Raw genomic sequence first — 40999 nt, 5'->3', positions numbered from 1 at the left:
ACGAAGATGGTATCCTGGATCATGGACCGGACCTCCTTAACCTCGCGTGTAGCTCTGCGCTGTGCGCTCCCGAGCCCACAGCGTAACCTACGACGCCGCGAGCCGAGAGTCCGGTCCTTCCATCTTGTCTAGACGGCTACTTCCGCTCTTCGGCGACCCCCGCGACGGCTACTTCAGGTTCTCCGCGACCAGCCGCAGCAGCGCCTCCACGCCCCTGGCTGCCAGGCGGGCCGCGGTGAGGTCGTTGCTCCTGACGCCGCTTGTGGCCAGCGAGTCAGCACTCTGCGCCAGCGGCATCAGCGCCCCGCTTCCGACGACTCCGCGCAGGTCGTTGAGGATGCCGTTCCCCTGCCCCTCACAGGGGTGGCCCCAGGAGGCGTTGAAGTTCTTGCCGTTCTTCCCCTCAATGCAGTTGAGGGCATGCCCCAGGTGCTGCTGCGCTCCCCCGAAGGTCGTGGCCGCGGCGGCGAACCCCGCGTGGGCCACCGCCGTGGTCACCTGACCCTTGACGTCGGCGGCTGCGGCCGGAGGGTATTGCTGCGTGTGATACGGTGCGTAGCCAGCGCTGGCCAGCCCCAGGACGGCTACTCCCATCACGGTCACGGCAGCGAGCAGACGTGCCATCTCTCTCACCCCCTCTTGCGACCACAGATACCTCGCCCGCGTCACGGAGGGGTAACGACGCCGCGCCCCGGCACCGCGGTGCCGGCACGCCCTCAGGTCACCCGAAGTGTTAGGATGACCCCATGGCGTTTCCCGCGGCCTCCCCCTGCGCGCCGCTGCCTGGGGGCTCACCCTGACGGATCCATTCGGCACAGAGGTGGAAGTGGCGCGGCAGCGGGCGTGGACCGGACCGCTACCAGTCCCAGGCCATGGAGCGCGTGACGACGCGCCCCTCGGGATCCTGCATGCCCCCTCGCTTCAGCGCCTCGGTGATCTCCCCCAGGGCCGTGCCCGGCGCCGCGTCGTCCCACGCCTTGAGGGCGACCATCAGGGTCCAGGAGGTCTGCGGCGCGAACTTTGTGCCGCGGAACACCCTCCGGCTTTGCTGAAGATCAGTGGTGTCGATGCGCTTGATGAACCAGAGGTCCTGCCACTGCTGGGCCTCCGCCACCAGCCATGCCCGGATCTCCTGCCCCCGCCTGTATCCCATGCCCCTTCCCCCTTCTCTGCTCTCGCCAGGCAAGCTCCAGCAGGATCCGGGCGTGCTCGCTGCGGACCCTCCGCTGAGCCAGCTGGCCGTGTCCGGCCTACAGGAGGTGCAGGGCCCGCCTCACCGCTCCCGCCTCCCGCGACAAGACCGCCAGGACGCGCATGGCTGCCGGCGTCTCGATGGGATTGCTGCCGCGCTCCAGAATTCTCACCCTGCCGGCGTGGCTGGGCGCGCACAGCGTCGCGCAGGCCGAGGTACGCCTCCGCCAGCCCACGGTGGGTCTTCGGCAGGTGACGCGAGATCCCCATCCGCTCCTCCAGAAGCCTGGCCTCCTCCAGGCGCCGCACGGCCTCGTGCCACGCCTCTTCAGCCAGATCCAGGAAGGCCTGCTCGCGGAGAACCAGGGCCCGCTAGGACGCGCCCAGATCGTGCTGCCACACGCGGTCCCTGACCGCATCCAGCACGGCACGCGCCTCCGACCACCCGCCCCCCTCAAGGAGGATCTCGGCGGCCGTGACCTGCGGCAGGACCAGGGGGACGACCAATCCCAACCGCTCGGCCAGGGCCACCGCCGCTGCGACCTGCTCCTCGGCCTCGTCGAGTCGGCCGGTGAACAGCAGGAGGTTGGCCAGGTTGTTCCGCGAGCGGATGACGGCAGGCCGGTCGTCCTCCCCTGCCTGAGGTGCGCGATGGACTGCCTGAGGGAGGATGGCAGCGCCATCCGCTCCAGCAGCGCTCCGGCCAGCCGCTCGGTCTCCCGCGGCGGCAGCGGGTCCAGCCGGATCTCCCGGTACGGGTGCGGGTAGTCCCGCCTGGCCACCGCCCGCAGGTCCCAGGCAGCCGAGCGGCGCTCCGGCCGGGAGGCGCACAGTAGCAGAAGCGAGGCCCGCTCCGCCACGTCGAACAGACGCCGCAGGCTCTCCGCAGAAGCGGCATCCACCCAGTGCAGATCCTCGACCACGAGCACGAGCGGCCGCTGCGCCGCCCGCTCCCAGAAAGCCGTCAGGATCCACTGCAGCCGGCGACCGACTTCGTCCGGAGCCACCTCTTCCATCGGCCGGGGGAGCGGCTAGCCATCCGCCTCAGGAGCGGGCAGCCCGAGCAGATGCGCCAGCGCTTTCTGCTCCTCGGGCGCGGGGCGTCCGAAGAGGTCCCGCAGGGCCGCCGCCAGCCGCACCTGCGCAGCCTCGGTCTCCTACAGATCGCCGATGCCCGTCCAGGCCCGCAGCCACTGCAGCAGCACGCCGTGGCTGACCCTGCGGGAGTACTCAGGGCAGCGTGTGACTGGAAAGGGCGTTCGGGCGTCCAGGCGATTGCGCAGCTCGGCGGCGAGGCGAGATTTTCCCACCCCGGCCTCTCCTAAAAATGAAGACGATCTGTCCCTGGCCACGGCGCAGCTGACCGGCCGCGGCAAGCAACTCGGCGAGTCCCCGCTCCCGGTTGACCACCGAAGCGCGCACTCCCCCCACGCCCTGGGCCGGGGCTTCCGGACGATCCCGCCGGGGGAAGCGCTGCGCTGCAAGCGTTCCGCCAATGTGGTATGGTTGGCCGCTGATCTCGATACGGCCGCCAGTCTCCCGCGTAGGCCTGCTCCTACGCCGGCGCCAGCACCAGGCAGGCCGCCCCCATCAGTCCCGCGGTGCCCCCGAACGCCGCCAGGGGGACCGGCGGGGGCTCCTGGCCGTAGAAGGCGCTTTCCACCACGGCCCGGCGCACTGCGTCCGCCAGCGGCGAGCCGGGAAAGAAGAGCCCCCCTCCCAGGACGAGACATTCCGGATCCCACATCCGCACCGCGGTCACCGCCGCCCGTCCCAGGAACTCTCCGGCCTCGCGGACCACTGCGCAAGCCACAGGATCACCGGCGGTGGCAGCCTGGAAGATGGCTTCCGTGGAGCGCATCTCAACGCTCCCCGCCTGCCCACCTGGTGACCCCGCCGCCAGCCGCCCCGTTCGTTGCACGATGCCCCAGCCGCCCGCCACGGTCTCCAGGCATCCGCGCTGCCCGCAGCGGCAGCGGTCACCGTCCGGAACGACGGGGATGTGGCCGACCTCGCCCGCCGCCGCGGTCCCCCCGTGGTAGAGCCGGCCGCCGTGGACCAGCGCCGCGGCGATCCCCGTTCCCGCGCTCAGGTAGGCCATGGTCCGCACGCCCAGGCCTGCGCCCCAACGCCACTCCCCCCAGGCGGCGGCACGGACGTCGTTCTCCACGACCACCGGGAGCGGCAGCACCTGCCGGGCCACCTCCGCCACCGCCAGCTCCCGCAGCTCCAGGTTGGCGGAGTAGCGGATCACCCCCCGCCGGGGGTCCACCAGCCCGGGCACCGCCAGGCCCACCCCGACAGGTTGCAGCGCCCGCGCCCGGGCCTCTTCCGTCGCGGCTCGCAGGGCGGCGCGCAGAAGGGCCTCCACCGCGGCGTTACCCCTGCGGTCTTCCACCCGCTGCACCGCCTGGTGGAGCAGGAGGCGCTCCTCCGTGACCAGACCGGTGCGCAACAGCGTCCCCCCCAGGTCCACCGCCAGCGCCACCCGCACGGCCGCCTCCTACCGCGTGGTGGTGACGGCGATCAGCCCGCGGGTGATGTAGTTGCGGAAGATCATGGCGAAGGCTACCGGAGGCAACATGGTCAGGACCACGGTGACAGCCACCACGCCGAAGCTGACGTCGGGGTTGATGGCGGTGTTGGCCACAATCACCGGAATGGTCTGGGAGCGGATAGTCGAGGTGACGAAGAGGGCGAAGGGGAAGTCGTTGTACGAGAACATGAAGCTGAAGGCCGCGGTTGCCGCCAGGGCCGGCGCGGTCATGGGAGCGACCACCCGCAACAGGGCCTGCAGGCGGGTGCATCCATCCACCAACGCCGCTTCCTCCATGTCCGGGGGCACGCGGCGAAAGTAGAGGGTGAGGAACCACACGCTGAAGGGCAGGGTGAAAACCGAGTGGATGAGAACCAGAGCGGCATAGCGGTCCAGCAGGCCCAGGCGGTTGACGATCAGGTAGTAGGGAATGGCCACGGCCATGGGCGGCAGGAGGCGGCTGGCCAGGACAAAGGTGTACAGGGATCCCGCCCCGCGGAAACGCAGACGCGAGAAGGTGTAGGCAGCCATGGTGCCCAGGACCAGGTTGGTCACGGCCACGCTCACCGCCACCATGGTGCTGTTGCGCAGCGCCGGCAGCGCGTCCCGCGCCTTCTCCGAAATTCGCCCCCGGGCGATGCCCGTCTCCTCGTACCCCGCGGGGAACTGACCGGTGAAGACGAAGCGGTAGTTGTCCGCGGTCAGCACCCGGGGAATCCAGCGGGGGGGAACGCGGAACAGCTCCTTCTCCGGCTGGATGCTGCTTGCGGCCACCCAGAGAAAGGGCGCCAGGATATAGGCGGCTACCAGCAGCCCCAGCAGGCTCCCCAGGCCGCGCCCCAGCAGCCGTGCCCGCCTCATGTGGCGTAGATCTCCTCGCTGCGCAGCAGCCGCATGTACACCAGGATGAAGACCACCAGGGCGGCGGCCAGCAGCACCGCCAGGGCCGCTCCCTGGCCGAAGTTGTATGCGACGAACATGCTGTTGTAGAGGTAGTAGGAGATCAGCGAGGTGGCCCCGGCCGGCCCGCCGCCCGTCATCACGTAGAGCAGGTCGAAGGTGACGATACCCACCATGGTCTCGTACACCACGATGATCAGGGTGGTGGGGAGCAGCAGCGGGACAGTCACGCGGCGGAGGATGCCCAGCGTTCCCGCCCCGTCCACCCGCGCGGCGTCGTAGAGCTCGTCGGGGATGGCCTGCAGCGCCGCCAGGTAGAGGATGGAGGTCAGCGGCACCTCCTTCCACACGTGGGCGAAGAGGACGCAGAGCAGGGCGGAACGCGGCCGGGAGAGCCAGGGCACGTAGGAGTCGATCAGGCCCAGGGAGTAGAGCGCCCCGTTGAAGGCTCCGTAGCTGCTGTTGAAGATCCACGCCCAGATGATCCCGCTGATCACCGTGGGGATGGCCCAGGGCAGGAGAATGGTCACGTTCAGCCAGGCCGCCAGCCGGCTTCGCCCGTTGAGCAGGTGGGCGATGGCAAAGCCCAGCACCGTGGCCAGGGGCACCGCCCCGACCACGAAGGTGAGGGTGTGTGCCCAGGCGCTGGCGAAGAACTCGCTGCGGACCACATCCAGGTAGTTTTTCAATCCGACGAAGGGCTGGCTCCAGGGCCGGTAGAGAACGACCTCGCGCAGGCTGGTGATGAGGGCGAAGAGCAACGGGTAGATGGTGAAGAGCGCCACCAGCAGCACGACCGGCAACACCGTGGCATACGCATAGCGCGCCTCACGGTATCGCCGGCGGGGCAGGGCAACTAGACGCATAAGGTCCCGGGAAGGGGGACAGCCACCCGCCGTCCCCCTTCGGCATCCGCGCGGGAGCCCCCTACTTCTTCATCTCCTTCCACTTGGCCGCCGCGGCCTTGAGGGCATCCAGCGCGCTCTTCTGGCCCAGCAGCGCCTTGTTCATCTCCTTCTGAAACTCCAGGCTCCAGGTCCCCCAGAACGGGGTGAGGGCCTCCTTGGCCCGGGCCACCTTCGCCTGCTCCTCCTCCAGGCTGACGTTGCCCCACTTGTTGATGGCCGCACGGATCTCGGGATCCTGGTAAAGCGGCAGCTGGGCGAAGCCCAGGCCCTTCTCCAGGGCCCACCGCTTCACTACCACGAACTTGCCATCCGTCTTCCCGCCGAAGTACTCTAGGAACTTCCAGGCCGCGTCCTGCACGGCCTTCCCCCGGTCGGCGGCCATCTTGGTCATGGCGTAGAAGCGGACGAAACCCACCGTCCCGTGCGTCTCCCCGGGCATCAGGGCCATCTTGAACTTGCCCGCCTGGGCGTGCGCCCCCGGCGTGTTCAGGTCGGCCAGGTTGTACTTGGGCAGGACAGCGAAGGCCACCTGGCCCGCCCCCATGGCCTTGACCAGGGGGATCTCCGTGGTCTCCAGGGAGGCCGGGTTGATGATCTTGTGCTTGCGCATACCATCCACCAGCCACTGGGCTACCTTGTGGGCAGCCGTCCCCTCCCGGTCAAAGATCGGGTTCAGGCTGGCGTCGAACATCTGGTAGTTCTTGTAGGAGTAGACCATGGAGAGGAAGACCTCGATGTACCAGGGGGTGATGTCCTGGAACTGGAACATGATGGGGTACTCGACGATCTTCTTCTCCTTCATGGCCAGAGCCATCCGGGTCACCTCGTCCCAGGTGGCCGGCGGCTTGGTAAACCCCGCTCGCTTGAGCATCTCCTCGTTGTAGATGAAGATGATGGTGTCCGCGTAGTAGGGCAGCCCGTAGAGCTTCCCCCGGTAGGTCATACCTTCGATGGCGTAGGGGGCGAAGTCGGGTTTGTACGCCTTCACCTGAGGGAAGTAGTCCTCCAGCGGGACGATCCAGTTGGCCGCCGCCCACTGCTGCAGCCAGTGGTCGGAGGAGTACGCCAGGTCTGTGGGTGTCTTGCCCACAAAGCGGGCGGTCATCACGTCCGTGTACTTCTCCCAGGCGAAGTCCTGCAGGCTGACTTTGATCCCGGGATACCTAGCCTCGAACTTCTTGATGTTGTCCAGGATGACGTCGGTGCTGTACGACCAGACCGTGAAGGTCAGCTGAACAGGGGCCGCACCCAGCGCCGCGGTGGCGGTCAGCATGAGGACGGCCAGGCTGGCGACCAGCGCACGCACGTGCATCTGTTTTCACCTCCCTCTACCGCTCCTTAGACTCCCTGTGGCGTGTCCGGCTCGTTCGGCGCTGCGGGACACGCCTGCCCGCCCGCGCCTCCCGCCCCGGTGGAACCGCCTGCGGGGCGGTCATCTGACCGCTCAACCAGAGCACGGCCTGCCGCCAGAACTGCTGGTAGCCCGGCCACTTCATGAAGTTCACGCCCCAGTGCGGGGTGGTGTCGGAGGCGAAGACCATGGTGCGCCCGCGGCCGTACTCGCGCACGACGATCAGGGGATCCTCCGGCGCCTGCGGCCCGGCGCGCACCGTAGCCAGCACCCGGGCATCGGGCCGTGCCGCGGCGCGGTTGTAGCCCAGGAGCGGGGGAAAGCCCTCCCAGGCGATGCTACCCATCACCGGATGCGACCGGTCCACCACCGTTACCAGCGCGCCCTGCGGCGTCTCCACCCGGTCGTCAGTGGGCTGGAAGACTACGGGCAACGCCTCTTCCACGGGCGTGCCGTGCCACACACCGTGGCCGAACCGCCCCTGGAAGGAGAGCCACCCACCCACCATCAAGAGCCCCCCACCCTCCTGGACAAACTGGCGAATGAGCTCCAGCCGGTTGGGCAGCACGATGACCCTGGGAGATGTCCAGGCCTCGGGGGTGTAGAACTCGGGGTAGAAGTAGAAGATGTCGGCCTCCACCTCTTCGATGACCACTACGTGATAGGCCTTCAGCTCGGCCAGCTCGCGGGGGAAGCTGGCGTAGACCTCCCAGCTGGGCATTTGCGTCACCTGGATGTCTCCCCCGCGCTCCAACCCCTCGATGAAGGGGCGGGCCCAGTTGTGGAACTGCAGGCCCTTCACCTCCAGGGCAAACGGGGAGAGGGCGAACAGCGGGCCGAACACCGCCCCCGCCCCACCCGCATAGAGGACCCTGATCATCCCTCACCTCCTTCCCGCAGATCTTCGCTCCACTTCACCACGGGCTGCAGGAAGCGCGGCGCATCGGGATCGACCCCCCGGGCCCGCGCCGTGTGCAGGGCCAGCCACTGCAGCCAGACGGTGCCGAGCAGCATGGCCGGCAACGAGCCGGGTGGTGCGGGCAGGGCCAGAGAGGGCAGACCCTCCACCTTCTCCCCCACGGCGACCACCCGCGCCCCCAGAGCGGCCACGTCCTGCAGGACCCGCCGCTGGAAGGTAGCCCCCGGTGCGGAGAGCAGCCCCACAACCACCATCTCCCTGGATACAGCCGCCCTGGGACCGTGCAGAAACTCCAGGGTGTGGTAGGCCCATCCCGGCATCAGGCTCATCTCGACCATCTTCAACGCACCTTCGGCGGCGAGGCCAAACGTCGGCCCCGTCCCCAGGTAGACGAAACCGCCGGAGGGGGCCGCGGCCACCTCTCGGGCGTGGGCCGCAAGCGCCGTCATCTCCGCCGCGGCCAGCTCCGGAGCGGGCCGCAGCGCCGCCAGTGCCGGCTCGTCACCGGCCAGAGCGGCCGCCAGCGCGGCCAGGGTGAGCAGCATCGAGGTGAAGGAGCCGGTCATCACCACGCTGCGCTCTTCCACCGGCAGGGGGATGGCCAAGTGGCTGGCCTGCAGCAACGGTCCGGTGGCGCTGCAGGTGAGCGCCACCGTGGTAGCGCCGCGCTCCCGCAGGCGCTCCACCGCCCACACCGTCTCCGTGGTCTCGCCAGAGCGGGACAGGGCCACCAGCAGGAGGGACGAGGCACCAAGGGCCGCCTCGTCGGGGGCGAAGACGATCTCCGAGGACGGCAGCGCGCGGCAGGGCACCCGAAGCTGCGCCTGGAGGAGGTGTGCTCCGACCAGCGCCAGGTAGTACGACGACCCGCACCCGGTGAGCAGGAGCTGCGCCGGAGGGCTACAGTGCCACAGGTCCCGCAGGGGACTCACCGTACCCTGCGCGAGGTGCAGGACCTCACCCCAGGCCCGTGGTTGGGCGAGGATCTCTGCCTCAGTGAATCGGCCGAGGCGTTCCGTCACAGGGATCCTCGATAGGTCCGGAGATTGATCGATCGGCTACAAGCACTTTAGCATTTGATCACAAATATGTCTACATTTTGACTGATCGGTCGGATTCTGACAAAATCGGTAGGAGAAGCCTGTGCCACGCAGCCACGGTGCCTGCATGTAGCGATGAAGATGAAGTCAGCGAAGCCCGCCACCCGGCGCCTGCAGATCCTGGAGGCCCTGCGAACAGGCGGCGAGGTCCGGGTGGAAGACCTGATCGCGCAGTTCGACATCTCTCCGGCCACGGCGCGCCGGGACCTGCGGCTGCTGGAGCGTCAGGGACTGGCGATCCGGCGGCACGGCGGGGCGACGACCCCGGAGCTTTCCCTTTATGAGGCCTCCTTCCGCCAGCGTGAGCGTACCTGCAGCGCGGAGAAGCGCCGCATCGGGCTGGCCGCCGCTGCCCTGGTCGCCGAGCGCCAGACCGTGGCCCTCACCGGGGGCACCACCACCACCGCCGTGGCCCGGGCCCTGCGCGGGCGTGAAGTGGTGGTGGTGACCAACGCGGTGAACATCGCCATGGAGCTGGCGAGGGAGGAGCGCATCCGCGTCCACCTGACCGGTGGTCGGCTGCGCGGGTCCTCCTACGAGCTCGTGGGCAGCGCGGCTGCTCAGGCGCTCCAGGGGCTGAATGTGGACCTGGCCTTCATCGGGGTGAACGGCATCTCGGTGGAGCGGGGGCTGACCACCTTCAACGAGGAGGAGGCGGAGGTGAACCGGGCCATGGTCTATGCAGCGCAGCGCGTGGTGGTGGTGGCCGACCACACCAAGCTGGGCAAGACCACCCTGGTCCAGATCTGCCCCATCGGTGCCGCCCACCTGATCATCACCGATAGCGGTGCGCCACCCGAGGAGGTCGCGCGCCTCCGCCAGGCCGGCCTGGAGGTACAACTGGCCTAGGGCACCCCAAGAATGGCAGGCGACTCCAGGAGGTCTGCCCCCCGCACCCCGCCTGGGGTCGTCTCCATGACCCACAGTGCCAGGTCTCCCGAGCGGCTGGAGAGGAAGGCGAGGCGGCGGCCGTCGGGGCTTCAGGCGGGATCCAGCGTATTCATGTCCGTATCTTTTGAAAGAGTCACAGAGTCCCTTGCAGTTGCAGAACAGCACCTTGACCTTCGTCTCAGCCCCATCCCCTCTGCTGCCACTAAGTCCCTTCAGCGGTCGCGGCCGCCGTGGCCAGCCAGCTCGTGACCTCTGACACCTGCGGGACACGGCCGGCGCACTTCACCTCGCTGTTGATCCGCACGGCCGGGGTGAAAATGATCCGCTGTCTGGCCATCTCTTTCGGGTCGGCGATCTCCGTGATGGTCGCCTCCAGGCCGAGCGCGCGCACCGCCTGTTGGACGGCCTGCTTGGTGGCGTGACACCGCGGGCACCCCGGACCGAAGATCTCCACTGTGACCGTGCTGTCTCCTCCTTTACCTGAAGATGAACGTCCCGGCGAACCAGCCGCCGATGGTCCCCAGGACGATGATCGTGCCCACGTACACGACGGCCTTCTTCGCCCCCAACACCCGACCGATGGCCAGCCAGTTGGGGAGGCTGAGCCCGGGCCCGATGACGCCGACGATAAACACGCCGACGAGCAAAAGAGGGAAGATGACGCGCACGAACCACCAGGTTTCCTCCAGCCAGCGGCGGACCTGCTCGCGGGTCTTCTTCCAGCACGCGTAGGCGGCCACCAGGGTCATCCCGGCCGCCCAGACCGCTACCCTCTGGACATATGGACCGCCTCGCACCAGGTAGTTGGGAGCCAGCAGTGCCACAACCAAAAGGGCCAGGATGGTGAGGTCGGTAGCGCTCAGGATGCGGGATTTCGCGTTGCCCGGCTGCTTCTCCAGCCGCTGCGCCTCCTCCCGGCGCAAGGCCAGGGTCATCGCCCAGCCGACGATGAAGGCCATGGCCAGGGCGGTCAGGACTCGCGTCCAGGCCACCCCGGCCCCCAGGATGCTGCCCGTGTAGATCAGGGCGAGCAGGTTATGGTGGCTGAGGTCCTCAACAGTCTAGGGATCGTTGACGCCGAAATTGTGAGGATGGACGACGAGCGAAGCATCGCGCGTTACACATCCCCAGACGCGATCCCTGGGTTGGTGATCAACGACCACCTGGCCAGCCGGCGATACTTGCCACACCGCGCGACCCTCAGGGTTTGGTTATCCCAGGCACGGGGCAGGGAAAGAGCAGAACGCGAGCGTAAACCCCGCGTCCTGCAGGCAAAATCCTTTGGTGGAGGCGGCGGGAATCGAACCCGCGTCCTGAGTGAGTGAGGGCAGAGCCTCTACGAGCGTAGCCCGCGTTTTCGTCTCGCCGCCGGTGCTCCCGCGGACCGGATCCTCCGGCGGCCAGCCCGATTGCCTTCCCCGGCGCGGCCCCGGGCCGAGACCGCGACGGGTAGCCGGCTTGTCGCGCCCTGCCCGGGCCACCGGCCCTCCCGGGAGGACGTCACCGCTTCTTAAGCGGCGAGTGCGTAGTTGGTGTTGACGCTTATCGCGTCTGCCAGTTGATTAACGAGGTCCTGGCACCTCGGCTCGCCACCCTGCTTCTTCCCACCCAGTCGAGACCGATCGCCCCCGTATCCCGACCGCCTACAAGTATACCAGAAGTCACCGCCGCCCAGGCCCCCGGAGACCGCGCTTGAGCGCCTGCGCCATCTCCCGCTGCGCCTCCCGCCGGGCGATGGCCTCCCGCTTGTCGTAGGCCTTCTTGCCCCGCGCCACGGCCAGTTCCACTTTGGCCAGGCCCCCCTTGAAGTACAGGCGCAGGGGGACCAGGGTGTAGCCCTTCTGCTGCGCCTTCCCCAGCAGCCGGTTGATTTCGCTGCGGTGCAGCAGGACCTTGCGGGAGCGCAGCGGGTCGTGGTTGAAGACGCTGCCCGCCTCATAGGGGGGGATGTGCATCCCGTGGATCCAGACCTCGCCGCGTTCCACCCGGGCGAACGCCTCTGCCAGGCTGGCCCGGCCGGCGCGCAGTGACTTCACCTCGGTACCGGTGAGGACCAGGCCGCCCTCCACCGTCTCCTCGATGTGGTACTCGTAGCGGGCCCGGCGGTTTGTGGCGATATCGCGCTGGCGATCCGTTCCGGCCATCAGTCCTTTGCCAGGCCGGCGGCGCGGGGCCCTATCAGGACCACGCCCTTTCCCTCGGCGACCGGGATGCCGTCGGACCGCATCACCGTCCCCCGGGCCCGCTGCATGGCCGATCGCCGCGCCCCCACAGGCTCGGCGAAGACCCGCAGCCGCTCTCCCGGGCGGACCGGACGGCGGAAGCGCACGGAGATACTGGTGGTCACCGCGGGCGTGCCGCGCCAGGCCCAGATGTTGGCCATGGCGTCGTCCAGGACCGCCGCGATGAGTCCCCCGTGGATCACCCCCTCCCAGCCGATGTGCTCCTGTCCCAGGACGAACTCGGCGGCCACGCCGGGGCCCTGCGGGGAAAACCCCAGGCGCAGTCCCACGGGGTTGTCCGGACCGCAGATAAAGCAGCGGTTGGCTGCGGGCAGCACGCCGTCCATGGCGCGGCCAGCATAGCGAAGGCTCCCGGTCGCTGTCAAACCGACCGCTGGAAAGGGGGTAGGCCGCACAGCAGCGCCGCCGCCTACCCCGTCCTCCCGCCGGAAACGGCCACCTGGGGGGCCCTGGCCCACATCCGCTCCAGCTTGTAGAAGGCCCGCGTCTGGGGGCTGAGCAGGTGCACCACCACATCGCCGTAGTCCAGCAGCACCCACTGCGCCTCCTCATCGCCCTCTCGCGCCTGCAGCCGGAAGCTGGCCCGTTCCATGGCTTCCTCGATCCCTTCGCGCACCGCCTTCATGTGCACGCGACTGGTGGCCGTGCAGATGACGAAGAAGTCGGTGACCAGGGTCAGCGTGCGCAGGTCGAGGACGACCACCTGCTCGGCGGCCTTGCCCTCCGCCGCGGCTGCTGCTGTCCGCGCTCGGAGGAGGCTGGGAGGCTCACCCATCCCGGGAGCGGCGAACCCCGGCGTGGTCCGCCGGCGCGAGCCGGTAGAGGCCGTGCTTGACGATGTAGTGCTCCACCGGCTCGGGCACCAGGTACTTGATGGGCTTCCCCTGGGCGACGCGGCGGCGGATGTCGGTGGAGGAGATGGCCAGGGCTGGAATCTCCATGAAGTGGATGTTCTCCAGCCGCCGGCCGGTCACGTTGTGCGTCCGGACCGACTCGTGGTCCAGGACGAAGCCGGGACGGGTGGCGGCGATGAAGTCGCACAGGCCCAGCAGGCGCGGGGAGTCCTCCCACTCCCCGCGGAGGATCTGCAGGATGGCATCCGCGCCGGTGATATAGTAGAGGCCCGCCTCCGGGTAGCGCTGCCGGAAGGCCAGCAGCGTGTCGATGGTGTACGAGGGCCCTTCCCGGTCAATCTCCGCGCGGGAGACGGTGAAGTAGGGGTTGGTGGCCGTGGCCAGCACCGTCATCAGGTAGCGGTGGGCGGGGTCGGAGACCTCGCGGGGGTCCTTATGTGGGGGGTGGCGGTTGGGGATGAAAACCACCCGCTCCAGGTTGAACTGCACCCGCGCCTCCTCGGCGGTGACCAGGTGCCCGTAGTGAATGGGGTCGAAGGTCCCGCCCATGATGCCCAGGCGACGGCGTGCGGCCATCAGCTCGTGGTTCGCCCCGCCGCATGGGCGGTCCTCTCCCGCTGCAGGAGATCCGCTGCCGCGCGCAGCAGGTCGTCCACCCCCTCGCCGCTGGCGGCGGAGATGGGCCAGGCGCGCAGGCCACGCGCGCTCAGTTGCGCCGTCACGGCGGCGAGCCTGGCGCGAGCTGGCGGCAGGTCCACCTTGTTCAGCGCCACCAGGGCCGGCCGCTGCAGCAGGCCAGGGTCATAGAGGCGCAGCTCCTCGTTTACGGCATCCAGGTCCGCCAGCGGGTCGCGCTCCGCGGCCAGGTCCAGGAGGTGGATGAGCACGCGGGTGCGGGAAATGTGCCGGAGGAAGTCGTGTCCCAGCCCGGCGCCCAGGTGCGCGCCCTCGATCAGCCCGGGGATCTCCGCCAGGACGAAGGAGCGGCCGTCGGGGACGCGGACTGCCCCCAGCGCCGGCTGGGTGGTGGTGAAGGGATAGTCGGCGATCTTGGGCCGGGCCGCAGAGACGCGCGCCAGCAGCGTGGACTTGCCCACGTTGGGCAGCCCCACCAGGCCCACGTCAGCGATCAGTCGCAGCTCCAGCTCCACCAGCCGCTCCTCGCCCGGCTGGCCCGGCTCGGCGCGCCGCGGCGCCCGCTGCGTGGGGGTGGCAAAACGGGCGTTCCCCCTCCCGCCCCGGCCGCCACGGGCCACCACCGCCCGCTGTCCCGCCACCGTCAGGTCGGCGATCACCTCCCCGGTCCGGGCGTCACGGATCACCGTCCCCGCCGGCACCGCCACCACCACATCCTCGCCATCGCGTCCGTGTCGCTGGCCTCCCTCCCCGTGGCCCCCCCGCCCTGCCCGGATGTGCTGGCGGTAGTGAAAGTCCAGCAGGGTGCTCATCCCCCCGTCGGCGACGAAGACCACGTCCCCGCCGCGTCCCCCGTCCCCGCCGTCGGGGCCGCCTTTAGGGACGAACTTCTCCCTGCGGAAGGAAACGGCCCCGCTGCCGCCGTCGCCGCCCCGCACGTGCACCCGCGCTCTGTCGATAAACATCTCAGCCCTCACAACAACGAGGCCCGGAGTCCAGGGGACCCGGGCCTGACCGCACTACATCCGCACCCCTCAGTGCAACGGCTCCACGCTCACCTGCCGCCCGTCGCGGCCGCGGCGCTCAAAGGCCACGATCCCGTCGATCAGTGCAAAGAGGGTGAAGTCCCGGCCCATGCCCACGTTGCGACCAGGCCGCACCCGGGTGCCGCGCTGTCGGATCAGCACCGACCCCGCGCTGACCCGCTGCCCGGCGAAGGCCTTGACGCCCAGCCGCTTGCTCTGGCTGTCCCGTCCGTTGCGCGAACTGCCGCCGCCCTTCTTGTGTGCCATCTACGCGCCTCCCGCCTCTCTGACCTCCACCCCTGGCCGCCGCCGGCGCGCCGCTCGCGGGGACTCCCGGACAGCCTCCTGCTCAGGGGCCGCGGCCGCCTCGGTGAGCTCGATCTTCTCGATGCGCAGCTCCGTGAAGGCCTGACGGTGCCCCTGCCGCCGCCGGTAGTGCGCCTTCGGCTTGTACTTCACCACCCGAACCTTGCGAGCCCGTCCCTGCCGCAGCACCCGGGCCCGGACAGTGGCGCCGGCGACCAGAGGCCTGCCGATCTCGGTCCTCCCGTCGCCCACCAGCAGGACGCGGTCCAGCGTCACCCGGTCCCCCGGAGCCCCAGGCAGCCGCTCCACGCGTACGGTGTCTCCTTCCCGCACACGCAGCTGCTTTCCCCCTGCCTCGATGACCGCGTACACTGCCTCTCCTCCGCGGGCCCAAACACCCAGAAGGCTACTTTAGCAGCCGCCCTCCCCTCCGTCAAACGCCCTGCGGTCCGCCGGCGGCACCCTCGTGCCTGCACCCTGGACCATCCAGTTCAGCTTCGTCGCACCGCGAAGAGCTGGCGCAGCCGTGCCAGGATGCCCCCGGAGGACGATGCGCCGACAAGCGCCGCGTGCCCGTACTCCTCCTCTTCCTCCTCCGCCAGCTCCACCGCCTCCTCGGGCTCCTCCTCCAGCCAGCGCAGCTGGGTGCGCCGGCCCGCACCGACCAGGGCCTCCTCCCGCTCCAGCGCCGCCGCCTCGGCCGCCTCTGTGACGGTGATCCGTTCCAGGTGCAGCCCGTCCCGCGGCCGCAGGAGGATGCGCTTGCCGCTGCTCTCCTCCAGCTGGTGCAGCCAGGCGTCGCCGTCTCTCGCCAGCAGCGCATGCACCTGCGGGTGGACCTCCACCAGCAGGGCCCGCGCCCGGCTGGTCCGCGCCAGCCGCCGCACCTCCCGCCGGGCCCGCAGGCTCATGGTCTCCGGGCTGAGTACCCGTCCCCGCCCCTCGCAGTAGGGACAGGGGATGCGCATCACCTCTTCCAGATCCTGGTGCACCCGCTTGCGGGTGATCTCCACCAGCCCCAGCTGGGTCAGGTCGATAATGTGGATCTTGGCGCGGTCCCGCCGCACCGCCTCCTCCAGCGCCTGCAGCACCCGCTTGCGGTGCCGCTCGTTCTCCATGTCGATGAAGTCCACCAGGATGATCCCCCCGATGTCGCGCAGGACGATCTGGCGGACGATCTCCTCCACCGCCTCCAGGTTGGTCTTGAAGATGGTGCTGGCCAGGTCGGTCTTGCCCACGTACTTGCCCGTGTTCACGTCGATCACGGTGAGCGCCTCGGTGCGGTCGATGACGATGTACCCGCCCGAGCGCAGCCAGACCTTGCGCCGCAGCGCGCGCTCCAGCTCTTTCTCCACGCCGAAGTGCTCGAAAATGGGCTCCTCCCCCTTGTACAGGACGACCCGGGACTTCAGCGCCGGGGCAAAGGAGGAGAGGAGATCCAGGATGCGACCGTACTCCTCCGGGGAGTCGACGACAAACCGCTGCACGTCTTCGGTGAGCAGGTCGCGCACCACGCGGCGGATGAGGCGCACGTCCTGGTAGATCAGGACCGGCGCCCGCCCGTTGCGCGCGCGCTCCGTCACCCGGTTCCACACCGAGAGAAGGAAGTCCACGTCCGCCTTCAGCTCCTTCTCGCTGACCCCCTCGGCGGCGGTGCGCACGATCACCCCCATCTTCTCCGGCTTGATGGCCTCGGCGATCTGGCGCAGGCGCTTGCGCTCTGCCTCCGCCTCGATGCGCCGGGAGACGCCCACGTAGTTCACGGTGGGCATCAGCACCAGGTAGTGGGCTGGCAGGGCGATGTAGGTGGTCACCCGCGCCCCCTTGCTGCCCATGGGCTCCTTGGTGACCTGCACCAGGATCTCCTGGCCGGGGCGGAGGCGGTCGGCGATGGCCCCCCGCCCGAAGGACTCGTCCAGCTCCTCGCCGGCCAACCGCTGGCTGCGGATGTCGGCCACGTGCAGGAAGGCGTTGCGCTCCAGGCCGATGTCCACAAACGCGGCCTCCATGCCCGGGAGGACGTTCACCACCTTGCCCTTATAGATGTTGCCGGCGAGGGGCTCGCCCCGCTCCACGAAGATATTCACCAGGGTGCCGTCCTCGGTGACGGCCACCCGAGTCTCGTAGGGCTCAACGTTGGCAAAGATCTCGCGTCCCATATCCACTCCTCACAAGAGAATCTTTCTCCGCCGCGCCCCGATGCCGAGCAGCAGCCCCGTGGCCACGCCCATGGTGAGCAGGGAGCTGCCGCCGTAGCTGATGAAGGGAAGCGGAATGCCCGTGATCGGCATCAGCCCCACCGTCATCCCGATGTTCACGAAGACGTGGAAGACGGTCATGACGGCGATGCCGCCGGCGACCAGCATCCCCAGCCGGTCCGCGGCGGTGTAAGCAATCTGCAGTGCGCGCCAGATCCAGATCAGGAAGAGCAGCAGGAGAAGGACTCCGCCGACGAATCCCATCTCCTCCCCGATGACGGTGAAGATGAAGTCGGTGTGCTGCTCGGGGATAAACCGCAGCAGGTTCTGCGTGCCGGCAAACACCCCCTTTCCCCAGATCTGCCCCGAGCCCACCGCGATCTTGGCCTGGTTGAGGGCATAGCCCGCGCCCAGCGGGTCGATCCCCGGGTCGAGGAAGACCAGCAGGCGCTGACGCTGATAGTCGCGCAGGGCCGACCAGAGGAAGGGTGCGCCCATCAGGCCCAGCCCTCCCAGGCCGACCAGCAGCCTCAGCCGGACTCCGGCCAGGAAGAGCATCCCCAGCAGGATGGCCCCCAGAACCATGGCGCTGCCCATGTCCGGCTGCCGGAAGATCAGGACCATGGGGATCCCCACATGGGCCAGGGGAGCCAGCAGATCGGACAGGGTGGACGGGAGCGGCTGCGTGCTCAGGGACCGCGCCAGGCTCAGGACGAGCACAATCTTTGCCAGCTCCGACGGTTGAAAGCCACCGAGGGGTCCCAGCGGGATCCAGCGCTGCGCGCCCAGCCGGGTGACCCCCAAAAGCAGCACCGCCACCAGCAGGACCAGCATGGCCGCATAGAGCCACCGGGAATATCCGGCCAGACGGCGGTAGTCCACCAGGGCCGCGGCCACCATCGCCCCCAGGGCGAAGGCCAGGTGGAGCAGGCGCGTGCGCACGTAGGCCCAGGGCCCGCCCAGGGGGACGGCGGCGCTGGCCAGGGCTACCAGTCCAAAGGCGACCAGCAGCCCGGTGGTCACCAGCAGCGGCATGTCCAGGGCGCGCAGCACCCGCCTCACGGCGGGCCTCCCCTCGCCTGGGGCACCCCGCTTATCCCGAAGGCGGCCTGCAACACCGCCCTGGCCACGGGCGCGGCCACCAGTCCACCGCGCCTGCCGTGCTCTACCAGCACGGCCACGGCAACCCGCGGGTTCTCCGCCGGGGCGTAGGCCGCAAACCAGGCGTGGGGCCGCCCGCGGGGGTTCTCCGCGCTGCCGGTCTTGCCGGCGACGGACAGCCCCGGAATCGCCACGCCCCGGCCGGTGCCCCGCTGCACCACCGCCGCCAGCGCCTCCTGCAGCGTGGCCAGCACATCAGGGCGAAAGGCCACGCGGCCCGCCGGCGGCACGGTGAGGCTGCGGGACGGCCTGCCGTCCGCATCCAGCACCTGGCGCACCAGGTGCGGCCGGACCAGCGTTCCCCCATTGCCGATGGCGGCGATCATCCGTGCCACCTGCAGCGGGGTGACGTTCACCCAGCCCTGCCCGATGGCCATGTTGGCGTTGTCCCCCGGGTACCAGGGCTCGCCCTGCGTCCGCTGCTTCCAGTGGCTGTCGGGAATTAGGCCGGGGCTCTCGGAGGGCAGGTCGATCCCGGTGCGCTCCCCCAGGCCCAGCGCCCGGGCCATCTCCGCCATGGCCTCGCCTCCGGTGCGCGTGCCCAGGGTCCAGAAGAAGACGTTGCACGACTGGGCGACGCCCTCGATGAAGTTCACGGTGCCGTGCGCCTTCAGGTCGCGGAAGACCCATCCGCCCAGGCGGAAGGTCCCGTTGCAGGTCACGCGGGTGGCGCGGGTGGCCGTGCCCCGCGCCAGGGCCGCCGCGGCGGTGACCACCTTGAAGACCGACCCCGGCTCGTAGGTACTGTCCACCGCGCGGCTGAGCAGGGGCAGGCTGCGGTCCGCGGCCAGGCGGGCCCAGGCCTGCGGAGAGATCCCAGCGGCAAAAGCGTTGGGATCAAACGTCGGGTGGCTGGCCATGGCCAGGACCTCCCCGTTGCGGGCGTCCAAGACGACCACGGCTCCGACCATCTCCCCCAGGGCGGCCTCGGCGGCCTTCTGGATGTCCAGGTCGATGGTCAGGACCAGCGACCGCCCGGGATGAGCGGGGTCGCGCCCCAGGATGCCCAGCGCCCGCCCCCGTGCGTCCACCTCCACACGCAGCCGGCCGTCGTGGCCGCGGAGCTCGCGGTCGTAGGACCGCTCCACGCCCGCCTTCCCGATGAGGTCGCCCATGCGGTAGCCTTCCCACGCCGGGCTGGCCAGCTCCGCCGCGTCGATCTCCCCCAGGTGGCCCAGCGCGTGGGCGGCCAGCGACCCGTACAGGTAATGCCGCACCGGCTCCACCTCGATGATCACCCCGGGAAGGTCAAGACGGTTCTCCTCCACCATAGCCACGACTCGCTTGGGGGCGTCCCGCAGCAGCCGCACCGGCTCGAAGGGGCGGCGCCGGGCCTGCTGCAGACGCTGCTGGATCTCTGCGGGGGTCACCTCCAGTATCGCCGCCAGACGCGGTAGCACCTGCTGCGGACTGCGCAGCTCCATGGGCAACAGGGAAACGGTGAAGGCGGCGCGGTTGGTGACCAGCGGTCGGCCTCTGCGATCATACAGGATGCCGCGGGGCGCGGGCAGCCGGAGGTCGCGCAGCCGGTTCTCCTCGGAGAGCTGCCGGAAGCGATGCCCCTGCAGCACCTGCATCTGCCACAGGCGCCCCAGCAGCAGGGCGAAGAGCAGCACGCTGATGACGGTAAAGGCCGCCAGCCGCCTGGAGGTGCGCTCAGAGGGCATGAGGCCGCTCCCGCTTCGGCGCCGCGCGCGGCCCGGGCCACAGCCAGCGGACGGCGGCGAAGGCTGGCCAGACCGCCAGCAGGTTCAGCGCCACCTGCCCCAGCAGCGGCCGGCCGAAGATGGCGGGCGAGACGGGCAGCAGGCCGGTGACCGCCAGCACCGCCGCCAGCGCCCCCTGGTGCAGCACCGTGGCCAGCGCCGTGATGGCCCAGGGAAGCAGCGGCTGGTCCACCAGCACCGTCCGCCCCAGCACTCCCGCCACCTGTCCCACGACCAGCTTGGCCAGCGCCACCAACCCCACGCTGCCGCCGAAGAGGAGGTCCTGCAGCAGACCCGCCCCCAGTCCCACCAGTGGCCCCCAGCCCGGGCGGCGCAGCGCCACGGCGACGATCAGGGGGATGGCCGGGTCGGCCACCTGCCCCCACAGGGGGAGGCGCACCAGCCAGACGCTGTGCACCAGCGCGTTCAGGAGGAGCAGGGCGACAACCACCACAGCCATCAGTGGCGCGGACTCCCTTCCGGCAGCAACACCAGTACCTCTTCCAGGCGGCTCAGGTCGACAGCCGGGCGCACCGTCCCTTCACGGAAGACTGCCCCCCCTTCCGCCGGGCGGATGGTCTGCAGCCGCCCCACCACCAGTCCGCGGGGGAAGACGCCTCCCTGCCCGGAAGTGATAACCACGTCTCCCGGCCGCACGGCGGTGGCGCGCGAAAGGTACTTGATCAGCAGGTCCCCCTGGCCGTTTCCCTCCACCACCCCTACTTCCCGGGAATCCTGCAGAATCACGCCCACGGCGCTGCGGGGATCGGACAACAGCAGGACCCTGGCGGTGAAGGGCGTGGTCTCCATCACCCGGCCCACCGCTCCCTCCGCGGTGACCACCGGGCTACCGCGCGCCACACCCTCATTGCTCCCCCGGTCTACCACGATGGTGGCGAACCAGGAGGCCGGATCCCGACCAATCACCCGGGCGGCCAGCACGCGGTAAGGAACCTGTTCCTTAAACGCCAGGAGCGCCTCCAATCTCTGCGCTGCCTGGGCGGTCTCGCGCAGGCGGGAGACCTCACGGGTGAGCCGCTGCACCTCTTCGCGCAGCCGCGCGTTCTCCATGCGCAGCCGTCCGATCTCCGTGTACACCTGCCAGCCGCGGGAGAGGGAGTCAGCGGCCCGAGCCATGACGGTCTGCAGCGGGGCCAGCGCGACGAGGACGCCACTCCCCAGAGGCCCCAGGTGGCGGCGGTCCTCCCCCCGCACCTGGCCGGTGAGCAGCACCAGGACCGCCAGCACCAACACCAGGAAGAGGAAGGTGGCGTGCCGTCCGCTCATGGGTCTTCTCCGGGCTCCGCCCCCGTCCCGGGCCGCCAGTTACTGCCGGCGCATCACCCGCGCTTGGGGGCGATGAGGATCTTGCGTAGCGTTTCGATCTCCTCCAGCGCCCGCCCCGTCCCCAGGGCGACGTCGGACAGCGGGTCGTCGGTCAGGGTCACCGGCATCCCCGTCTCCTCGGCCAGCAGGCGGTCCATCCCGCGGAGGAGCGCGCCGCCGCCGGTGAGCACGATGCCACGGTCCACGATGTCGGCTGCCAGCTCCGGCGGAGTCCGCTCCAGGGTCTGCTTGACCGCCTCGACGATGGCCTGGATGGGCTCGGCCATGGCCTCGCGGATCTCGGTGCTGGTCATGCGCACCGTCCGGGGCAGCCCGGAGAGCAGGTCCCGCCCCCGGACGTCCACTACCTGTTCCTCGTGGTCCAGGGGATAGGCCGAGCCGATGGCGATCTTGATCTCCTCCGCGGAGCGCTCCCCGATCAGCAGGTTGTAGGCACGCCTCGCGTACTGGATGATGGCCTCGTCCATCTCGTCGCCGGCGACGCGGATGGAGCGACTGGTGACAATCCCCCCCAGGGCGATGACCGCCACCTCCGTGGTGCCGCCGCCGATGTCCACGATCATGCTCCCCACCGGCTCGGAGACCGGCAGCCCGGCGCCGATGGCGGCGGCCATGGGCTCCTCGATCAGGTAGGCCTCCCGCGCCCCGGCCTGCATGGTGGCGTCCACCACGGCCCGCTTCTCCACCTCCGTGACGCCCGAGGGGATGCCAACGACCACCCGCGGCCGGAAGAGGGCCCGCGTACGCATGCCCTTCTTGATGAAGTAGGCCAGCATCGCCGCCGTGGTGTCGAAGTCGGCGATGACCCCGTCGCGCAGCGGCCGCATGGCCGTGATGTGGCCCGGGGTGCGGCCGAGCATCCGCTTGGCCTCTTCCCCCACCGCCAGGATGTGCCCGTCCTCGGTGCTCTTTGCCACCACGGAGGGCTCGCGGAGCACAACCCCCTCACGGCGGATGTAGACCAGGGTGTTGGCCGTCCCCAGATCCACCCCCATATCGCGTGACAGCCGTCCGACCAGCCAGTCAAACACCGTCGTCCTCCTTGGCGATCCTCACCTAGAGCGCGCCTCGCTCGCGCAGACTGACAACACTGCCATTCCCGGTGATGAGGTGGTCCAGGACATCGATGCCCACGATCCGCCCCGCAGCGCGCAGGCGCTCGGTGATGGCCAGGTCGTCACCGCTGGGCTCAGGATTGCCGGAGGGGTGGTTGTGCGCCAGGATCAGGGCGGCGGCACTGCGGCGCACCGCCTCCTTGAAGACTTCCCGCGGGTGGATGGGCGCGCTGTCCAGGCTGCCCACCGCCACCTCCACGATGGCCATGACCTCGTGCCGTGTGTTCAGCAGCACCGTCCGAAAGTGCTCCCGGTCCAGGTAGCGCATCAGCGGCAGGAGCAGACGGGCGGCGTCGGCGGGTGTGCGGATGGCGTAGCGGGAGGCCGGGGCCGGGCCGTGGGCCCGCCGCCCCAGCTCGAAGGCGGCCACCAGGGCGGCCGCCTTGGCCGGACCAACCCCCTGCACCCGGTCGATCTCCTCCAGGCGGGCCTGGCTGAGATCCTGCAGCGAGCCAAAGGCGGACAGCAGGTGCTCGGCCAGGGGCAGGACCCCGCGGCCGCGGGTTCCGGTGCCGAGGACGATGGCCAGCAGCTCTGTTGTCCCCAGGGCCTGGGGACCGACCAGGTGTAACCGCTCCCGCGGCCGCGCCTCACTGGGCAGAGCCGTGACCTTGGGACGGGCGGGAGCCCCGCGAAGCACAGCGTTCCGCGGGCTGCCGGACACCTCCACCGCAAAGAGCCTCCGGTCCTCGGCTCCCGGGCGTCGATCGGCGAGCGAGACCGGGCGGTCGACTCATCCGGACACAGCGAGGACCCGGGCGGCTGCCGCGGCCACCCCGACCGCTGGCACCCGCCTCCCCGCTGCCCGGATGAACCATCGAAGGCCGAGCTGCGCGTGCACGCTCGACCCGAAACGGGAACGCACCGCCATTCCCTTTTCCGGCGGGGCCCCGCTGGAGCCGAAACTTTCACATCATAAAGCAGTATAGCATGGGCCCGCAGGCCTCAACAGGACTATCGGCGGGGGCGGGACGTTTTCTGGCCCCCATCAGACCATAAGGCGGAAGAGCCAGACGGCCAGGAAGACACCGCCCACCATGGCCAGGTTCAGGCGGATGGTCAGCCCGAAGGTCACCGTGAGCAGGCGCAGGTCGACGGTGAACGGCGGGTCGGCCAGGGCCAGACGTACTTCCCGGGTGAGGAACCCCAGCGACGGATAGGCGGCCAGCGCCTCGGAGATGACGCTGCCCAGCACCCCGCCGACAAACACTATGAAAAGGAGGACCCACCACGGGCTTCGGGTGCGGCGGCGGGCCATGCTTCCTGGTTCCGCCTAGCGCCCCTCAACCTGCTGCATCGCTGCGGGGGAGGGGGCGACCAGACGGGCTATCCACACCGAGGCCTCGTACAGCAGGTAGGCGGGCACGGCCATGAGCAGCTGGGAGAAGACATCACCTCCAGGCGTGAGCACGGCGGCCAGGACGACGATGGCCACCAGGGCATAGCGCCGCCCGCCGGCCAGTTGCGCCGGCGTGATCACGCCCAGCTTGGCCAGGAAAATGAGGACGATGGGCAGCTCGAAGACGGCGCCGAAGGCCAGCATGAAGGCGGTGAGAAAGGAGACATAGGCCCCCACGCTGATCATGGGTTCCAGCACCCCGGGCACCTGATAGGAGAGGAGGAAACGGACGCCCACGGGAACGATGGCCAGCAGGGCGAAGAGGGCGCCGCCGACAAAGAGGACCAAAGCCGGGGGCAGCAGCCACAACGCGTACCGGCGTTCCACAGGGGTCAGCCCCACGGCGACGAAAGCCCACACCTGGTACAGGATTACCGGAAGGCTGAGGAAGACTCCCGCCAGGAGGGCCAGCTTCAAGCGGACGAAGAAGGCCTCCGTCACCCCGACGAAGATTACTCCCCGCCCGCTCGATGCCGTCACCGGCCTGATGAGCAGCGAAAGGAGCGGGTCGGCGAAGAACCAGCACAACGCTGTGGCCGCCGCCAGGGACACGATGGCCATCAGGAGCCGCCGCCGCAGCTCCTCCAGGTGCTCCACGATGGTCATCGGCCGGTCGACGGCCATGGCGGGGACGGGGAGCCCGGGTCAGGCAGAGGTCTTGGGACGCCCCTCGCCGCGCACGTCCTCCTCCACGTCGCGCACTTCCTTGCGGAACTCCCGGATGGTGCGTCCCAGCGCCTGGCCGATGCCGGTCAGGCGGTTCGCCCCAAAGAGGAGGAGGAGGATGAGGAAGATTATGAGCAGCTCGGGCAGTCCGACGTTGGGCATGCGCCACCTCCGCGTCGATTATATCACCGCGGGGGAGGCGGGGCTGGTCGGTCTGCGGGTGCGCGGCGGCGCAGCACCAGCCACAGCAGGTCCAGCACCTCCCGGCTGGCGACGCGCACCTCGCGCCACTCCCGGGGGACCCGCTCCCGCACCGCCCGCCAGCGACGGCGTACCTCCGCCGCGTCCCGCGCGATATCCGCGCGCAGCGTCTTCAGTCGCTCTCCAGGAGCTGGCGACGCAGCCACCGCAGGTCCTCCTTGAACGCGTCCACCACCTTCCGCAGGCGCCGCCGCCGCAGGCGGGCCAGGCCGATCCCCGCGCACAGCACCATCACCATTCCGCTGGAGGCGAAGACCACGGCGGCCGCCTCCCAGGGCTGCAGGACCAGCGAGAGCAGCAGCACTGCCGTGACCACGGCCAACCCCAGCGCCACAACAGCCAGCAGCCCTGCGACGGCCAGCAGGAGGATGCCACTCATGACGTCCCGGATGGAGGCGCGCGCCTCCGCGCCGGTCAGGAGCGCGTAGGTCTGCAGCAGGGCGGCGACGTTTCCCGCCAGCCGGCGCAGGATGGCCGAGGTGGATTCGCGCCCGACCTCGCTCACGCCGGTAACATTCCCGTTGTGACGCCGCGGCCCCTCCTCCCTCGTCCAGCCATGGCTGCAGGACCCATGCCTCGGGCCTGCCGTCACCTGGCGGCGCCGCATCCCCAGGTGCATAATGAGGTCGAGGTGGACGGGTATGCTGCCGAACGTGGGTTTTCCCGAGATGATCCTGATTCTGGCCATCGCCCTGCTGGTCTTCGGTCCGCAGCGTCTGGCCGGCATGGGCGCGGCCCTGGGCCGGGCGATCCGCGAGTTCCGCCGCACGCTGGAAGCGCCCGAGGAGGAGCCCCCATCGCCCCCCGACGAGCCCCCTGCGGGGCCGTCCTGACCGACCTGGGTTACCTGCTGCAGGCGGCATTCCCCGCGGTGGGAGCCCGCCTCGGCCCTCTCTTTCGCTGGCGCTATCGCCGGGCGGCCCCCCGCTACGAGGCGGACGTCATCGCCCGCACTCCCGGGTACGACGCGGCGCTGCGCGCCGCGCTGGAAGCCACCGGGGGCGACCCCCGGTGGTGCGGGGACATCGCCGCAGGGACGGGCTCGGCTACCCGCCTGCTGCGAACCCGCTTTCCCCGCGCCCGCATCGTAGCCGTGGACCTCTCGCCGGCGATGCTGGCGCGGCTGCGCCCCGCTCCTGCCCTATACCGCGTGGTGGGCAACGGGTGGGCGCTGCCGCTGGCCACCGGAGCGCTGGAGGTGGTGGTGCTACAGAACGCGCCGCCGCCCTTCGGGGAGCTGGCCCGCGTGCTCCTGCCCGGGGGTACGCTGCTGGTGGCTCTCTCCTCCGCCGGCGCCCTGCCTCCCGCCCTGCGTCGCTGGCTGCTCTGGCGCGCGGTCCCCCCTGCGCTGGGTACGCCCCGGGAGACTGTGGCCGGACCGGGGGTCACCTGGACACTTCGCCGGGTGGATTGACCTGGCGGGGAACGGCGAACAGCTCGTTGGTGCGGACGAATGCGCCCAGGAGCAGCCGCAGGTACGGCGTCTCCAGCTGGCTGCGGTGCGCATTCAGCGCTTCCTGCTTGCCGCGCTGCGCCTCCGCCGACAGGGGGAACTCCACCCACGACCATCCGCGCAGTTGGGCCAGGCCGGCAGGAGGCTGCAGGGGCTCCCTTGGGGCGAAGCGCAGCGGGCGGGGAAAACCGGGCGCGTGCACCAGGAAGGTGTAGAGGCGGACCGTGCCCAGCAACGGGCTGACCAACGCGTAGGCAGCCTGGTGGTCGCCGTGCCGGTCAAACGGCGCGTGGGTGATGACCACGGTGGGCCGCACCTGCTCCACCACCCGCTGCAGCAGCACGCGCAGGGTCTCCGCGGTGTAGGGCCCCCCGGGCGCGACCACGCGTGGATACTCCGCGTGGTCCATGCGGGTGAACGGCGAGGTCACCGGCACTTCACTGGCCAGGACCTGGGGGAGCACCCGGTCGGGAAAGCCCAGGAAGAAGACCGCCTCGGCCGGGACGCCCAGGCGGCGCAGCCCCTCCTGCGACTCTTCCTGGCGCACCGCCCCCGTGCGCCGGAAGTCGGCGGGGCCCGGGCGCAGGTGGCGCCCGATCAGGGTGGCGCTCAGCCGGTTGCTGTCACCGTTGGTCAGGACCAGGACGCTCACCGGCACCCCCAGACGGCGGGCGGTCGCCACCAGCCCCCCGGCGCCCACGACCTCGTCGTCGGGATGCGCCACCACCACGAGCAGACGGTCTCCCGGGTGCAGCGGTGAGACGATGGGCACGTGCGCCGCGTGGGACGCTGGCGCCAGGAACACCGGCGCCAGCACGAGGATAAGCAGAACCAGGACGATGCCTGCCAGGACCATCGGTTTGCGCCTCGCCTTCATGGGATACCACGGGCGCGGGCGGGCGGCCGCCCGGCGCGGGATGACCATCCGCCGGACCTGCCGCAGGAGGTCGGACGAGGCCCGCACTTCCTGGCGCAGCCCCCGCACTGGCCCGTACTTCTGCCGCTTCCGCCGGTGGGCCACCCCCTCCAGAGGCACCTCCACCACGCGCACCCCCTCTCGCCGGGCCAGGCGGTCCAGCGCCAGCTCGAAGCCGAACCCCGTACCCGCCAGCACCTCGGGATGGCGCAGCAGCCGCCGCTGCACCGCCCGCTGGCCCGAGAGGCAGGGCAGCATCCCGTGCAGCGGGTCGTCTGTGAACACCCCTACTGCCATCTCCGCCCGGCCGGCGCATATGGGGCCCAGCAACCGGCTGAGGTGCCAGGGGCGCAACCCGCGCAGGTCCGCGTCCAGCAGCAGGAGGATCTCGCCCCGGGCGTGGGGCACCGCGGCCGCCACGGCGCCGCCCTTCCCCCGGTTGCGTGGCAGGATCAGCACCCGGTCAGCGCCAGCGGCGGCCGCCCGCCGGGCCGTCTCATCCGTGGACCCATCGGAGACGACGATGATCTCGGTGACCTGGTCGCAGCCGCGCGCCGCGGCCACCACGGCGGCGATGCCTTCGGCCTCGTTGTAGGCGGGAATGATGCACGTCACCTGCATCGTCGCTGCCTCTTCCACACTCGTGGCCCAACGCGCCACAAAAACACCAACAGGGTTTGCCGGGAGGAAACCCGATCCCTGCCGCCGTGCTGACTAGAACGCCGGTGAGGATGGCGGTCAGCGCGGGCGGACCAGGACGAACTCGGTGAGCGCGCGCAGGCTCTGCCGGGCGGGAGAGGGCGGTAGCGCCTCCAGGGCCGCAGCGGCGCGCGCCGCATAGCGACGGGCCACGTCCACGGCGTACTCGATGGCCCCATAGCGATCCAGCAGGGGGCGGACCTCTTCCACCTGTCCGTCCGCGGACGGCGTCTGCAGCAGCCGCAGCAGCTCGGCCCGGTCCCCTGGGGAGGCGCATCGCAGGGCGTGGATCACCGGCAATGTCACCTTCCCCCCCTGGATGTCCGAGCCGATGGGCTTGCCCAGCGCCTCCGGCCGGCTGGTCAGATCCAGGGTGTCGTCGGTGATCTGAAATGACATCCCCCAACTCAAGCCAAACTCCGCCAGCGCCGCCGCCTGTTCCGCGGTCCCCCCGGCCAGGAGGGCACCGCCGCGGCAGGCGGCGGAGAAGAGCGCTGCCGTCTTCCCCTCGATGATCTCCAGGTAGACCCCCTCGTGCTGGTGAGGCTCCGCGGCATACTCCAGCTGCTTGATTTCCGCTTGGCTCATGCGCACCGCAGCGTGGGCCACCGCCGGTGCCACCTGGGGATGGCGCACCCGGCTGATCAAGTCGAAGGCCCGGGCGAACAGCAGGTCCCCCAGCAGGACGGCCAGCTGGTTGCCCCACTGCACATTGACCGTGGGGCTGCCGCGGCGCACGTCGGCCTGGTCGATGATATCGTCGTGGATCAGGGAGGCGATGTGGATGAGCTCGACCGTGCCCGCCAGGTAGAGGCGCTCCTCCTCCCCGCCGCCGATGGCCTCGGCGGCCAGGCAGGTCAGTGCCGGGCGCACCAGCTTGCCCCGCGTAGAGAGCACGTAGGTCACCAGCTCCCCCACCAGGGGATCCTCGCTGGCCAGCTCGGCCCGCAGCAGCCCGTCCAGGGCGTCCAGGTCGTGCTGGATGGGCGCGTAGATCTGCGCCAGGTCCACGCCGGCTCCTCCTGCCCTCACGCCTCCGCCACCAGACCGAACGACGCGACGAAGAGCAGCAGCAGGAAAAACACCAGGTAGAACAGCAGGTAGAGCAGCAGGGTGTGCAGCGGCAGGCGGCGCCGAGTCATTCGGCCGCCTCCCCTGCGGCGGCTCCCACAGCGGGGCGCACCGGCCGGGCGGCCGGCTGGGGCAGGCTCTCCAGGCGCCGGAGGAAGGCCCCCACCTCGGCGAGGAAAGCCTGCTGGTCGTGCAGTCCGTGGGCGAACATGGCCACGCGGCCCGGATCGACGCGCCGCCGCTGCAGCCGCCGGGCCAGCTGCTCCATCCGGTCCCGCATCAGGTAGTTGCCCTCACGGTTGAGGCAGTCGCCGTAGGGGCAGCCGGTGACGAAGGCGCCATCGGCCCCGGCGCGCAGAGACTGTTCCAGCCAGTCCGGGCGCATAAACCCCGAACAGGGGATGCGCACGATGTGCACGCCAGGATACGCCTTCAGCTCCCCGCGCCCGTCCACCAGCCCTTCTGTGGACACCGCCCAGTCACATACAAAACCAATAACCTTCATCCGTCCTCCCGCGTCCTCCTTGTCGCCCACCCCGAAAATCTGCTCTCGCCCACTGCCGGGGCCACAGGTGGTCAGGCGGTGCTGAGCAACGCTCCCCGGACATCCCCTAAGCCGGCGCCCGGGCCCGCACCAGCTCAGCGATACGCCGCATCAGGTCCGCCTCCAGGAACCGGGGAAGCTCCAGCGCCTGGAAGGGACACGCGCCCACGCAGATGCCGCACTCCACGCAGCGCGAGTCTATGACCACCGCCAGCAGCTTTCGGCTGGCCGCCGCCTTGGTCAGGCCGGGATGGGGTGAGGGGACCATGACGATGGCGTCGTAGGGGCAGTCGTAGTAGCAGAGCTCGCACCCGGTACAGTTACCGTCGATGACCTGAGCCACGCCGGCGTGCCGCGGGCCCATCCGGGATTCGTCCTCCCGCTTCAGGTAGGGAATGAGGTAGCCCAGCAGTAAAAGCCCGGCCAGCCCGGCTCCAACCACGCCCGGGGGCAGGTAGCTGGCCAACCAGAAGGGCAGCAGGAAGAAGACGTCCAGGGGGTAGGCGGTGACCCGCACGCCGGGCTGGGCCGGCACCCCCGCGGTGGGCCGCGTCCCGGGCAGCGCGGAGAGCAAGACGAGCAGTCCCAGCAGCAGCAGCACCCAGGTGGCCGGCGGCCAGATCTTAGGGTGGCGCAGGCGGACGTAGTGCCACCACAGGAGGACGTAGAGGAACGAGGCCACCCCCACGTGCAGGAAGAGGATCCGCGGCAGCATGGCGGCGCTGATGCCCTCGCTGCCCAGGAAGAGGCGCACCAGTGTCGCCCCGGCCAGGGGGACGGCCCCGAGGATGGCCACGAAGATCTCGGTGACGGCCTGGGCCCGCTGGTCCCAGACCAGCTGGTAGCCGTTCACGCCGACGAAGCCCCCCAGGATGAGCAGGAACATCCCGGAGATCCAGGGGCCGTCGCGGGCGAAGAGGTAGCGGTCGGTGAACCAGTTGCGGAACAGGTGCAGCAGCACGGCGACGATGAACCCGTCGGCGGCGTAGCGGTGCAGGCCACGCAGGAGAAACCCGTAGGGCACCTCCTCGCTGAGGTAGCGGATGCTGGCGTAGGCCCCGTCCAGGCTGGCCACGTAGTAGAAGAAGAGCAGAATCCCGGAGAGGACCAGCAAGAAGAGGAAAAAGTGCGCTAACCCGCCGGTGTAGTAGAGGGGGTTCCAGTCGGAGGGGTAGATCCGGTTGATATAGACATCCAGCTTCACCGTCTGCCGCAGCAGCCAGGTCAGGGCCCGTCGGTACATGGACTCCTCCTGCCTACTTCCCTTCCGCTCGGCGCGGCCCGATCAGGTCCAGCCGCCGCAGGAAGAGGACGATCAGCCCGTAGGCCACCAGGATGGCTCCCAGGGCGACGCCGCCCAGTGCATAGTCGTCCCGCAGCTCGGCGATGATGATGAGCCCTGCCAGCAGCAGGCTGACCGCGGCCAGGAACAGAACGGCTGTCAGGGCGGTCCGCCGGCTATCCATGCTGCCCCCGGTCAAGGATCCGCTCGAATAGGGCGATGCGCCGCCGCACCCGTCCAGCGCCGCGGTCGGCCGCGTAGACGACGAAGGCCAGGTAGGCCATGCTGATCAGGAAAAGGGCGACCAGGCCCAGGAACGGTGCCGGGGACACCGTCGGTCGGCCCTGGAGCGCACCGCGGAAGGCCGCCCAAAGCCCGGAGAAAGCGTAGACGGCTGCGGCGAACGCTGCCCAGGAGAGGAGCGTACGCATCAGGCTCTCTCCTCCTGCCGCGTCCGCACCGCCGCGGGAGGAGGAGCAGCCACGGCGCGGGCCTCCTGCCAGCGACGGCGCAGGTGCCAGAGGAACCCCCCGCCCATGATCAGCACTGTGGCCAGCAGGACGATGGGCGGCTCCCGCTCGATCTGCGCGATGTTCCACATGATCAGTGCGGTGAAGCCCAGGAAGTAGGCCAGAGCCAGCAGCCCCAGCACGAGGAAGAGGGGACGGTCCAGGGGGTGGCGAGACTTCGACCGGTCGAGGAAGGGCACCAGCATGCCCACGCCGATCAGCAGCCCCGGCCCCAGCCCCGCCCACAGCGGCGGCGTGTACTTCACGTACTGGTAGAGGGCCAGGAAGTACCAGTCAGAGAGGATAGGCAGGGGCGTGCGGTTGGGGTCAGCCCGTCGCCCCATCTCCGCCGGCAGGGCCCAGGCCACGAAGAGCACCATGAGGAACAGCAGTAGCATGGGGAACCAGGACATCTTCAGCCTGGCGCGGCGCGTGCGGTAGACGTACACCTCGATGAGCAGCAGCAGGACGATGGAGATGCCGAAGTGGATGGCGTAGAAGCGGGTAATGGTGGCCTGCCCGATGGCCGACCCGCCCAGGAAGATGTAGGCGATCATCGAGCCGAACTTGAGCTGCTCCCCCACCCGGGGAATCCAGGCGGTGAGCTCGTCCAGGTACACCGGCACCGTGAGGATGGTCTTGGCCGCCCAGAAGGAGCGCTGGTTCCAGATGAGCAGGTACCCGGTGACGCCGGAGATCATGGTCAGGACCAGCCCCAGGAAGAACAGCATCCAGGATAGCTCCCCGGGGCGTTTGTACTCCCCGGCGAAGTACATGCGGTAGATGCGCAGAATGAAGCAGAGGAAGACCGCATCGGCCGCGTATTTGTGAATGCCCCGCACCAGCGACCCCAGGGGAACCACCACGCCCCCCACGGTGACCCGCCCGATCTCCCGGGAGATGCGAACGATGGAGTCGTAGGCGCCGCTGGTGGTGGGCTCGTACCACAGCATGAGGATGACCCCGCTGACCACCGTGAGCAGGTAGAAGTAGTAGAGCATCGGCCCCAGCAGGTAGAGCGGGTTGTACTGGTACTGGGTCTTGGTCTCGTCGAAGAGATCCAGGTGGGCCTTCCGCTCCCGGATCCAGTCGGCAATGGCCATCTCAGGCGATGCCTCCCGGTTCCACGTCCGTGGCCACAATCTGCTCACCGCGAATCTCGTAGAGGAAGGTCCGCGGAGGGCGGGGAGCTGGCCCGGAGAGGACGCGTCCCGGCTGCTGCGGGTCTGCCGGGTCGAAGATGGAAAGGTGGCAGGGGCAGGCGATGAGCGCATGCCGCCGCGGCGGCGGCGGCACGTAGCCGCCGTAGCCTGCGGTGACCTCCTGCCAGTTGGGGACGAAGTTAAAGATGCATCCCAGGTGGGGGCAGATGCGGGAAAAGATGATGATGTCGCTCTCCCGCCCCACCAGCTGAGGCTTGCCGATCTGGCCGGCCCAATCCCAGGGCAGGCGGATCTTTTGCGGCAGGCGCAGCACCACGGCGGGCACGCTGGCCTGGCGCAGCCCGGTGGGGGTGTACTGCGGGTACTTTTGGGTGAAGACGAAGTACTTGAAGTCCCAGGGGCGGGCCACCTCGCGCAGGCTGGCTGCAACGGTCACCTCGCCCAGGGGGATGTCCCGCCGCGTGGGATTGTAGAACACTTCGAAGGGGCGGTCGTTGGGTTTGAGCAGCCGCAGCAGCGGCGAGAGGAAGGACAGCGCGGCCCCAAGGACCGGCACCCCGGTAACAAGGCGGAGAAACCTCCGACGCTGCAGATGCTCCTGGGTTCCCATGCTCACCACCCGGGTGCGGCGGGGACCTGTCTACCGCGGCCGGCGCCAACGGCCCTGCGGGAGTTCACGGCTGCTGGCCCCGCGGCGGCGTGTAGGTGTAGACAAAGGTCCAGATGTAGTCCACCAGCGACCAGATCTCCTCCACGGTGAGGAACTGCTTGTAGGGCGGCATCAGCCCGATCCCGTCGTAGATCCAGGCGAAGAGCTCGCTGGGCTTGCGCTTCACCATGAAGTCCCGGTCGCGGAAAATCCCCGGGCCCCGTCCCAGGCGCCAGCCCCAGGTGCGGCGGGCCATGACCTGGCTGTACGCGCCGCCCCGCCCGTCTCCGTCCGCGCCGTGGCAGGAGGCACAGGTGGCGCGCACCCTGCCCAGGCCGGGAATGCTCACCGGAAATTCGCGTTCCTGGAAGAGCTGCCGGCCGCGGGCGATGGACTCGGGCGAGGTGGCGAAGGTCCACTCGTAGAACACCACGTTCCACCGCTCTGTCTCCCCGAGGAACCGCGGCCCCGGGATGCCGTCGTTGGCGCCATATGCCGGCTTGGGACCGAAGGCCGGCATGGCGGTGTGGGGACGGCCCAGGGTGACCACTTCGTACATGTTGGTGGGGCTGTTCAGACGCATCTGCACCTGGTTGTGGAAGTTGGCCGGCCGCGACGGCAGGTCCTCGCCCTTCACGTCCAATCCTAGCAGCCGCATGGTGTCGGTGAAGGGGTTCTTCTGGGGTGCCTTGAGGAAGGCGGCCAGCGGCCCGTCCCCCCGCCCTTCCACTCCGTGGCACTGGGCGCAGACGCGCTCGTAGACCACGCGGCCCTGCGCCGCCGCAGGGACGAGGGACCGCCCCTGCTCGTCGGCTACGATAGGTGCACCCTGCAGCGGGACTTCCGGCAGCGGTGCGATGCGCGGGGAGAGGCCCACGGTGGGCTGACAGGCGGCCAGGAGGACGAGCCCGCACAGCAGCAAGACGACGATCGGTACCCTGGACATGCGGCCGTCCTTAGGTTCCACCCAGCAGTGCGGACTTCCTTTTTCCGCTTTCCGCCCGTCTCACCGTCATTGCGCCTGTGCATCCAGAGCGGCCAGCACCTGGCGGCTGTGCCCCGCAGGGCGCACGTTGCGGAAGATCCGGGCAATCCGCCCCTGCGGGTCGATGAGGAATGTGGTCCGCTCCACACCCCAGAAGGTGCGGCCGTAGCGCCGCTTCTCCTTCCAGACGCCGTAGGCCCTGGCCGCGGTGTGCTCCTGGTCGGCCAGGAGGATGAAGGGAAGGTTGTGCTTCCGGGCGAAGCGGGCGTGCGCCGCAGGGTCATCGGGGCTGACACCGATGACCACCGCCCCGCGGCCGGTGAAGGCCGCGTGGTCGTCGCGGAAGCCGCAGGCCTCCGTCGTGCATCCGGGAGTCTCGTCCCGGGGATAGAAGTAGAGAACGACGGTCTGCCCGCGAAAGTCGCGCAGGCGGACCGTGCGCCCGGCGGCGTCGGGCAGAGCGAAGTCGGGAGCCGGTTGACCTTCCTTCACATCAGGCACCCCCTTCCAGCATCCTGGTGACCAGTGCCTCGACCTGCTCTCGCTCGTAGAGGAAGTAGGGATATCCCCGGTAGGTCGCCGCGTCGGAGGGAGCGCTGTGCTGCTCCATGGTTCGCAGGGCCTCCTCCCACGCGGCGATGCGGTCAGCCAGGGCGGCGCAGAGCTGCGCGTTGAGGGCGCGGATGCTCTGCGTGGCGGCGCGCCGCTCCCGCCGGGTGAGCCCCGGTGCCTCCAGCCGACGGATCAGCTCCCACTTCTGGGCGACAAGCGCTTCTTGCCGGGCTGTGGGCGCGGTAAGCAGGCGCTCGGGATTGTGGCGGGCCTGCAGGAGCAGGCGCTGCAGGGAGCGCCGCGTGGCCTCCGGGTTGGCCGCCTGGCCCAGAGGCAGGTGCAGGGTGGCCGAGGCCACAGCGTAGTGCGGCGGAGCAATGCCAAAGAAGTCGGCGATCACCGCGTCGGTCACCCGGTCATAGCGGCCGCCGCTGATGCCGTGGATGAAGAGATCCACCACCAGCAGGCGGAGGAACGCCGTCAGGGTGAGAGCCCGCGGGCGCAGCCGCAGGTGGGCAAAGCGCGGATCGGCGGGGTGGTTGGGGAAGGACCATTCTCCTTCCCTCTCCCCGCCGGCTACCCGCAGCGCGCGGCGTCGTCCGTCCAGGAAGAGGCGGCGCCGCCTTCCGCCGGCCAGAGTCCAGAAAGGCAGCTCGATAAGCTCCCCCTCCCGCTGCAGGTCGGGGAAGGGCTGCGCCTCAGTGCGGATACGCTGCCGTCCCCGGTAGGCCTGCAGGTGGGCGTTGTGGACCTCCAGAAAACGAGCGGCCCCTGCGGCGATGTGCAGGAAGAAGGCGCGGAAGGCCACGCTCTCGCAGGCGGCAGACAGTGGCACGTCCAGGTAGCGGCGCGGTCCCTCGTAGCGTCGGCGCAGTGCCGTGACGAAGGCAGGATAGTCCCGGGCGGCGGGTGGCGGGAGGGCGCGGAACGCCTCCCAGGGACGTCGCACCGCCTCGGACTCCAGGGAGCGCACGTGCCGGTCGATCCGTTGCAGAAAGTCGGACCACTCCGCCCCGCCAGGCGCCGCCTGCCCCTCGTACGGCTCCTCCGGAGCGGCGGTGCGCAACACCTCCCGCCGGCGCTCCAGGAAGGAAGCATGGCGCGAGGGAACATCCACCCCAACCTGCTCCATGGCGTCGCTGTCCACCACCACCGCCAGCCCGGTGTGCCCGCGCGCGGCCAGACGGTCCAGCAGCAGGTACTTCACCCAGATGCCGGGGTGGGGAAAGACGGGCTGGTGGCCGGTTGCCAGCAGCAGCTCCCCCTCGGGAACGGGCCCGGCGCCCAGAGCTGCGCTGTACGCCCGGCCCAGCGCCAGGACCTCTTGGCGCGCCTGCCGCCGCAACTCCTGCAACGGCGTCCCCCCCAGGAGGAGCTCCTCCATCCCCAGGCGGTCCCTGTTCTCCCGCGCCACCTCCACCAGGTCTGCAGCGGGGGGAACCAGGACCACCTCGCCGGAGCGCTCGGGGATCTCCAGGGGAACGTCGATCACGGCAGCTTCCTAGAGCACCCCGTCCAGGCTGCGCAGCCCCAGCTCCTCCCGGCAGACGAAGGCCTCCGCCTGCGGCCGGTTGATCAGGTAGCCCCAGTAAGTGTTGACGGTTCTCAAGTACTGCAGGATGCGCATCTCGCCCCGCTCATCGGCGAACTGGGAGGTGTAGGCGGCAACGGCGGCCAGCTTGCCCTGGAAGTGGTCGCTGATGTCGAAGAGGAATGTGGGCTTGATGTGCAGGTCGTAGTGCGTGGAGAAGAAGTGAAAGACCCGCGGCGGGTAGAAGGGTTCGCCGGGGATCTCAGTCTTGGTGAGCTTGGCGTAGAAGCGGGCGGCCTCCGCCAGCGTGCATGCGGCCACGTGGTCGGGGTGGGCATCCACCCAGTAGGGGATGAAGAAGAAGTCGGGTCGCACCTCGCGGATCACCCCGGCCAGGCGCATGCGGTTCTCTACGCTGTCCGCCAGCATGCGGTTGGGCAGAGGGAGGGTGATCCGCCGGCTCACCCCCAGGAGGCGGGCCGCCTCCGCTGCCTCGGCGGCGCGCCGCTCCGGTGTCCCCTGCGGCGTGGGCTCACCGTTGGTCAGGTCGCAGAGCACCACCTCGTGCCCCTGGGCCCGCAGGGCCAGAATGGTCCCTCCCATGCCGATCTCCACGTCGTCGGGGTGGGCCCCGACCGCCAGAATGCGGGCCACCGTCTGACTACCCCCCTCCTGCCCGCCCGCGCTCGCTACCCCGGCACGCCACCCGGACCGGGCCGCCCTCCCGCAGCTCCCGCTCCAGCACCTCCTGGTAGTAGCGGCGTCTAGCTGCGGCGTCGTCCAGCCCGCCCCAGAAGCGGCGCTGCGGGTTCTTGTAGATGCGCGGCACCGCCACCTCGGCGACCCGCAGGCCGTGCCGGGCCGCCTGAATCCACACCTGCAGGGGCATCCCGTACCCCGGCTCGCTCAGGCGCAGGCGGCGCAGGGCCGAGACACGGTAGGCTTTGAACCCGCACCAGGCGTCGGTCAGCGGGTAGCCCGTCAACTCCCGCAGCCGGACGGTGGTCTCCCTGTTGATGGCCAGGCGATCCGCGGGGGGCGGGTCCCCGCCCTGCCCGGGGTCGAGGTAGCGGCTGCCGGAGACTATGTCCGCACCCGCCAGTGCCGCCAGGAGCTGCGGGATCTGTCGCGGCTCGTGCTGCGCGTCGCAGTCGATGGTCACCACCGCGTCGTAGCCCCGGGCCAGGGCGTAGGCGAAGCCGTCGATCAGGGACTGCCCGTACCCCTTGTTCTCCCGGTGCGTGATCACCGCCAGCGCCGGATCCTGCGCCTGCGCCTCTGCCAGGATGGCAGCGGAGCGGTCGGTGGAGCCATCGTTCACCACCAGGATGTCCGCGTCCGGCACGGCCCGGCGGACCTCGGCCAGCACCTGTGCCAGCGTCCCTTCCTCGTTGAACAGGGGGATGACCACCAGCACCCGGCCCACGTTCACGCGGTCACCACCGGCAGCAGCGCGCCGATCTCCCGGGCAAACCCGGTGGCCCCCATCTGGGCGAAGAGCTGCCGCGCCCGCTGCAAGACCTGTCGGCCCTCCGCCTCCCGGCCCAGCAGCCGCAGCGCCTCGCCGTACTTGTACAGGGTGAGGGCCAGATCTACGCGGTACTCGCTCTTCTCCAGCAGCTCCAGGCTGCGTCGGAAGAGCGCCTCCGCCTCCTCCCCCCTTCCCTGGGCCGCCCGGACCTTGCCAAGGGTGGCACCGTATGTGGCCAGGCCCACGGGATCCTCGGGTGCGATACCGGCCAGAGCCCGCTCCGCATGGTCGGCAGCGGCCAGGAGGTCCCCCCTGGCCAGCAGGACCTCGGCCAGACCCCGCAGGATGAAAGCCGGCTCGTCGGCTGCGTGCTCGCGGTAGAGGGCGTAGGCGGCGCGCATCTCCCGCTCCGCCTCATCCGCCCGCCGGTGCCGCAGGTAGTGCATCCCCAGGTGACGGCGCACTGCGGCTGCGCCCACCGCATCGCCCAGCTCCTGGACCAGGTCGATGGTCTCCTCGTGCCGCTTGATGGCTGTGGGGGAATCGCCCACAAGATGCGCCAGCACCCCCAGGCCCATCAGGCACTTGGCCTCGCTGATGCGCTCGTGGTGCTGTCGTGCCAGGGCCAGTCCCTCGGCCAGGACGCGGCCGGCCTCCTCAAGATCACCCCCGTCCAGCAGGCTGCGACCCAGGTGGGCCATGGTGCGCGCCAGGCCCTGGCCGTCCTGCAACTGGCGGTACAGCGCCATGGCCTTGCGGTAGGCCACGTGCGCCTTGCTCAGCGTCCCCCGCAGCCCTTGGGTGATCCGGCCCAGCACCTCCAGCGCCTCCGCCTCCCCCTGCCGGTCGCCCAGGCCGGCGAACAGCTGTAGGGCACGGCCCAGGGCCTCCTCAGAGGCATCCAGCCGCTCGTACAGGTACTCGGCGAAGGCGCGGTTGAGCCAGGCGCGGGCAAGGAGGTCATCCCGGCCGATGGTGGGTGCCACCCGCAACACCGTCTCCGTGTCCTCCAGCAGCACCGCGGGCTGGCTCATCCACTTGACCACCTCGCTGCGGCCGGTGAGGAGCTCCAGAAGCAGTACCACGTCCTCCTCCAGGCCAGAGTTGCGCAGCACGGCCAGTGCCCGCTCGTGCAGGCGACGCGCCTCGGGCAAGGTGCGCAGGCTGAGGGCGCGGGCCCCCGCCGCGCGCAGGGCAGCAATGGCCTGCCGCGCCAGGTCTGCGGCTTTGTCGCCGGTCTCGAAGCGATAGCGCCAGGCCTGCTCGTAGTGGTAGGCCAGGACCTCCAGGAACTTGTCGGCACTCTGGGTGGCGTTGCCCTGCAGCCAGCGGGCAAAGCGCAGGTGCCTGTAGCTGCGGGCCGCCTTGGGCAGAGTGGAGTAGGCCGCCTCCCGGACCAGGGCGTGCTTGAAGGCGAACTCTCGCTCCCCGGCCAGGGAGGAGGGTACGCGCTCCTCCACCAGCTGCCGCTCCTGCAACCGCTCCAGCGCCGCCACCGCTTCCGCCGCGTTCAGGCCGCCGGTCGCCAGCAGCGCCCCCAGCCAGAAGACGCGGCCCATCACCGCGGCGTCCTGGGTGACGCGGCGCTCCAGGGAAGGCAGCAGGTCCAGACGGGCGGCCAGAATGCTGTGGATGGTCTCGGGAATGCGTATCTCCACAGCGGGGGAGGCCAGGCGCCAGCCGCGCTCTCCGCGGACCAGGCTGCCGCCGTCGATGAGCATGCGAAGGATCTCCTCGATGAAGAGCGGGTTGCCTTCGGCCTTGGCCGCGATGGCGTCGCGCACTTCGGGGGGAACAGCTTCCCCCCGCAGCAACGCGCCGACCAGGCGCCGGCCCTCCTCCCTGGGCAGGGGAGGTAGCGCCAGAGCCGTGTAGTTGCGGATGCGGCCACCCCAGTCCGGGTGGCGTTCCAGCAGCTCCGGCCGGGCCAGGCAGAGCGTCAGCACCGGCGCCTCCACGCCGCGCAGGGCCAGGTGCTCCACCAGGCGCAGCAGGCTCTCCTCCGCCCAGTGCAGATCTTCGAAGACCACTAACAGCGGGCGTTCCCGCGCCCTGGCCAGCAGGAAGCTGCGGAACGCCCGCAGCACGGCATCCCCACTGGGCCGGTCGGCCGCTCCCCGTCCCTCCCGCGCGACGGCGGCAAGACCTTCCTCTGCCAGCTTGCGCCCGCGGTGCTGTTCCTCCCGCAGGCCTGCACCATCCCGCGCCGCCACCCCCAGGATTGCCGCCAGGTCAGCGGCTAGGCGTGCGCTCTCCTCCGCGCCCAGCAGCGGGATCAAGAGGTGCGTCACGCACGCCCGCAGCTTATCCGCGGCCACGGTGGCGGGATCGCTGTCCTTGATGCCGCACTCCTGCTTGAGCATCTCGGCCAGCGGCCAGTAGGTCAGGCCTTCGCCGTACGCCGGGCAACGACCGCGGAGCACGTGGGGCGGATCGGCGCCGTCCGCCAGCGCGGCCAGCACCTCCTCCACCAACCTGGTCTTCCCCACCCCGGCACTGCCGATGATGGTCACCAGGTGGTGCCGCCGCCCGTCCACCACCCGCCGGTAGAGGGCCAGGAGGAACTGCATCTCGTCGTCCCGGCCTACCAGGGGCGCACGAAGCCCTTTGTCCTCGTGGCGCTCCGCCACCCCGGCCACCTGCCAGCGGGCCTGCCCGGCCATCTCCCCACTGGCCGGCGCCAGGGGGAGGTAGCGCAGGACCAGGCGGGTGGCCCGGCGGGTGCGGTCGTCCACCACGATGCCGTCCGTGGGGGCGTGCTGCTGCAGCCGGGCGGCCAGGTTAACCGCGTCTCCGGTGACCATGAACTCCCCGCCCTCCCTCGCCCGCGGGTCGGCTACCACCTCGCCTGTGCCGATGCCGATGCGGATGTGCAGGTCGGCTCCCAGCGCGGCGTTCAGTGCGGGCATCCGGTGCTGCATGGCCAGCGCGGCGCGCACGGCGCGCTCTGGGTCGTCCTCGTGGGCGGCGGGCACGCCGAAGACGGCCATGACCGCATCGCCGATGAACTTCTCCACGGTCCCGCCGTGCCGCTGGATCTCCTCCCGCATGGCGGCGAAGTACTCACCAATCAGGCGGCGCATCGTCTCGGGGTCGAGGCGCCCCACCAGCGACGTGGAACCCACCAGGTCGGCGAAGAGCACGCTGACCACACGCCGCTCCGGAGCCTGCTCTCCGCGCAGGGGCGCGCCGCAGCGCAGGCAGAAGTGGGCCTCCAGAGAGTTGGGCGCACCGCAGAGGTGACACCGCTGCACCAGGGGGGAGCCGCAATGCATGCAGAACTGCGCCTGCGGCGGGTTCTCCATCCCGCAGCGGGGGCAGCGGATCGTCCCGGGGTCGACCGTGGCCATGGTGATGACAGACGCTAGAGGAGCTTCACCCCGTTGATCTGCAGCTTGAAGGAGCACCCCAGGAACTCCGCCGCCCGGCGGCACATGACCATGCGCGAGAGGAAGATCTCG

General features: G+C 70.0%; 49 protein-coding genes, 1 other RNA gene and 1 pseudogene. 3 read left to right on the top strand and 48 right to left on the bottom strand.

Going from position 1 to position 40999, the window contains the following annotated elements; genetic code table 11:
• Positions 1-168 precede the first annotated feature (168 nt).
• The 11 genes from QN152_09285 to QN152_09235 all read right to left on the bottom strand — a co-directional run bounded on the left by QN152_09285 (position 169) and on the right by QN152_09235 (position 8737).
• Positions 169-624, bottom strand: coding sequence for a hypothetical protein (locus tag QN152_09285; protein MDR7539704.1), 456 nt, complete (start codon positions 622-624; stop codon positions 169-171).
• Positions 625-856: 232 nt separating this feature from the next.
• Positions 857-1153 carry a hypothetical protein gene (locus tag QN152_09280; protein ID MDR7539703.1) on the bottom strand — a complete coding sequence of 99 codons (297 nt, stop codon included), beginning with the start codon at positions 1151-1153 and terminating at the stop codon, positions 857-859.
• 97 nt (positions 1154-1250) lie between these two features.
• A complete protein-coding gene (locus QN152_09275) occupies positions 1251-1427 on the bottom strand; it encodes a hypothetical protein (GenBank protein ID MDR7539702.1) in 177 nt (58 codons plus the stop codon).
• A 136-nt stretch (positions 1428-1563) separates the two neighbouring features.
• Positions 1564-1722, bottom strand: coding sequence for a hypothetical protein (locus tag QN152_09270; protein MDR7539701.1), 159 nt, complete (start codon positions 1720-1722; stop codon positions 1564-1566).
• 626 nt (positions 1723-2348) lie between these two features.
• A complete protein-coding gene (locus tag QN152_09265) occupies positions 2349-2501 on the bottom strand; it encodes a hypothetical protein (protein MDR7539700.1) in 153 nt (50 codons plus the stop codon).
• A gap of 245 nt (positions 2502-2746) precedes the next feature.
• On the bottom strand, positions 2747-3685 hold the full coding sequence (locus tag QN152_09260) for an ROK family protein (GenBank protein MDR7539699.1): 939 nt from the start codon (positions 3683-3685) through the stop codon (positions 2747-2749).
• A 9-nt stretch (positions 3686-3694) separates the two neighbouring features.
• Positions 3695-4588 carry a carbohydrate ABC transporter permease gene (locus tag QN152_09255; GenBank protein ID MDR7539698.1) on the bottom strand — a complete coding sequence of 298 codons (894 nt, stop codon included), beginning with the start codon at positions 4586-4588 and terminating at the stop codon, positions 3695-3697.
• Entirely contained in the window at positions 4585-5493 is a 909-nt protein-coding gene (locus tag QN152_09250; GenBank protein MDR7539697.1) for a sugar ABC transporter permease, read from the bottom strand. Before QN152_09250 ends, QN152_09255 begins: the two co-directional genes overlap by 4 nt.
• Positions 5494-5554: 61 nt before the next feature.
• Positions 5555-6847, bottom strand: a complete 1293-nt coding sequence (locus QN152_09245) for an extracellular solute-binding protein (protein ID MDR7539696.1) — start codon at positions 6845-6847, stop codon at positions 5555-5557.
• A 16-nt stretch (positions 6848-6863) separates the two neighbouring features.
• Positions 6864-7766: a glutamine amidotransferase gene (locus tag QN152_09240; GenBank protein ID MDR7539695.1), complete on the bottom strand. Its 903-nt coding sequence runs from the start codon at positions 7764-7766 to the stop codon at positions 6864-6866.
• On the bottom strand, positions 7763-8737 hold the full coding sequence (locus tag QN152_09235; GenBank protein MDR7539694.1) for an SIS domain-containing protein: 975 nt from the start codon (positions 8735-8737) through the stop codon (positions 7763-7765). Before QN152_09235 ends, QN152_09240 begins: the two co-directional genes overlap by 4 nt.
• A 243-nt stretch (positions 8738-8980) precedes the next feature.
• Here QN152_09235 and QN152_09230 point away from each other — a divergent pair, with 243 nt between their 5' ends.
• Positions 8981-9754 (top strand): DeoR/GlpR family DNA-binding transcription regulator, encoded by a 774-nt coding sequence (locus QN152_09230; protein ID MDR7539693.1) that lies wholly within the window; start codon positions 8981-8983, stop codon positions 9752-9754.
• A 244-nt stretch (positions 9755-9998) separates the two neighbouring features.
• Here the strand turns inward: QN152_09230 and QN152_09225 are convergent, their stop codons facing one another.
• The 22 genes and pseudogenes from QN152_09225 to QN152_09120 form a co-directional block, all read right to left on the bottom strand.
• The gene (locus QN152_09225) at positions 9999-10250 is read right to left on the bottom strand and encodes a thioredoxin family protein (GenBank protein MDR7539692.1); all 252 of its coding nucleotides are present in this window, start codon (positions 10248-10250) and stop codon (positions 9999-10001) included.
• A gap of 22 nt (positions 10251-10272) precedes the next feature.
• The gene (locus QN152_09220) at positions 10273-10821 is read right to left on the bottom strand and encodes a permease (GenBank protein MDR7539691.1); all 549 of its coding nucleotides are present in this window, start codon (positions 10819-10821) and stop codon (positions 10273-10275) included.
• A 257-nt stretch (positions 10822-11078) separates the two neighbouring features.
• Positions 11079-11426, bottom strand: a transfer-messenger RNA (tmRNA) gene (gene ssrA, locus QN152_09215).
• 31 nt (positions 11427-11457) lie between these two features.
• Complete coding sequence (gene smpB, locus QN152_09210; GenBank protein MDR7539690.1) at positions 11458-11940, bottom strand: SsrA-binding protein SmpB; 483 nt, start codon at positions 11938-11940, stop codon at positions 11458-11460.
• Positions 11940-12365, bottom strand: a complete 426-nt coding sequence (locus QN152_09205) for a PaaI family thioesterase (protein MDR7539689.1) — start codon at positions 12363-12365, stop codon at positions 11940-11942. Before QN152_09205 ends, smpB begins: the two co-directional genes overlap by 1 nt.
• A gap of 83 nt (positions 12366-12448) precedes the next feature.
• On the bottom strand, positions 12449-12814 hold the full coding sequence (gene rsfS / locus QN152_09200) for a ribosome silencing factor (GenBank protein ID MDR7539688.1): 366 nt from the start codon (positions 12812-12814) through the stop codon (positions 12449-12451).
• Positions 12807-13469, bottom strand: coding sequence for a nicotinate-nucleotide adenylyltransferase (gene nadD / locus QN152_09195; GenBank protein ID MDR7539687.1), 663 nt, complete (start codon positions 13467-13469; stop codon positions 12807-12809). The genes rsfS and nadD overlap by 8 nt, the downstream gene beginning before the upstream one ends.
• 17 nt (positions 13470-13486) lie before the next feature.
• Positions 13487-14494, bottom strand: a pseudogene (obgE, locus tag QN152_09190) (GTPase ObgE).
• A gap of 69 nt (positions 14495-14563) precedes the next feature.
• Complete coding sequence (rpmA, locus tag QN152_09185; GenBank protein MDR7539686.1) at positions 14564-14821, bottom strand: 50S ribosomal protein L27; 258 nt, start codon at positions 14819-14821, stop codon at positions 14564-14566.
• Positions 14822-15232 carry a 50S ribosomal protein L21 gene (gene rplU / locus QN152_09180; GenBank protein ID MDR7539685.1) on the bottom strand — a complete coding sequence of 137 codons (411 nt, stop codon included), beginning with the start codon at positions 15230-15232 and terminating at the stop codon, positions 14822-14824.
• Between the two features lie 119 nt (positions 15233-15351).
• Positions 15352-17019 carry an Rne/Rng family ribonuclease gene (locus QN152_09175; GenBank protein ID MDR7539684.1) on the bottom strand — a complete coding sequence of 556 codons (1668 nt, stop codon included), beginning with the start codon at positions 17017-17019 and terminating at the stop codon, positions 15352-15354.
• A 9-nt stretch (positions 17020-17028) separates the two neighbouring features.
• Positions 17029-18120: a rod shape-determining protein RodA gene (gene rodA / locus QN152_09170; protein ID MDR7539683.1), complete on the bottom strand. Its 1092-nt coding sequence runs from the start codon at positions 18118-18120 to the stop codon at positions 17029-17031.
• Complete coding sequence (gene mrdA / locus QN152_09165; protein MDR7539682.1) at positions 18117-19886, bottom strand: penicillin-binding protein 2; 1770 nt, start codon at positions 19884-19886, stop codon at positions 18117-18119. Before mrdA ends, rodA begins: the two co-directional genes overlap by 4 nt.
• A complete protein-coding gene (locus QN152_09160; protein MDR7539681.1) occupies positions 19876-20385 on the bottom strand; it encodes a hypothetical protein in 510 nt (169 codons plus the stop codon). Before QN152_09160 ends, mrdA begins: the two co-directional genes overlap by 11 nt.
• Positions 20385-21212 carry a rod shape-determining protein MreC gene (gene mreC, locus QN152_09155; GenBank protein MDR7539680.1) on the bottom strand — a complete coding sequence of 276 codons (828 nt, stop codon included), beginning with the start codon at positions 21210-21212 and terminating at the stop codon, positions 20385-20387. Before mreC ends, QN152_09160 begins: the two co-directional genes overlap by 1 nt.
• Before the next feature lie 53 nt (positions 21213-21265).
• Positions 21266-22303, bottom strand: a complete 1038-nt coding sequence (locus QN152_09150) for a rod shape-determining protein (protein MDR7539679.1) — start codon at positions 22301-22303, stop codon at positions 21266-21268.
• A 25-nt stretch (positions 22304-22328) separates the two neighbouring features.
• Positions 22329-23057, bottom strand: coding sequence for a DNA repair protein RadC (gene radC / locus QN152_09145; protein ID MDR7539678.1), 729 nt, complete (start codon positions 23055-23057; stop codon positions 22329-22331).
• Between the two features lie 318 nt (positions 23058-23375).
• A complete protein-coding gene (locus QN152_09140; protein MDR7539677.1) occupies positions 23376-23645 on the bottom strand; it encodes a DUF4321 domain-containing protein in 270 nt (89 codons plus the stop codon).
• A gap of 15 nt (positions 23646-23660) precedes the next feature.
• Entirely contained in the window at positions 23661-24410 is a 750-nt protein-coding gene (gene tatC / locus QN152_09135; GenBank protein ID MDR7539676.1) for a twin-arginine translocase subunit TatC, read from the bottom strand.
• A gap of 21 nt (positions 24411-24431) precedes the next feature.
• Positions 24432-24614, bottom strand: coding sequence for a twin-arginine translocase TatA/TatE family subunit (locus QN152_09130; GenBank protein ID MDR7539675.1), 183 nt, complete (start codon positions 24612-24614; stop codon positions 24432-24434).
• Between the two features lie 23 nt (positions 24615-24637).
• On the bottom strand, positions 24638-24859 hold the full coding sequence (locus tag QN152_09125) for a hypothetical protein (GenBank protein MDR7539674.1): 222 nt from the start codon (positions 24857-24859) through the stop codon (positions 24638-24640).
• A complete protein-coding gene (locus QN152_09120; protein ID MDR7539673.1) occupies positions 24826-25218 on the bottom strand; it encodes a phage holin family protein in 393 nt (130 codons plus the stop codon). The genes QN152_09125 and QN152_09120 overlap by 34 nt, the downstream gene beginning before the upstream one ends.
• Before the next feature lie 136 nt (positions 25219-25354).
• Between QN152_09120 and QN152_09115 the strand changes: the two genes are divergently transcribed.
• Both QN152_09115 and QN152_09110 read left to right on the top strand, forming a co-directional pair.
• Positions 25355-25546 carry a twin-arginine translocase TatA/TatE family subunit gene (locus QN152_09115; GenBank protein ID MDR7539672.1) on the top strand — a complete coding sequence of 64 codons (192 nt, stop codon included), beginning with the start codon at positions 25355-25357 and terminating at the stop codon, positions 25544-25546.
• Between the two features lie 38 nt (positions 25547-25584).
• Positions 25585-26127 carry a class I SAM-dependent methyltransferase gene (locus QN152_09110; GenBank protein MDR7539671.1) on the top strand — a complete coding sequence of 181 codons (543 nt, stop codon included), beginning with the start codon at positions 25585-25587 and terminating at the stop codon, positions 26125-26127.
• On the opposite strand, the gene QN152_09105 is transcribed toward QN152_09110, so the two are convergent.
• The 15 genes from QN152_09105 to QN152_09035 all read right to left on the bottom strand — a co-directional run.
• On the bottom strand, positions 26099-27703 hold the full coding sequence (locus QN152_09105) for a PIG-L family deacetylase (protein ID MDR7539670.1): 1605 nt from the start codon (positions 27701-27703) through the stop codon (positions 26099-26101). The two genes, QN152_09110 and QN152_09105, sit on opposite strands and share 29 nt — an antisense overlap.
• Before the next feature lie 117 nt (positions 27704-27820).
• On the bottom strand, positions 27821-28813 hold the full coding sequence (locus QN152_09100) for a polyprenyl synthetase family protein (GenBank protein MDR7539669.1): 993 nt from the start codon (positions 28811-28813) through the stop codon (positions 27821-27823).
• Between the two features lie 106 nt (positions 28814-28919).
• A complete protein-coding gene (locus QN152_09095) occupies positions 28920-29357 on the bottom strand; it encodes a hydrogenase iron-sulfur subunit (GenBank protein MDR7539668.1) in 438 nt (145 codons plus the stop codon).
• A 106-nt stretch (positions 29358-29463) separates the two neighbouring features.
• Positions 29464-30639 carry a cytochrome b N-terminal domain-containing protein gene (locus tag QN152_09090; protein ID MDR7539667.1) on the bottom strand — a complete coding sequence of 392 codons (1176 nt, stop codon included), beginning with the start codon at positions 30637-30639 and terminating at the stop codon, positions 29464-29466.
• 13 nt (positions 30640-30652) lie between these two features.
• Entirely contained in the window at positions 30653-30862 is a 210-nt protein-coding gene (locus QN152_09085) for a hypothetical protein (GenBank protein MDR7539666.1), read from the bottom strand.
• Positions 30855-31109 (bottom strand): hypothetical protein, encoded by a 255-nt coding sequence (locus QN152_09080; protein ID MDR7539665.1) that lies wholly within the window; start codon positions 31107-31109, stop codon positions 30855-30857. Before QN152_09080 ends, QN152_09085 begins: the two co-directional genes overlap by 8 nt.
• Entirely contained in the window at positions 31109-32290 is a 1182-nt protein-coding gene (locus QN152_09075) for a cytochrome b N-terminal domain-containing protein (GenBank protein MDR7539664.1), read from the bottom strand. Before QN152_09075 ends, QN152_09080 begins: the two co-directional genes overlap by 1 nt.
• Before the next feature lies 1 nt (position 32291).
• Positions 32292-32960: a Rieske 2Fe-2S domain-containing protein gene (locus QN152_09070; protein ID MDR7539663.1), complete on the bottom strand. Its 669-nt coding sequence runs from the start codon at positions 32958-32960 to the stop codon at positions 32292-32294.
• A gap of 64 nt (positions 32961-33024) precedes the next feature.
• Positions 33025-33945, bottom strand: coding sequence for a c-type cytochrome (locus QN152_09065; protein ID MDR7539662.1), 921 nt, complete (start codon positions 33943-33945; stop codon positions 33025-33027).
• A 66-nt stretch (positions 33946-34011) separates the two neighbouring features.
• Positions 34012-34485 carry a thioredoxin-dependent thiol peroxidase gene (gene bcp, locus QN152_09060; GenBank protein ID MDR7539661.1) on the bottom strand — a complete coding sequence of 158 codons (474 nt, stop codon included), beginning with the start codon at positions 34483-34485 and terminating at the stop codon, positions 34012-34014.
• Positions 34478-36028 carry a hypothetical protein gene (locus QN152_09055; protein ID MDR7539660.1) on the bottom strand — a complete coding sequence of 517 codons (1551 nt, stop codon included), beginning with the start codon at positions 36026-36028 and terminating at the stop codon, positions 34478-34480. Before QN152_09055 ends, bcp begins: the two co-directional genes overlap by 8 nt.
• Before the next feature lie 9 nt (positions 36029-36037).
• A complete protein-coding gene (gene bshB1, locus QN152_09050) occupies positions 36038-36721 on the bottom strand; it encodes a bacillithiol biosynthesis deacetylase BshB1 (GenBank protein ID MDR7539659.1) in 684 nt (227 codons plus the stop codon).
• A gap of 7 nt (positions 36722-36728) precedes the next feature.
• On the bottom strand, positions 36729-37499 hold the full coding sequence (locus tag QN152_09045) for a glycosyltransferase family 2 protein (GenBank protein MDR7539658.1): 771 nt from the start codon (positions 37497-37499) through the stop codon (positions 36729-36731).
• Positions 37496-40888 carry an adenylate/guanylate cyclase domain-containing protein gene (locus tag QN152_09040; GenBank protein MDR7539657.1) on the bottom strand — a complete coding sequence of 1131 codons (3393 nt, stop codon included), beginning with the start codon at positions 40886-40888 and terminating at the stop codon, positions 37496-37498. Before QN152_09040 ends, QN152_09045 begins: the two co-directional genes overlap by 4 nt.
• A gap of 14 nt (positions 40889-40902) precedes the next feature.
• The coding region (locus QN152_09035; protein ID MDR7539656.1) for a phosphohydrolase at positions 40903-40999 on the bottom strand (97 nt) is incomplete at its 5' end.

It is taken from the genome of Armatimonadota bacterium (assembly GCA_031459715.1).
In the GTDB taxonomy this organism is placed as follows: domain Bacteria; phylum Sysuimicrobiota; class Sysuimicrobiia; order Sysuimicrobiales; family Humicultoraceae; genus Humicultor; species Humicultor tengchongensis.
The sequence above is the reverse complement of the archived record's forward strand: the minus strand, read 5'-3'. Positions and strand labels throughout refer to the sequence as shown.

What these genes read in the sequence shown, in the direction of transcription:
- QN152_09285 (MDR7539704.1), bottom strand. Translation starts at nt 624, where the DNA reads ATGGCACGTCTGCTCGCTGCCGTGACCGTGATGGGAGTAGCCGTCCTG.
- QN152_09280 (MDR7539703.1), bottom strand. Translation starts at nt 1,153, where the DNA reads ATGGGATACAGGCGGGGGCAGGAGATCCGGGCATGGCTGGTGGCGGAG.
- QN152_09255 (MDR7539698.1), bottom strand. Translation starts at nt 4,588, where the DNA reads ATGAGGCGGGCACGGCTGCTGGGGCGCGGCCTGGGGAGCCTGCTGGGG.
- QN152_09250 (MDR7539697.1), bottom strand. Translation starts at nt 5,493, where the DNA reads ATGCGTCTAGTTGCCCTGCCCCGCCGGCGATACCGTGAGGCGCGCTAT.
- QN152_09245 (MDR7539696.1), bottom strand. Translation starts at nt 6,847, where the DNA reads ATGCACGTGCGTGCGCTGGTCGCCAGCCTGGCCGTCCTCATGCTGACC.
- QN152_09240 (MDR7539695.1), bottom strand. Translation starts at nt 7,766, where the DNA reads ATGATCAGGGTCCTCTATGCGGGTGGGGCGGGGGCGGTGTTCGGCCCG.
- QN152_09230 (MDR7539693.1), top strand. Translation starts at nt 8,981, where the DNA reads ATGAAGATGAAGTCAGCGAAGCCCGCCACCCGGCGCCTGCAGATCCTG.
- smpB (MDR7539690.1), bottom strand. Translation starts at nt 11,940, where the DNA reads ATGGCCGGAACGGATCGCCAGCGCGATATCGCCACAAACCGCCGGGCC.
- QN152_09205 (MDR7539689.1), bottom strand. Translation starts at nt 12,365, where the DNA reads ATGGACGGCGTGCTGCCCGCAGCCAACCGCTGCTTTATCTGCGGTCCG.
- rsfS (MDR7539688.1), bottom strand. Translation starts at nt 12,814, where the DNA reads ATGGGTGAGCCTCCCAGCCTCCTCCGAGCGCGGACAGCAGCAGCCGCG.
- nadD (MDR7539687.1), bottom strand. Translation starts at nt 13,469, where the DNA reads ATGGCCGCACGCCGTCGCCTGGGCATCATGGGCGGGACCTTCGACCCC.
- rpmA (MDR7539686.1), bottom strand. Translation starts at nt 14,821, where the DNA reads ATGGCACACAAGAAGGGCGGCGGCAGTTCGCGCAACGGACGGGACAGC.
- QN152_09175 (MDR7539684.1), bottom strand. Translation starts at nt 17,019, where the DNA reads ATGGGACGCGAGATCTTTGCCAACGTTGAGCCCTACGAGACTCGGGTG.
- mrdA (MDR7539682.1), bottom strand. Translation starts at nt 19,886, where the DNA reads ATGCCCTCTGAGCGCACCTCCAGGCGGCTGGCGGCCTTTACCGTCATC.
- QN152_09160 (MDR7539681.1), bottom strand. Translation starts at nt 20,385, where the DNA reads ATGGCTGTGGTGGTTGTCGCCCTGCTCCTCCTGAACGCGCTGGTGCAC.
- mreC (MDR7539680.1), bottom strand. Translation starts at nt 21,212, where the DNA reads ATGAGCGGACGGCACGCCACCTTCCTCTTCCTGGTGTTGGTGCTGGCG.
- QN152_09140 (MDR7539677.1), bottom strand. Translation starts at nt 23,645, where the DNA reads ATGGCCCGCCGCCGCACCCGAAGCCCGTGGTGGGTCCTCCTTTTCATA.
- tatC (MDR7539676.1), bottom strand. Translation starts at nt 24,410, where the DNA reads ATGGCCGTCGACCGGCCGATGACCATCGTGGAGCACCTGGAGGAGCTG.
- QN152_09130 (MDR7539675.1), bottom strand. Translation starts at nt 24,614, where the DNA reads ATGCCCAACGTCGGACTGCCCGAGCTGCTCATAATCTTCCTCATCCTC.
- QN152_09115 (MDR7539672.1), top strand. Translation starts at nt 25,355, where the DNA reads ATGCTGCCGAACGTGGGTTTTCCCGAGATGATCCTGATTCTGGCCATC.
- QN152_09105 (MDR7539670.1), bottom strand. Translation starts at nt 27,703, where the DNA reads ATGCAGGTGACGTGCATCATTCCCGCCTACAACGAGGCCGAAGGCATC.
- QN152_09095 (MDR7539668.1), bottom strand. Translation starts at nt 29,357, where the DNA reads ATGAAGGTTATTGGTTTTGTATGTGACTGGGCGGTGTCCACAGAAGGG.
- QN152_09090 (MDR7539667.1), bottom strand. Translation starts at nt 30,639, where the DNA reads ATGTACCGACGGGCCCTGACCTGGCTGCTGCGGCAGACGGTGAAGCTG.
- QN152_09085 (MDR7539666.1), bottom strand. Translation starts at nt 30,862, where the DNA reads ATGGATAGCCGGCGGACCGCCCTGACAGCCGTTCTGTTCCTGGCCGCG.
- QN152_09080 (MDR7539665.1), bottom strand. Translation starts at nt 31,109, where the DNA reads ATGCGTACGCTCCTCTCCTGGGCAGCGTTCGCCGCAGCCGTCTACGCT.
- QN152_09075 (MDR7539664.1), bottom strand. Translation starts at nt 32,290, where the DNA reads ATGGCCATTGCCGACTGGATCCGGGAGCGGAAGGCCCACCTGGATCTC.
- QN152_09070 (MDR7539663.1), bottom strand. Translation starts at nt 32,960, where the DNA reads ATGGGAACCCAGGAGCATCTGCAGCGTCGGAGGTTTCTCCGCCTTGTT.
- QN152_09065 (MDR7539662.1), bottom strand. Translation starts at nt 33,945, where the DNA reads ATGTCCAGGGTACCGATCGTCGTCTTGCTGCTGTGCGGGCTCGTCCTC.
- QN152_09040 (MDR7539657.1), bottom strand. Translation starts at nt 40,888, where the DNA reads ATGGCCACGGTCGACCCCGGGACGATCCGCTGCCCCCGCTGCGGGATG.